Below are 42436 nucleotides of genomic sequence, written 5' to 3' on the forward strand. Positions count from 1 at the left end.
GTGGAATTCTACTCAACCGCCTTCTCGAGTCAAGCCTTATTTTCAAAGGCTTTTCGAGGCTACCGACGAGGTTGTTTGCGTTGCCGCTTGCCCTGTCGATGGAGGCGCATTATAGGGAACAGATTCTTTCTGGCAACCCCTCATCGGCAATAAAATTGCAAAAAACCGCACTTTTTTAGTTATTCATCTCCAACCACAGCTTTTATACAAACTTATCCACAGAAACAGCCTGCAGATTGCTAGAATGGCCGAAAACAAGGAGGCCAAGATGGACTTGCGACTGAGACCCTACAAGGGAAAACGCCCGCAATTGGGCAAACGAGTGTATGTAGATCCCTGCGCGACACTGGTGGGCGATATCGAACTGGCCGACGACGCCAGCATCTGGCCCATGGTGGCGGCACGGGGGGATGTGAATCATATCCGCATCGGCGCCCGCAGCAATATTCAGGACGGCACCGTATTGCACCTGACCCGCAAGAGCGCCAGCAACCCGACCGGCTATCCGCTGCTGATCGGTGAAGATGTCACGGTCGGTCACAAGGCGATGCTGCACGGCTGCACCATAGGCAACCGGGTGCTGGTCGGCATGGGTGCCATTCTGCTTGATGGCGTCGTGGTTGAAGATGATGTGATGATCGGCGCAGGTTCGCTGGTGCCACCGGGCAAGCGACTCGAATCGGGCTTTCTATATATAGGTAATCCCGTCAAACAGGCTCGCCCGCTCAAGCCCACCGAGATCGCCTTTCTCAAAACCTCGGCCGACAATTATGTTCTGCTCAAGGATGAGTATCTGCAAGAGACCTGATAGGGCTGGCAGAAACAGGAAGCCCGGCATGATGCCGGGCTTCGCTTCTTATATAGCTATATAGCAGTGCAAAACGGCTGACCGGAGATCAGTGGGCCTGATCCCAGTTGTCGCCGGTACCTGCCTCCACCACCAGCGGCACATCCAGTTCTGCTGCGGCCGACATCTTCTCCTTGATGGTGGCGGTGTACTCCTCCAGCTTCTCTTCGCGGATCTCGAACACCAGTTCATCGTGTACCTGCATCAGCATGCGGATCGACTCATCCTCGATACCGCGGATCCAGCTGTCCACGTTGATCATGGCGCGCTTGATGATATCGGCGGCCGTGCCCTGCATCGGGGCGTTGATGGCGGCCCGTTCGGCCGCCTTGCGCAGACCGGCGTTGCGGGACTTGATATCCGGCAGATAGAGGCGACGACCAAACAGAGTCTCGACATACCCCTGGGCTTCCGCCTGCTGACGGGTGCGCTCCATATACTCCAGCACACCCGGGTAGCGTTCGAAGTAGAGATCCATGTACTTCTGCGCTTCGGCACGACCGATCCCCAACTGCTTGGCCAGACCGAAGGCACTCATGCCGTAGATAAGGCCGAAGTTGATCGCCTTGGCGCTGCGGCGCATGTCGGTGGTGACCGCATCGAGCGCCACGCCGAACACCTCGGCGGCAGTCGCCTTGTGGATGTCCTTGCCCTCGGCAAAGGCGGTCAGCAGCCCCTTGTCACCGGAAAGGTGCGCCATGATGCGCAGCTCGATCTGGGAGTAGTCCGCCGCCACCAGCTTGTAACCGGCGCTCGGGATGAAGGCCTGCCGAATGCGGCGCCCCTGCTCGTTGCGCACCGGGATGTTCTGCAGGTTGGGATCAGATGATGACAAACGGCCCGTAGCCGCCACTGCCTGATGATAGGAGGTGTGTACCCGCCCGGTCCGGGGCTTGATCATCAGCGGCAGCTTGTCGGTGTAGGTGGACTTGAGCTTGGCCAGACCGCGATGTTCCATCAGCAGTTGCGGCAGCTCATAGGTCTCCGCCAGCTCGGCCAGCACCTCTTCTGCGGTGGACGGTGCCCCCTTCGGCGTCTTTTTGATGATCGGTAGGCCCAGCTTGGTGAAGAGGATCTCCCCCAGCTGCTTGGGCGAGGAGAGGTTGAACTCCTGCCCAGCCAGCTCGTGGGCCTGCTTCTCCAGCTCCGCCAAGCGCAGCTCAATCTCCTGGCTCTGCTGGTGCAGCAGCTTGGGATCGATGGTGGTGCCGAGCAACTCCATCCGCGCCAGCACTGGCAGCAGCGGCAGTTCGATCTCGCTGAATACCTTGGCAAGGCTCGGCACGGCCTCCAGCTGACCCCACAGCGCCTGATGAAGACGCAGGGTGATGTCGGCATCTTCCGCCGCATAAGGGGCAGCCTGCTCCAGCTCGATCTGGTTGAAGGTGAGCTGTTTCACCCCTTTGCCCGCGATATCTTCAAACGAGGTGGTCTCGACTCCGAGATAACGCTTGGCCAGCGAATCCATGTCGTGGCGGCTGGCGGTGGAGTTGAGCACGTAGGACTCGAGCATGGTGTCGTAGGCAATGCCCTGCAGGTCGATGTCGTGGTTGAGCAGCACGTTGCGATCGTACTTGAGATTCTGCCCCACCTTGAGACGGGTCGGATCTTCCAGCAGCGGTTTGAGCTTGCCCAACACCACAGCCTCGCTCAGCTGTAACGGTGCCCCCAGATAGTCATGGCCAAACGGCACATAAGCAGCCTTGCCCGGCTCAACCGCGAAGGAGACGCCGACGATCCGCGCCTCCATATAGTCGAGACTGGTGGTTTCGGTATCGAAGGCAAACAACGGTGCCGCTTTCAGCTGTTCCAGCCAGCCGTCAAACTCGGCTTCGTCCAGAATGCAGCGGTAGTCGGTTTCGATGGCGGCAACCGGAGCGGCGCTCTCATCGCCAGCCTCGTCTTGTCCGGCGCTCTCGCTGCCCTCTTCACCACCGGATTCCAGCTCCTTGATCAGGTTGCGCAGCTCGTATTCGCGATAGACCGCCAGCAGGGACTCCTTGTCGACCGGCTTGAGCAACAGCTCTTCCAGACTCTGTTCCAGCTCGACATCGGTCTTGATGGTCGCCAGTCGATAGGAGAGGCGAACCTGCTCCTCCTGCTCGCGGAACTTGTCGGCGAACGCCTTGGAGCCACGGAAGCCGAGCGCGGCCACCTTGTCGAGGTTGGCGGCAATCTCGGCGATGCTGCCAATCCCCTGCAACAGGGCCAGTGCAGTCTTTTCACCGACGCCGGTCATGCCGGGAATGTTGTCGACCTTGTCCCCCATCAGAGCCAGATAGTCGATGATGAGCTCGGGCGGTACGCCAAACTTCTCGATCACCCCTTCCCTATCGGTCTTCACATCTTTCATGGTGTCGATCAGGGTGACATGGTCGGAGACCAGCTGTGCCATATCCTTGTCACCGGTGCTGATCAGTACCGGCAGCTGCTTCTCGGTCGCCTGGCGGGCCAGGGTGCCGATCACGTCGTCAGCCTCCACCCCCTCCACCATCAGGAAGGGGAAGCCCATCGCCTTGATCATCTGGTGGATAGGCGCGACCTGGCTGCGCAGATCGTCCGGCATGCTGGCACGGGTCGCCTTGTACTCGGGATAGATGTCATCGCGGAAGGTCTTGCCCTTGGCATCAAACACCACGGCCACATGACAGTCAGGATATTGCTTGCGCAGGCTGCGCATCATGTTGGCCATGACACGGACGGCGCCGCTTGGCAAACCGGTCGATGTGCGCAGATCGGCCTGCTGGGAGGCGAAGAAGGCGCGGTAAAGATAAGAGGAGCCGTCGACCAGAATAAGGGGGTTGCTAGGGGCCATGAAATCGTCCTGCCAGAGATAAACAGCCGCTAGGATGCCACAGGCCCCCCCTCACACCAAGGGGCGTAGCAACAACACACAGCGCCTGATAAATGGACTCAACCTGTGGATAACTCTGTGTTCAAAAATGGGGCGCATCAGAGTGCACAGTGACAAAACTGTGCATAAAAATATAAAAAACCATTAAAAACAATATATTGAGATCGCAAAAACCGATCGAGAGACAGTTAAAATGATCTCGATCAATGTGGAAAAAGATTTAAGGGAGTAGGTACAGCAGGATCCAAAACGAAACAATCCTAGCACAGCAAGATGACTTGACCAGCAGATGGCGAGCGATAACCATACAAAAGTACAACAATCCATCTTGGCTCACATTTTCAACAACGAGGAGTTTGCCATGAAAAAAGTGGCCGTGATTTTGAGTGGCTGCGGCGTCTTTGACGGAGCCGAAATCCACGAGGCCGTCATCAGCCTGCTGGCGTTGGCCCGTCAGGGAGCCGCCGTCCAGTGCTTCGCCCCGAACGTGGCGCAGCTCCATGTCATCAACCACCTGACCGGTGAAGTGAGCGAGGGAGAGAGCCGCAACGTGTTGGTCGAAGCGGCCCGCATCTGCCGTGGCCAGATCAAGGATGTGGCCGAGCTGGATGCGGTAGATTATGACGCCCTGCTGGTGCCCGGCGGCTTTGGCGCCGCCAAAAACCTGTGCGACTTCGCAATCAGGGGCGCCGAATGCCAGATCCAGCCCGATGTGCTGAAAGCGTGCCAGAGCTTTGCCAAAGCCAATAAACCGGCCGCCTATATCTGCATCGCGCCCGCCATGATCCCGCTGATATATGGTGCTGGAACGCTGGCGACCATCGGCCATGACGAGGGTACCGCCAACGCCATCGAGGAGATGGGTGGCAGCCATCTCAACTGCCCGGTCAACGAGTTTGTGGTGGATCAGGAGCGCAAGGTGATCTCCACCCCCGCCTACATGCTGGCCAACAACATAGTCGAAGCCGCGGACGGCATCGAGAAGACAGTCAAACAACTGCTGGCGCTGTAATTCCCATCCCGCCAAAACAAAAATAGACGGGCCGCTCATGGAGCGGCCCGTTTTCAATTCTGCCTGAAGGCGATGAATTAGATGGTTTCGCCCATCTGATCCATTTTACCCAGCAGGGCACGCAGACGCTCCTGCCATGCAGCGTGCTCGTTACGCAGCTGATGGTTCTCGTCTTGCAGCTTGCTGTTCTGTTCTTTCAGCTCGTCGAGCTCCATCTTCAGCAGGGAGATGTTGTCGACGGCGGATTGTACTTTGGATTCGAGTTGCTCAAGGACTTCTAGTGACATATGCATACCTGTTTGTTCAATTGCGATGCCCCACAGAGGGCGATTCAAGCGCGTGGAGCCAGCATACCCCGAGCCTATCGGCACAAACAAGCCAGTGCGCTGTAAAATGCGCCTTCCATAGATGTATTGTCTAAATATGCGTCTATTTTTCTCGCATCCTGCGCCCGAGTCGCGACAACACTCTAAACCGTACCTAAAAAGCGCCGCTACCAACGCATCATTGATGCCATCCTGATGGCACGGTCGCTATCCATGCAAGGCGATATAAGCCCCCAGCAACAGACAGGCGACCACATACATCAGCAGGCCGTAAAGCAGGTTCCAGCGCAGGATCAGCCCGGCACTGAGGTTGTAACGGGAGGCCAGCGCCAGATTGGATCCGGAGAGCGGACTGGTGCCGGTGGCAAGCCCCCATCCCAGCAGGAAACACATACCGAGCAGGCTGGGATCCGGCGCCAGCGGCCAGAGCAGTGGCGCCAGCCCGGAGATACTGATGAGCGGATGTACCCCGACGATGGCCACCAGCAGGATCAGCAGCAGAGTGAGGGATGCCTCCAGCCAGCCAAAGTGGTTGAACAGCGGCAGGCCGTGACCGGCACCGAAATCGATGACCGACAGCGCACTGTTGATGCCTGCCGCCAACAAACCGGCCCCCAGAAACAGCACCAGCTGACCGCCGATGGCGGGGAAACGCTCCACCACCTGCCGCTTGAGGGCCGCCTTGCGCCCTGTCCTCGGCATAAAGAGCAGCGCCAGCAGCGGGGCCACCAGTGCGATCACCGCCAGAATGCCGAGCTGGGGCCAGATCTGCTTGATGAGCAGTACCAGCAACGCCAGCGTGACTGGCAAACCCAGGGTCTGCAACCGCAGCGGATAACCGGCAAAGTCGGCCACTCCGATCCTCTCCACCTGCCAGGCAGTCAGCCCCATCGCCAGCAAGACGGCGAGGATCCCGAACGGCAGAATATGGGAGAGCTGCAAGCCCGGCGCATAGGTGAGCGCCACCGCCATGGCGACAAAGAAGGGTGACCAGAAGGCGGCGGCACAGAAAATCCGGCTCAGCACCATCACCTGACGCCGCTCCAGGGTGCCATTACGCTCCAGCCGATCGCCGATGATAAAGAGCACCGAGAGATTGATGACCGCCCCCAGCAGATTGAGGCTGGCCATGGTGCTCCACAGCCCCTTGCGCCCGGTCCAGGAGGTGGTGCCGGTCAGCAAGCCGGAAGTGGCAAGGTTGAGGGTGCTCACCGCGGCAAACATGGTGAGCATATTGATATTGGGCAGCAGCCAGTCACCGGCAATGAGGGTCGCGCCCTGCCACCAGGAGAAGATCAACAGCAGCAGGGCGGCACTATACAGGGCCAGCGCCTGCCGCCTGGCGGCCCCTACCAGCCAGGGCCAGGTGAGCAGTGACGCCCCCCAGGCTGCAATGGCCGCGGGCCAGGGGGAGAGACTCAGATAGAGATGAAGCAGGTTGAGCAGCCACATCCCCAAAATCAGATAACCCGACCAGCGTTTGGCCATCGACGCCTCCGGTCAGGAGATCAGAGACACTGATCCATATCCAGTGAAGGCTTGTCGCACTCCGGACGGCCGACGATCTTGGCGGGTACGCCAGCAACCGTGGTATGAGGTGGCACCGGGTTGATCACCACGCTGCCGGCGCCAATTTTGGCGCCCACACCCACTTCGATATTGCCGAGCACCTTGGCGCCCGCCCCTATCATCACCCCTTCGCGGATCTTGGGATGGCGATCGCCGCTCTCCTTGCCGGTACCACCCAGGGTCACGCTCTGCAGGATCGAGACATCATCTTCAATCACCGCCGTCTCGCCCACCACGATGCCGGTGGCGTGGTCAAACATGATCCCCTTGCCAATGCGGGCGGCCGGGTGTACATCCACCCCGAACACCACCGAGATCTGGTTTTGCAGATAGAGGGCCAGCGAGCGGCGCCCCTGGCGCCACAGCCAGTTGGCAACCCGATAGCCCTGCAGGGCATGGAACCCCTTGAGGTAGAGCAGCGGGGTGGAGAAGAGATCGACCGCCGGATCCCGCTCCTGTACCGCGCAGATGTCGGCCGCGACAGCCGCTAACAGTTCTGGCTCGCTGTGCAGGGCAAGCTCGATCACCTCGCGCAGGGCGATGGCGGGCATGGTGGCACTGTCGAGCTTGTTGGCCAGCTGGAAGCTGAGGGCCGAACGCAGATTCTTGTGATTGAGAATGGTGGAGTGAAAGAAGCTGGCCAGCATCGGCTCCTGAGCCGCCATGCACTGTGCTTCTTGCTGAATTTTGTGCCAGGTTTTGGCAACCAGTTCATCCATGTTGCAGCCTACTGTTGTTCTGGGTGAGGGCTCTGTTGTTCTTTTGTCAGCACCGAGATGGGGTCCATGTGGATGATGACATCCATCCGCTCGAATGCCTGGCGTACCGCCAGTTCGGCTTCATCGGCGATCTGATGGGCCTTGACCAGGGGGATCTGATCATCCAGTTCCAGATGCAACTGTACGAATCGGGTCGGCCCGGATTGACGGGTACGCAGGTCATGAACGCCGTGTACCCCTTCTACGGCACAGCAGAGGGCCATTATTCTCGCTTGTTCTTCCGCTGGCAACTGACGATCGAGCAGGGCCTGCACCGACTCGTAGCCGATATTTCCCGCCCCCCACAGCAGGAGCAACCCGATCAGGATGGCAAACAGGCCGTCAGCCCAGTACCACCCCTGTCCCGCCAGCACCAGCGCCAGCAAGACACCGGCGTTGAGCAGCAGATCGGAGCGGTAGTGCAACATGTCCGCCTTGATGGCCACGCTGTTGGTCTTGCGAATAACGAAACTCTGGAAACTGACCAGCAGCAGGGTCAGCACAATGGAACCGCCACTAACCCAGAGACCCGCCTCTAACCGTTCAATAGGTGCCTGTTTGAGCAGGGAGGAGATGCCGTGCATCACCAGCAGCAATGCGGAACCGGAGATAAAGGCCGACTGGATCAGCCCCGCCAGAGACTCCGCTTTGCCGTGACCGAAGCGGTGTTCATCATCGGCCGGGGCCAGCGCATAGCGAATGGCCAGCAGGTTGATGATGGAGGCACTCACATCCATGAAAGAGTCGGTGAGCGACGCCAGCAGGGTCGACGAATCGGTCATCAACCAGGCGATCAGCTTGCCGGTGATCAGCAAGGTTGCAGTGGTAACCGCCGCCATGCTGGCAAAGGTTACCCAACGGGAATATTGTTGATGGCTCAAAACCGGCTTTCCTCTGACGATGAAAAACTTATTATACCCTGACCCCGGCGTCGATTTGGCGCGAAAATCAGTGGAACAAGAAGCGATGAACAGAATACTCCTGGTCGACGACGATCTTGAATTGACCCAGCTGCTCACCGAAATTCTGACCCTGGAAGGATTTCAGGTCACGGTCGCCGAGGATGGTGAAGAGGGGCTGCAACGGCTGGCGGAGCAGGGCTTCGATCTGGTGCTGCTGGATGTAATGATGCCAAAACTCAACGGCTTTGCCATGCTGACCAAGCTGCGCAAAACCCATGAAACCCCGGTGCTGATGTTGACCGCTCGTGGCGACAGCCAGGATCGGGTCAACGGTCTGGAGGCCGGAGCCGACGACTATCTGGCCAAGCCATTCGACGATCGGGAGCTGCTGGCCCGGGTTCGCGCCATCCTGCGCCGCACCCAGAGTGCCCCGCCCCAGCGTGGCAGCTCCTCCGACGAAGTGCACTTCATGGATATAGTGCTGCAACCCGGCCTGCAGCAAGCCCGCTGCGGCGAACAGCTGCTGGAGCTGACAGCCACCGAGTTCGGACTGCTGGAGTGCCTGTTGCGCAATCCTGGCCAGATCGTCAGCAAGAGCCACCTCTCCGAACAGGTGCTTGGCAAGAAGCTGGAGCCCTTCGATCGGGCCATCGACATGCACCTGAGCAACCTGCGCAAAAAGTTGCCGGAGCGCAGTGATGGCCAGCCCCGCTTCAAAACCGTACGGGGGCGCGGTTACCTGTGGCTAGAGCAAGAATAAAGAGTACCAGCTCCCTCAACGGCATATCGACCCATATCTTCCTCTGGTTCTGGTTCATGCTGCTGGTGATGCTGGCCGCCGTGATCAGCCTGCCCACTCTGGATCCTCGCAACCAGATCCCGCTGCCGACCCATGAGGCGGTGCGAATGCAGAAAAATGTGCAGGCCCTGCTCAACGCTGCCGATCCGGATCAGGATTTCGATCTGGCCAAAACGATGGACAAGATCGCCATGCTCCCGGTGGACAATGTCTACCTGCGCGACGAGAGGGGCCAGATCCAGTCCACCACCCATCCGCGCAAGTTTGTGGTTCGCTTCATGGTGGACGCCGACGACCCGGCCAAACCCATGCTGGGCAACGAGGATCGCAAGGCGATCGCAGGGCCTTTCCTGATGGAGCACCGCGGCCATCGCTACCACGTCTATTTCGGCCTCAATGCCGAGAATCCCTATCTGTTCCTGTTCATTCAGGTGCTGGATCACCCGATCCGCATTCTGGGCATCTCGATGCTGGTCAGCACCCCGCTCTGCCTGCTGCTCGCCTGGCGGTTGACCCGTCCCATCCTGCAATTGCAAAAGTCAGTCTCCCAACTGGCGGCCGGCAATCTGGAGGTGCAGATCCCCAACTTGGGACGGGGCGATGAGATCGGTCAGCTGGCGGATAACGTCAGCCGCATGGTAGAGACGCTCAAGAGCATGATCCAGAAGCAGAAACAGCTGCTTTCCGATATCTCCCACGAGCTGCGCAGCCCCCTCACCCGGATGCAGTTGGCGCAAGCGCTGATCCGCCGCAAACAGGGGGATAGCGCCGAGCTGGCGCGGATCGAATCGGAGATTGGGCGGCTGGACAAGCTGATCGGTGACCTGCTCGATCTGTCGCGGGTGCAACAGCATGTTGAGGCCCCTATCGTGCAGCCGCTGGCCGATCTACTGGAGCCCATCCTCGAAGATGCGATGTTTGAGGCGAACCAGAGCGGTAAGCAGCTCAGGTTGCCACCGCTGCCCGCCGAGTCGATCCAGATGTGGCCCGAGCTGCTGGCCCGGGCGGTGGAAAACCCCCTGCGCAACGCCCTCAAGTATGCCCGCGAGTTCATCAAGGTTGAATGGTATCGGGATGGGCAGGAGTGGGTGATGACTATTCGTGATGACGGGCCCGGCGTCCCCGACGAACAGCAGATATTGCTGTTCCAACCCTTCTTCCGGGTCGATGATGCCCGCAACGCCAAGACCGGTGGCACCGGGCTGGGACTGGCTATCGCATCGGAGGCGATCCAGCGTCACGGCGGCACCATTACGGCCAGCAGCAATCATCCAACCGGACTGACCATCACGATCAAGCTGCCCATCGCCTGATCCTTTTCATCCGGACGGGCGCTGGGTATGCTGGCGCCCCTTCTTGCCTTTACATCTCTTTGCAGGAGCGCGTCATGCTCGATATCGTCCTCTACCAGCCGGAAATTCCGCCCAACACCGGCAATATCATCCGGCTCTGCGCCAATACCGGTTACCGGCTCCATCTGATCGAGCCGCTGGGATTTGAGTGGGATGACAAGCGGGTAAAGCGGGCGGGACTCGACTATCACGAGTTTGCCGAGGTGAAGCGCTGGCCGAGCTATGAGGCCTTTCTGGCCACCGTGGCGCCCAAGCGGGTGTTTGCCTGCACCACCAAGGGCCGCACCGCGCACTCGGCAGCACAATATGCCCTTGGCGACGCCCTGCTGTTTGGCCCGGAGAGTCGCGGCCTGCCCATCGAGATCATCGAGAGCCTGCCATTCGAGCAGCGGCTGCGCATTCCGATGGTACCCCAGAGCCGCAGCATGAACCTATCCAACGCGGTGTCTGTCTTTGTCTACGAGAGCTGGCGCCAGCTCGGCTACGACGGTGCCATGTAAGCGCCACCGATGATCAGTGGCGGGCGTCGAGCAGATGCCCGCTGCGCTCCAGCCGCCAGCAAGTGACCCCCAGCGACAGACCGCGCCCCACCATCAGCGCCGCCATCGCCGCCCATAACGCGGCCACGCCCCACGACTGACAGAGCCACCAGATCGGGAAGAAGCCGCCAAACGCGGCCAGCAACATGCTGTTGCGCATCTCCCGCGCCCGGGTCGCCCCGATGAACACGCCATCCAGCAGGAAGCACCAGACCGCCAGCAACGGCATGGCGATCAGCCAGGGAAGCTGACGATGTGCCTCCGCCACCACGGCCGGAATGTCGGTGATATAGCCGATAAGGTGGGCACCAAAGAGGGCAAACAGCAGGGTAAAACCACTAGCGATGAGGGCAGCCCAGCCCAGATTGAGCACGATGGCCTCCCGCAGTTTCTGCCGATCCCGCTGACCGATGGCTCGTCCTACCATGGCCTCCACCGCATAGGCAAAACCATCGAGTCCGTAGGAGATAAGCATCAGGAAGTTGAGCAGCACCGCATTGGCGGCCACCGCCACATCCCCCAGTCGTGCCCCTTGCAGAGTCATGAAGGCGAAACAGAGCTGCAAACAGAGGGAGCGCAGGAAGATATCGCGGTTGAGACCGAGCAACCGCACCATAGGCGCAAGCTGCCGCCAGCGCTGCCAACCATCCTGCCACACCGTCGGCGCCAGTTGCCCCAGCTGACGGCGTACCAGCCAGATACCGACGGCCAGCGCGCAGTAGTCCGCCATGACCGAGGCTGCCGCCACACCCCGCACCTGCCAGCCGAGTCCCAGCACAAACAGGGCATCGAGCGCCATATTGACCAGATTGGTGAGGATCAGCATCACCATGGGGCTGCGGGCATCCTGCATCCCCAACAGCCAGCCCATGATCACCAGATTGCAGAGCGCCGCCGGGGCGCTCCAGATCCGCACCGCCACATATTGGCCCGCATAAAACTGCACCTCGGGCGAGCCGCCACTCAGGGCGATCAGCCGTGGCAACAGCGGGAAGAGCAACAGCAGCAGCGTCAGGCCGAGAGCAATGGCCAGCCCCAGCGCCCGCAGCAGGGTATCGAGCTGGGCACGACCGTCGGCGGCGCCGTGCGCCTGCGCCGTCAGGCCGGTGGTCGACATCCGCAAGAAGCCGAGCAGCCAGAAGATGAGGTTGATCAGGGTCGCACCGACCGACACGCCCCCCAGAAACCAGGCCTGACCGAGATGACCGATCACCCAGGTGTCCACCAGCCCCAGCAAGGGGGTGGTGATATTGGAAAAAACCATGGGCAGGGCGAGCGCAAAGACAGCGCGGTGGCGAGAGGGGTCTCGCCACCAGGGGGCAACAGCTGGGGTCACGCTCAGTGGCCTGCCAGCTTCAGAATGCGGGCGAAGTCAGAGAGCATGGTGGCCATCTGCACCCGGGGCACCTGACCCGGCGCCACTTGCGGACGGAATACCGCCTGCAGCTTGCCCTTGGGATTGATGAGCACGATGGAGGCGGAGTGATCGATCAGGTAATCCTTCTCCCCCTGATTGGCGATGGAGTAGATGAGCCCCAGATTGCGCACGAACGGGAACAGCTTGTCGTGGGGGGCAGTGGCCGCCTTGAATTCGGGATTGAAGAAGGCGGTATAGGTCTTGAGGCGTGGAATATCGTCACGCTGGGGATCCGCCGAGATAAACACCACCTGACTGTCGGGCGCCATCTTCTTCAGCTGGTCATAGGCGGAACGCATATCTGCCAGCGTGGTGGGGCAGATATCGGGGCAGAAGGTGTAGCCGACGAACAGGAAGGTCCAGTGCCCCTTCAGGTTGGCAGGGGTGAACGGCTGGTTGTCCGCATCGGTAAAGGCGAAATCATTGATGTCCCGCCCCGCCGGATAGTAGTCGGCCTGTTCCGGCTGCTCTGGCTGCGTGGCGTAGAACACCAGGATCAGGCAGGCTGTCAGCAGCAGAAAGAGCAGGGGATAGCGGAGCTTCATCATAACAAGAGACCCTTTCAGTTCGAGGCAGATGGCCAGCAGTGACCGGACAAGAGGGGGGCATTGTACCCCAGCGAGCCGCCAAGGTGGTTCAACCTTGTGCAACGCCCTGTCAGGAGTCGACCATTTGGCATAATTAATCGCCAGTTGCGGCCATAAAAAAACCGGCCCCCTCGGGTGCCGGTTATGGATGGATTTGTTGGTCTCTTCTGCTCAGGGGCGAGCGTTACGCCCCTGCTGCAACATCTTGCCGATGGCCCGCACGCCGATGGGAATCACGGGGGCCAGCCAGCCCTCTTCCCCCTGGCGATCACCGTGACCCCGCTTGAACAGCAGCACCAGACGCACCACCTTCTCTTTCGGGCATCCCAGCCAGAGCGTCCAGTGCGAACCACGATGGTGCAGCCAGACACCGTAAAACCAGGTCATCCGGCTACCTTTGACAAAACGGGTGATTGACGATTCCGCTGGCGCAGCCCCAGCCTCTGAATCCCATGGCGATCTTGATGCCATACCAGTCCTCCTTGACCGACAGGTCATGTTGCTTCGTCGGCCTGAACTGGGAACAGGCCCGTCACGACTATCTGCAACCATTACGAGTGGTCCCCTTTGCCCGATAAGGCTCGGGATCTCCCCACTCCCCCTTCATATCCCGTGAAGGTGTACTGCCCGATTCTCGTTGTTACCGGCCCTCCCGTCCCGGCGCATTGCGATGGTCAGAGGGAGGTGCCAAGCCCTGTCTCGGCGACAGGGCACTGATCTGAGCATATATCTGAAATGGATGATTGGTAGCCGGTCGCGCAGGACAAAAATGCCGCCGCCGATGATCTGTTTGATATGACAGGGAAAGTGCGCCAGAAACAGCACGGCCTCCCGAAGGAGGCCGTGTGGCAAACGCAGTTGGCGGGGATGATTACATCCAGTCGGCGTTGCGGATCACCCCGACCGCCAGCCCTTCGATGGTGAGCTGCTGGCAGGAGAGGTCCACCTCGATGGGGGAGAGCTCTTCATTCTCCGGCAGCAGCCATACCTGACTGCCCTTGCGCTGGAAGCGCTTGACGGTGACATCCTCATCGAGACGGGCGACAACCACCTGACCGTTGCGCACCTCCTGGGTCTTGTGCACCGCCAGCAGATCGCCATCCAGAATACCGATGTTCTTCATGCTCATCCCCTGCACCCGCAGCAGAAAATCTGCGCGCGGATGGAACAGGGCGGGATCAACCTGATAGTGGCTCTCGATATGCTCCTGAGCCAGAATGGGTTCACCGGCGGCAACCTTGCCGATGAGCGGCAGGCCGCTCTCTTCCAGCACCTCTTCCTCTTCGAGCAACAGGCGAATGCCGCGGGACGTGCCCGGCATGATCTCGATGACCCCTTTTTTGGCCAGGGCCTTCAGATGTTCTTCGGCCGCATTGGCCGACTTGAAACCAAGCTTCTGGGCAATCTCGGCACGAGTCGGCGGCATGCCGGTCTCGCTCATGTTCACCTTGATCAGCTCCAGCACTTCGGCCTGGCGGGGGGTAAGGGGTTTCATAGAATTGGCACCTGTCTTTTTATACAGCACACTGGCAGTATATACAGTGCAGTGGCCAAGGCAAGGCGCAGCTGACATTTGTCGCGACCAACCCCTCATTTACTGCTGTTTTGATCCTGCGCAGCCGACTCATCGTACCTCTCGGCGACAAGGGGCTGTCGATTTGCTATGCTCACGCCGCATTTTTTTGGAGAGCAGACGCACATGTCCCTAGGACAGAAGATTTCCAGAGCCATCTTGCAATGGCCGGTCAGCGGCTTGGTCAATCACAAGAGCCTGCCGGAAAATCCCATCACAGAACTCAATCTGGATCCGGCCAGACCCATCGTCTATGCCCTGAAAACCAGTTCGATCACCGACCTGATGACCTTGCAGCAGTGCTGCGAGGATCTCGGTCTGCCCGGCCCCTTCACGCCGCTGGAGCTCAACGGCCAGCTGCTGCCGCGCTATGTCTGTCTGGATCGTCCGCCTCCCCTGTTTGGCAAACGCAGCAAACCGCTCCCCTTCCTGCAGGAGTTTCACCAGCTGCTGGATCTGCACAAGCAGGATCCCGAACTCGATATCCAGGTGGTGCCCGTCACCCTGTTCTGGGGCCGCGCCCCGGGTCGGGAAGGCGAAGAGGCTTCCGGCTGGAACATCATCAGCAGTCTGGCGCCGAACCGGCTGAAGAAGGCGCTCATCGTGATCCTCAAGGGTCGCGAGAATCTGGTGCGCTTCTCGCCGCCGCTCTCCCTGCGCTACATGGCGGACAAGCACGGCACCGACGAAGGGATCGCCCACAAGCTGGCACGAGTGGCCCGAACCCACTTCAGCCGCCAGCAGCTGGCTGCCACCGGCCCGAAACTGCCGAACCGCAACCTGCTGTTCAAGCAGTTGCTCGACTCCGCGGTGATCCAGCAGGCGATTGAAGAGGAGGCCCAGCGCGAGGGGATCAGCCTCGAGAAGGCGCAAAAGCGCGCCCATGGCTACATGGACGAGATCGCCTCCAACTTCTCCTACCGGCTGATCCGCCTGGGCGAGAGCTTCCTCGGCTGGCTGTGGAACAAGCTCTACCGCGGTTTGTCGGTCAATGGCGCCGAGAAGGTACGCCAGTTGGCGCAGGAAGGGCACGAGATCGTCTACGTTCCCTGCCACCGCAGCCACATGGACTACCTGCTGCTCTCCTACGTCATCTACCACCAGGGGATGGTGCCGCCCCATATCGCGGCAGGCATCAACCTCAACTTCTGGCCGGCGGGCCCCATCTTCCGCCACGGCGGCGCCTTCTTCATTCGCCGCACCTTCAAGGGCAACCCGCTCTACAGCACAGTATTCCGGGAATACCTCAACCTGCTGTTTGCCAAGGGTTACTCGGTAGAGTTCTTCACCGAAGGTGGTCGCTCCCGTACCGGCCGTCTGCTACCGCCCAAGACCGGCATGCTGGCGATGACCCTGCAGGCAATGATGCGCGGGCTGGACAGGCCGGTCACTCTGGTGCCGGTCTATCTGGGCTACGAGCACGTGATGGAGGTGAACACCTACCACAACGAGCTCAAAGGGAGCCGCAAGGAGAAAGAGAGCTTCCTGCAGGTGCTCGGCATCCTGCGCAAGCTGCGCAACTACGGCCGTGGTTTCGTCAACTTCGGCGAGCCGCTGACTCTCAACAGCTACCTGAGCGAACACATCCCCGACTGGAAAAAGCACATCGGGGAAGAGGAGCGTCCGGAGTGGATGGCGGGCACCGTCAACAATCTGGCCGAACTGCTGATGACCCGCATCAACGGCGCTGCCGCCGTCAACGGCCTGACCCTGAGCGCGCTGGCGCTGCTGGCCGCCGAGCGCCACGCCCTGACCCGCGACGAATTGCAGGCCCAGCTCAACACCTATCTGGATCTGCTCCAAGCGGTGCCTTACAGCCCGCAGAGCACCATTCCGGATGAGGATGCCAAGACCCTGCTGGATCAGGCGATGGAGCTCAACAAGTTCGAGGTCAGCGAGGACAAGCTGGGGCAGATCATCAGTCTCGACCGCTATCAGGCGATCCTGCTGACCTACTACCGCAACAACATCCTCCACCTGTTCGCCATGCCCTCTCTGGTGGCGGCATTGATCGAACGGTGCGAAGGGATCTCCCGCAGCGAGATCATGGCCCGTTGCATCGACATCTATCCGCTGCTCAAGACCGAGCTGTTCCTGCGTTATGAAGAGGAGGATCTGCCGGCGCTGGTCGACAGCCTGCTCGATGCCCTGCAGACCCAGCAACTGATCGAGACCCGCGATGACGGCTACTGGGTCAATCCGGCCAACCAGATGCGCCTGCTGCTGCTGGCGGAGAGCATTCAGGAGACCCTGCAACGCTACGCCATCGTGCTGACCCGGGTGTTGGCCCAGCCCCATATCGAGGCGGAGCAGCTGGAAGCGGACGGCCTGATGATGGCAGAGCGCCTCGGCACCCTGCACGGCATCAACGCCCCCGAGTTCTTCGACCAGAAGCTGTTCAGCACCCTGATCCACACCTTGCGCAAAGAGGGCTACCTCTCTCCCGAGTGCAAGCCGGATCTTGGCCGCTTCCAGGCGCTGGCCGACAACATAGTGCCGCTGCTGAGCAACAAGATCCGCCGCACCATTCAGGCAGGCAATCAGCTCTGATCTGCAACGCAAACAAAGAAGGCCGCATCATGCGGCCTTCTTTTTTATCGGAGTCTGCGCGGGAACATGTCACGCCAGCAGGTAGTCAAGCACCAGACCGGCAAACACCAGCGCCCCCACATAGTTGTTGTTGAGAAACGCCTGGAAGCAGGCTTCCCGCTGCCGCTCGCGAATAAGCCGCTGCTGATAGACAAACAGCACCGCCGCTCCCAGCAATCCCCAGTAATACCAGCCCCCCAGCGTCATCAGTTGCCCGACCGCCAGCAACAGCAGCAGCGTCGAGAGTTGCAGTGCGCCGATGATCCGCTTGTCGTAACGACCAAACAGGATGGCGCTGGATTTGAGGCCGATCTTGAGGTCATCATCCCGATCCACCATGGCGTACTGGGTGTCGTAAGCCACGGTCCAGAGCAGGTTGGCGAAGAAGAGCAGCCAGGCCACCAGCGGCAGGGCATCTGCCTGCGCCGCATAGGCCATCGGGATCGACCATGAGAAGGCCATCCCGAGCACCAGCTGGGGGTTGGAGATAAAGCGCTTCATGAAGGGGTAACTCACCGCCAGCAGCAGGGCGACAAACGACAGGCCGATGGTGAGCGGATTCATGGTCAGCACCAGCGCAAACGAGATAAGCGCCAGCACGAAGAAGAGCGCCAGCACCTCCCACGGCTTGACTCTACCCGTGGGCAAGGGGCGACCGGCGGTGCGTTTGACGTGGCCATCGAAGTTGCGATCCGCATAATCGTTGATCACGCACCCTGCCGAGCGCATCAGAAAGACCCCGACCACAAACACGGTCAGCACCCAGAGATTGGGCAGGCCACCAGCGGCCAGCCAGAGCGCCCACAGGGTTGGCCACAGCAGCAGCAGAGTACCTATGGGTTTGTCGACGCGGGCCAACTGCATGTAGGCAAGTCCCCGCTCCTTGGTTAACAGATTCACTCCAGCTCCTTGTCACAGACGAGAGAGGGCAGAAACAGCTCGTGCACCAGCAGTGGCCACTGCCCTAGAAACAGACGGGAACGACGCCCCCAGACAGTGGCGGCCGGGCAACGGGGATTGGCGGCAATATCGAAACGGGCCAGTTGCAGATGATCGCGGCGGGCAGGCTCATGGCCAAATACCCGCTCACCCAGCGGCTGCTCGCCAAGCTCGGCAATGCCGCTCCCTTGCAGTGCGTCATCGGCAAACAGGGTCCAGCCCAGCACGGCGGGCCCACGATCCCCGTGCAGGATCACCTCGCGGCAGATACCGGCCGGCGAGGCCGAATCCACCAGCCACTGCTCATCGGCAGTAAGGGCGACCGGGTGATTGCCCAGCCACTCCACCGAAAAGTGGCGATTGTACTGACGCAGACGCCGGGTCATGGAGCCGGGCTCCAGCAGCCAGGGGCGCAAGCTGGCGGGCAATTCGCAACATTCGGGGGCCAGCCACCCGCTTAACGGCGTGAGGGGAACAGTCAACTCGGACTTCACAGCTTCACCATCCAGAGATTTCCGTGTTCAGGTTAAAATCCGGTTTATTATCCGTAAATCAATAGCGAAATGTAAGAACATCCGTGCTTGACGGCCCCGATGGCAACATCAAAAATGGGTTATCTCTTGCTGATGAGCCATCTATATGAAGATCTTCAAAATTCTGCTGGTATTGTTACTGAGCTGTGGCGCCCTGCAGCAGCAAGCTCTGGCTGAAGATGAGCCGCCCGCCGAGGGCGCAGAGGGGGCTGCCAAGCCCGGTTTCTCCTACCACGCGCTCGATCCCGACATCATCACCAACTACCTGAGTGATAGCAAAACCCTCGGTTATATCCGGGTCACGGTAGAGCTGATGGCGGAAAACGAAGCCGATCTCAAGCTGCTGGAGCAGCATGACCCGCTGATCCGCGATGCCATCATCCGTCTGATTGGCAGCAAAAATGCCGATCAAGTGAAGTCCCTGACCAACCGAGAAGAGCTGCGCAAGGAGTGCGAGACAACCGTCAACGAACTGCTGGTGAAAGAGACCGGCAAGAAAGCGGTGCGCGAGCTTATCTTCACCAAGTTCCTCTACCAGTAATCCCTCCCGAAACAATCGCTTATTGGCATATCGGCCAATAAGCGAGCTTTGTCGGTTTATTCGAAATGAAAATCGATTACAATACGGCCGTCAAGTCGTAGAGGTAGTCGTTATGGGCAGCAAAACCCTGTGTGAATGGCGCCGTCACGAGATCCCCACCGATCTCAAGGCGTTGCGCAAGATAGTCCGCAAACCCAAGTTTGTCTGCAGCAAGTGTGCCCGCAGTGCCAATGACAAGGGTTACCTCTGCCAGCCGCTGCGTTTGAAAGAGGAGTAACGCCCCTCCCTGTCAGGGCGTTATTGATCGGTCCACCCCTGACGCCCCTGTTCGAACAGCCGGCGGGCCTGCATGTCGTTCGGGCAAACGCCGCGATACTCCTCGCCTGAGCGGCCAGCCAGATAGAGGTGCTCGGGGCGGCAATACCATGCCAATCCCTTCTGGTGTCCCTGCTTCCACCGTTCGGCATCCACCTTCTTGCCACACTGGCCCTGATGGAACTCGATCCGCTCAGTGGTGAAGCCCAGCTTGCCATCCGCCTCCCCCACCTCACTCCACACCTTCTCGCAGGGATCATCGTTGGAGACACAGCCACCCAGCAGGGCAGCCAACAATATGATGGTGAGTCGCATAGTCATCCTTGAGCGTCATTTGGGCAGTTCATTCTACTCAGCGCCCCGCCCCTGACCAAGGACGAACGCTCAGCCATGTGAGCGCGGCAAAAAAATCAGGCGGGCCCAAAGCCCGCCTGTTCGTTCAATGCCGTGGTTCACTGGTCATCGAAAGTGTCATCATCCTGCCAGCTTTCATCTTCCCACTGATCCAGCTCTTCTTCCCAGGAATCCGGCTCCCAATCATCATCAGAGGAGTCGTAATCCGGCTTGTGTCCACCCATCTTCACTCTCCTTGGATAGTTCACCCGCACTCCAATTTTATCCGGAATTGTCGGGCTCGCCAGTCAGAAAGAGTTCAAAGTTTGACCAGGGTCCGGCCGGCGATCTGGCCTTGCGTAATGGCCTCGGCTGCCTCCACTACCTGCTCCAACCCAATCTCGGTGACCGCCTGAGCGAAGAAGCTGGCAGGAAGATCCCGTGCCAGTCGCTGCCACGCCAGTTGACGACGTTCAAACGGGCACATCACCGAATCGACCCCCTGTAGCCGCACATTGCGCAGGATGAAGGGCATCACACTGGTAGGCAGATCAAAGCCGCCCGCCAACCCGCAGGCCGCCACGGCGCCGCCATAGTTCATCTGGGCCAGCAGCTTGGCCAGCACCTGACTGCCGACGGTATCGATGGCAGCGGCCCACAGCTGGTTCTCCAGCGGTTTGGCAGGCACCAGCAGCTCGCTGCGCGGCACGATGCGGCTGGCACCCAGCGCAGTGAGCATGGCGCCCTGCTCTTCCGGACGACCGGTCAGCGCAGCCACCTGATAGCCAAGGGCTGCCAGCAGGGCAACCGAGGTGGCCCCCACGCCGCCTGCCGCACCGGTGACCAGCACCTCGCCGCTATCTGGAGTAATACCCGCCTCTTCCAGTGCCAGCACGCAGAGCATGGCGGTGAGACCGGCGGTACCGATGCACATGGCCTGGCGCTCATCCAGCCCGGCGGGCAACGGCACCAGCCAGTCCCCCTTGACCCGCGCCTGTTCGGCCATGCCGCCCCAGTGCCCTTCGCCGACGCCCCAACCGGTCAGCACCACCTTGTCGCCGGTCTGATAGCGGCTGTCGGCAGATTCGAGCACGGTACCGGTGAAGTCGATGCCGGGCACCAGCGGCCACTGGCGCACTATCTTGCCTTTGCCGGTGATGGCCAGCCCATCCTTGTAGTTGATGGAGCTGTAAGCGACCGCTACCCGCACCTCACCTTCCGGCAACTGGCTCTCGGCCAGCCGGGTCAGAGTCGGAACAGTCTTGCCGTCTTGGTTTTCCAGTAACAGAGCCTTGAACATGGTTGCCTCTTTGATGACGTGTGAAACGGGGAGCAGCTGCTTTGGCGCTTTTGCAGTTGAAAATCGAGAGCCAGTACGATGCTCGTTATGGGTTCAGTCGTTCTCCAGTGCGGTCAGGCAGTGCGAGAGGGTACGCGCCAGGGCTCCCTGATTGCGCAGCACCACGGCGCGGGCCTGCTCGCCCATCTCGCGGCGGGCGCTCTCGTCGGCAAACAGCTGGCTCACCCGCTCGCCCAGCTCGGCGGCATCGGCCACGATGGCGGCGCCCCCCTGAGCCACCAGCTGGCGGGTGATATCGCTGAAGTTGAAGTAGGCGGGACCGGTCAGGCAGGGCTTGCCGAGCGCTGCCGGCTCCAGCAGGTTGTGACCACCGATCTTCACCAGACTGCCGCCGACGAAGGCCACATCGGCCGCCGCCAGCATCAGCGGCAGTTCGCCCATGGTATCGCCGAGATAGACCTTATCCTCCGCACTCACCGCAGCACCATCAGTGCGCCGCACGCAGCCGTAAGGGGCACACAGCTCGGCCACCCGGTCAAACCGCTCGGGGTGGCGAGGTACCAGAATGAGCAGCGCGTCGGGATGGCGTTTGAGCAGCAGATCGAAGGCGGCCAGCACCTGCTCGTCCTCACCCAGATGGGTGCTGGCGGCGATCCAGACCGGCCGCTCGGCACCCAGCTGCTGGCGCAGGGCGCGCCCCTTGGCCTGCACCTCGTCACCAAACTGGATGTCGAACTTGATGGAGCCGGTCACCGCCAGCCGCGAACGATCGATGCCGAGGCGGGCGAAGCGGTCGGCGTCATCCTGATGCTGACAGAGCAGATGGGTCAGCGGCCGGCTCAGGGCGTCGAAGGCACCGTGGAAGCGGGCATAACGCTGGCAGGAACGCTCGGAGAGGCGGGCGTTGATGATGGTCACCGGCAGGTGGCGCGCCTCGCAGGCGGCCAGCCAGTTCGGCCACAGCTCGGTCTCCATCACCCAGAGCGCGCGCGGCTTGAAGGTGTCGAGAAAGGCGGCAATGGCCCAGGGGTAGTCGAGCGGCGCGTAGCGATGGATCACCAGATCCCCCAGCCTGGCAGCCTGATCGGCACCGGTGCGGGTGGTGGTGGTGAGCAGGATCGGCAGATCGGGCCGCTCCGCCTTGAGGGCGCGAATGAGCGGCGTGATGGCCAGCGTCTCCCCCACGCTCACCGCATGGATCCAGAGCGGCGCCTCCTGTCCGGTGGCGGGCAGCCGCCCGAGATGCTCGGCCCAGCGCTTGCCAAAGCCGGGCTTGCCTTTCTTAGGCTTGTAGAGGGCCAGCAGCGCCAGCGGCAATCCCAGATGGATCAGCAGGTTGTAGAGCAGGCGGTAGGGCATCTTACTGACTCTGCTCCAGCTTCTTGCAGGCATCGACCACCTGCTCCGGCGCCAGCTCGATCAGGCACTTGAGATGGCCGAACTTGCAGGTGCGCTTGAAGCAGGGGCGACACTCGATGTCGGTGTGAACGATCTCGACCCGATCCGCCAGCGGCGGGGTGTAGAGCGGCGAAGTGGAGCCATAGACGCCCACCAGCGGCCGGTTGAGGGCGGCGGCGATGTGCATCAGGCCGGAGTCGTTGGAGATGACCCGGCTGGCCAGCGCCATTAGATCGATCGCCTCGTGCAGGCTGGTCTTGCCCGCCAGCACGTGGCAGTTGGGGCGGGTCAGCAGGTTGACCCGATCCCGGATGGTATTGGCTACCGGCACATCCTTGTTGGAGCCGAAGATCCACACCTGCCACCCCTCGTCCAGATGCTGCTGGGCCACCACGGCGTAGTGCCCCTCCGGCCAGCGCTTGGCCGGGCCAAACTCGGCACCGGGACAGAGCACCAGCACCGGGCGGGCGCGATCCAGCCCCAATCGCTCCAGCGCCTTGCTCTGGTTAACCAGATCGACGTGCAGAGAGGGGTGCGGAATGGTCGGAATATCGGCCCGGCTCTTCATCTGCGCCTTGGGATAGGCGAGCGCCAGATAGCCCTCCACCATCAGCGGAAAAGCAGACTTGTTGCTGCGCAGGTCGTTGAGCAGACCGTAGCGGCTCTCGCCCTTCCAGCCGGTACGGACCGGAATGCGGGCAAACCAGGGGATCAGCGCCGACTTCATGGAGTTGGGCTGGACGATGGCCTGATCGTACTTCTCCGCCGCCAGCTGCTTGCCGAGGCGGCGGCGTGCCACCAGCTTGAAGTCACCGTGGCCAAGGGGCATGGTGATCGCCTTGTCCACCTCCGGCATCCGCTCCAGCAGGGCGCAGCACCAGGCGGGGGCCATCACGTGCAGCTCGCACTCCGGATGGTTGGCCTTGATCGCCTTGTAGAGACTCTGGGACATCACCATATCGCCGACCCAGGAGGGGCCGATCACCAATATTTTCATTACGCGTCTTCTCTCGGGTCTGGCCCGGCTGTTAATCATCACTGGGCGAGATTATGCCCCAAGAATGACTGGATAAATAACAGAAGATCCTTGGCAGACGCTGCCGTCACCCCATTTTTCCAGCGGTGGCCCGCTTCCAACCGGACGAGAGGAGACAGTCAAACAGCTGATGGAAACGGGCAATGGCGGCTCTCTCTTTGGCCCATTTTTCCGTTAGAATGGCCCATCAATACGCATTCGACCCGCCAGCCGGGCAATAACCGTGAGCCCACATTCGTGAAAAAACCGACTCTGGCTGCCGTTCTGATCGTCAAGAATGAAGCCGACAACCTGCGCAAGTGCCTCGCCTCCCTCGACGGACTGGTGGACGAGATCGTCATTCTGGACTCCGGCAGTCAGGACGAGACCCCGGCCATCGCTGCCGAGTTTGGTGCCCGCTTCTTCGTCAACGCCAAGTGGCCGGGCTTTGGCAAACAGCGCCGACTGGCCCAGTCCCACGTGCAATCCGACTGGGTGCTGTGGCTGGACGCCGACGAGCGGCTCACCCCCGAGCTGAAAACCTCCATCGCCGAGGTGATGGCCAATCCGGCCAGCGATACCATCTACTCGATCCCGCGCCTCTCCTGGGTGTTTGGCCGCTTTATCCGCCACAGCGGCTGGTATCCGGATCGGGTGCTGCGCCTCTATCCCAAGGCGCTCACCAGCTACAACGAGGCACTGGTGCACGAAAAGGTGGAAGTGCGCGCCAACATGAAGATCGTCAATATTCATGGTGACCTGCTCCACTTCACCTATCGGGATCTGGAGCACTATCTGGTGAAATCCGCCGGTTATGCCCGCGCCTGGGCCGATCAGCGCACCGCCCGCGGCAAGAAGGGCTCCCTCAGTCAGGGGCTGATCCACGCGGTCGGCTGCTTCATCAAGATGTACCTGCTCAAAGCGGGCTTCCTCGATGGCAAGCAGGGGTTGCTGCTGGCCATCCTCTCCGCCCACTCCACCTTCGTCAAATACGCCGACCTCTGGGTGCGCCAGCAACCGCAGCAGCCGGAATAACCGTCATACGAAACAGGGCCCCGCGGGGCCCTGTTTGCATTGCTGCACACCTTACTTTTGCCAGAACGGCGCCGCCCAGCGGGCCATCACCGGCACCATGGTCTTGGGATCGAGCTGGCTCATATCCTCAGGATGGTCGCTATCCTCAGGCGGGCTGAAGGCGAGGTGGCGCCCTTCACTGTTGAGGGGCTTCCAGCGCAGCGGAGTGGCGGAGCGGCGCATCGGGAAGAAGCCGATGGTCGGCACATCGAGCGCGCCGGCAATATGGAGCGGGCCGGTACTGCCGGCTATAAACAGGGCTGCGTTGGCGAGCACCTGACAGAACATCGGCAAGCCATCACTGGAGCGGTAGATCCAGCCGTTACCGCCATGGGCCAGCAACTCGGCCGCCAGCTGTTCGGCCATCTTCTCCTCGCCCGGGCCTGCGGTCAGCACACACTGCAGCTCGGGGCAGGCCTGATTGAGCTTGATGATGATGCGGGCATACTGCTCGATGGAGAGGTTGTTGGCCGAACCGCCGCTACCGGCATGCACCATCAGCCAGGGGCGGCTGGCATCGAGCTTGAGCTTGAGCGCCAGCTGCTCGCGCACCTGCCGCAGAGTCTCGTCATCGAACTGCAGGAAGGGGGTCTTGGGCTCCACCACGGCCACCTGCTGATCGGCCAGGAAGCGGCGGATCAGCTCCAGATTGTACTCGGATTCCGGCTTCTGGGAGCGGGAGCGGCGCTGCACCAGTCGCTGGTTGTAGAGCACCTGCGCCAGCTTGGTCGCCGGCGCCAGCCGGTAAGGGATATGTGCCTTCCACACCAGCATGGCGTTGCGGGAGTTGGAGAAGAGGCAGATGGACGCGTCGAACGCCGCCGCCTTGATCCGGGCCAGCAGTGCCCGCTGTTGCTCCTTGTCGGCACGCACGCCCGGATCGATGATCACCTCGTCAATCCAGGGGCAAAGCCGGGCCAGCGGGGCCGTGTAGGCCGGAACCAGGGCAGTCACATGACACTCCATGGAACCTTTGAGCATGGCGAAACTCGGCCACGCCAGCATGAAGTCACCAATCTTGTCATTGCGAACGACCAGAATACGTTTCATAAAAAATCCCTTTGCTCCCTGTCACCAATGCAGGGAGGCTTGATGCGCGATGGCGTATTCTTGCCTGATGCACTGCTATTCTCAAGCGACGACCTTATAATGCGACCAAATTTCCAGGTTGCAGGACCGCAAAGATGACTACCAGGGTGATCTATCCCGGGACGTTTGATCCCGTTACCAATGGCCACGCCGATCTCATCGGCCGCGCCGCCAAGCTGTTTGACGAGGTGGTGGTCGGTGTCGCCAACAGCCCGAGCAAGCGACCTCTGTTCGATCTGGCAGAACGTGTCCAGCTTGTCCAGCAAGTGACCAGCACGCTTCCCAACGTCAAGGTGGTGGGCTTCTCCGGTCTGCTGGTCGATTTCGCCAAAGAGCATCAGGCCAACGTGCTGATCCGCGGCCTGCGCGCCGTCTCCGACTTCGAGTACGAGTTTCAGCTGGCCAATATGAACCGCCGCCTGATGCCTGAGCTGGAAAGCGTCTTCCTCACCCCGGCCGAGGAGAACTCCTTTATCTCCTCCACCCTGGTGAAAGAGGTGGCGCTGCACGGTGGCGACATCCGCCAGTTTGTCGACCCCGTGGTGGCCCAAGCCATCGCCGCCAAACAGAAAGGGTGATCCCCTTCCACACTGGCCATTCCCGACGGCAACAACGAACAAGGGCTACCCACGGGTAGCCCTTGTTGTATCTTTCTCGTTATAGAGAGGTCAGCATGCTTGCCGGTTACTGACGGGCAAACCGCTCATTCATCTCCTGCACCAGCAGATCGAGCCACTCGTAGCGGCGCCGGTACATGGCCCGCTTCTTGGAGGCGATCTCCTCCAGCGGCTTGCGCGGCTGGGCTTGCAGGGCGACGAAGTTGGCATCCACATCCCGGGCGCCGAATTCCTGCCACAGCTCGTCATAATCGGCCTGCAAATTGGCTTTCTGCTTGCTGCTGTAGCGCTTGGCCTGAAACACGTGGGCCCGCTTGCGCACCGCCAGCACCTCTGCCGCCCCCATGGCCTGCGCCAGTTGCAGCACCAGCTGCACCAGCAGGGATTTGGGCCGCAGGCCGTGTCCCTCTTTGGTCAGCTCGCGCACCCGATCCTGGGCATTCTCGACCGCAGGCTCCGGCCCCTGCATGGAGCCGATCATCAGAATCAAATGATCGACGCTACCCGCCAGCGAAAAGGCGCAGCTGTAGAGGCGCTGCCCCTCGCCGTTGACGATGGAGAGCGCCAGCTCGGCCTCGCGGCGGAAGGTGCCATCATGGCGCAGCAGAAGGCGGCAGCCACTCTGGGGATAGTGCCCCAACTCGATCCCCTCGCCCAGATAGAGGGGATCAATCAGCTGGGGGTAGCACTCCAGCAGCAACCGATAGTGGTTTTCCAGCATCTCGGCCCGTTGACGGGCGCTGGCACAGGCGAAGCGATAGGGACGCATCGGCTTGTCGAGCAGCTCGGGATAAACAGCTGGAAGCGCCTTGAGCGAGTCGCACTGAAACAGGCTGAAGACCCGGCTCAACGACTTGCGATAGAGCAGGCTGCGCAGCACAAACTTGCCGCGATTGAAGGTTTGGCGCTCGCACCCCTCGGGATAGAGGAAGCGGGCCATGGATTTTGCGCAATAGCGCTCCTGCCGGGATAGATACTCCCAGTCTATTGATTTTAAAGTCATTTCTAGTTCTCAAACCGCCTGAACGGCCGCTGATACTAGTAATGACTGCGCAAATATTCAACAGCCTGGAAATATGCTGTTACAACTTCCCCCGGATCGGGGAAAAAAGTACGCTCAGCGCTGGCAATGACTGCAAAAAACCGTGGTACGCTGCCCCATTCTTGTCTCGGTCAGCAGGGTGTGACAGTGGAAACAGGGCTGACCGCCACGGCCGTAGACCTGCAACTGCTGCACGAAATAGCCTGGCTTGCCATCGGCACTGGTGAAATCCTTGAGGGTGGTGCCGCCCTGCCGGATGGCTTCGGCCAACACCCGCTTGATCTCGGCCACCAGGGTTCCCAGCCGCTCGGCGCTGATATTGCCCGCCGCCCGTTTGGGGTGAATGCCGGCGGCATAGAGCGCCTCGTTGGCGTAGATGTTGCCTACCCCGACCACCACCTGATTGTCCATCAGGAACTGCTTGATGGCAGTGCTGCGCCCCTTGGCACGCCCCTGCAGGTAATCAGCACTGAAGGCATCGGTGAGCGGCTCGGGCCCCAGCTTGGCGAGCAGCGTATGGGCTTCGGCCGGTTCCCTGGTCCAGAGCAGGGCGCCGAAGCGGCGCGGATCGTTTAGCCGCAGCAGCTTGCCATTCTCCAGCTCGATATCCACGTGGTCGTGCTTCTCGGCCGGGGTGCCGATATCCAGTACCCGCAGGCTGCCGGACATCCCCAGATGAAGGATGGCGGTGCCGAAATCGGTCTCCAGCAGCAGGTATTTGGCACGGCGGCGCACCCGATGGATGGTGAGGTCCACCAGCTCCTGAATCTCACCGGGGATCGGCCAGCGCAGGCGGCCATCCCGCACCACCACGCGCGTCACCTTGATACCGATGAGCCAGGGGGAGATCCCCTGACGGCTGACTTCAACTTCTGGCAATTCAGGCATGGGTACCTCGCAAGGAAAAGGAACTCAGGGGGCAGGGCGCAGCAGATCGCGATACTGCTCGGCTGTGAGGGCGAGCCAGAGACCGGACGGCAGCTGGGCACCATACTGACCGCTATTCTGATAGAGGCCGATCTCGACCGGATCGTTCTGGCCGGCAATCCACACCTTGATGGTCACCGGCGCACCGCGTACCGCTTCACCGGGGGGTAACAACCAGCCCTGCCAACGTGCCAGCCGGGCATCCAGCTGCGCGCTGTCGAGCCCCAGATCCGGCCCGCTGCGCCAGCCCTGACCGATCCGCTCAATCTGCCAGCTCGGCCCCTGCCAGGTGAGCACCACAGCCTCATCAGGCAGCAAGGGGCGAGCGCGCTTGGCGCTATTCTCCTGCTGGGCCAACTCCATACGATGCAACAGGGTGATCACGATCAGCACCACCACGATGATCACGTTATTCCAGCCTTTGCGGCTCAATTTGAACATGGCAAGTCTCCCTTTGAACCGGCAGTGTACTGAATTCGACGCATAAAAAAACCCGGCACGAAGCCGGGTTTTTGGGAATGCAGCATCAAGTAATTACTTGATTTTGCCTTCCTTGTAGATCACATGCTGACGAACAACGGGATCAAACTTTTTGATCTCCATTTTTTCGGGCATGGTGCGCTTGTTTTTGGTAGTGGTATAGAAGTGACCAGTACCGGCGCTGGAGTTCAGGCGAATTTTCTCGCGAATACCTTTAGCCATGATCTAATTCCTTATACCTTAACACCGCTGGCGCGCAGTTCAGCCAGAACCACTTCAACGCCACGCTTGTCGATGATACGCATGCCTTTTGCGGATACGCGCAGGCTTACGAAGCGTTTTTCACTCTCAACCCAGAAACGGTGAGTGTGCAGGTTCGGCAGGAAACGACGCTTGGTAGCGTTGTTAGCGTGCGAACGGTTGTTACCAACTGCCGGGCGCTTGCCGGTTACTTGGCATACTCTAGACATGTCAGTCTCTCCAAATCTTACTTCATTGCTCGAGCAAATATCTGCCCCGCTGGCCTTCGATTGCGGGGCAAACAGAAGGCGGCATTTTATACAGCATCCGTGATCAAAGATCAACTAATACGGTGCCAGAGCACAGTTATAGCCAACCGCGCTCGGCAAAAGAAACCGTGATGCCATCACCGATCACCAAGTGATCCAGCACTCTGATATCGATCAGGGCCAAAGCGGCCGTGATCCGATCCGTGATCTGGCGGTCGGCCCTACTGGGCTCGGCGACGCCGGACGGGTGATTATGCGCCAGAATCACCGCGGCTGCATTATGTTTGAGCGCGATCTGCACGATTTCTCTTGGCCAGACGCTCGCCGAGTCGATTGTGCCGTAAAAAAGCTCAACAAATTGAATGACTCTGTGCTGATTGTCGAGCAGCAGCAGGGCAAACACTTCGCGCGGCCGATCCCGCAGCTGGGCTTGCAAATAGTCGCGGGTCAGCTGGGGCGAGGTGAGGGCATCACCCCTTTGCAACTGCTGCGCCAGATGGCGTTTGGCCATCTCCAGCACCGCCTGCAACTGGGCATATTTGGCCGGGCCAAGGCCGTGGGCCTCGCAGAAAGCGCGCTGATCCGCACCCAGCAGATTGCGCAGCGATCCGAACTGATTCAACAGGTTACGGGAGAGATCGACCGCACTCAGGCCATTGACGCCGGTACGCAGGAAGATGGCAAGCAGCTCGGCATCGCTGAGCACCGTCGGCCCCTGTCGCAGCAGCTTCTCTCTGGGACGTTCATCTTCCGGCCACTCCTTGATGCTCATTTGTCTCTCCTCTCTCCCTGTTGAGGAAAAACATAGCAAATATTTGCGTGTTCCCCGCCACAACCCCTTGATGCCAACCCCTGTCGTCATCCCCTGCCTGTGGTATCTTAGCCGACCAGTCAAAGTGAGCCGGATAGAGAAACAGCAGATGAGATTGGCCGATAAACGCATCCTGTTGGGTGTCAGCGGCGGGATCGCCGCCTACAAGAGTGCCGAGCTGGTACGCCGTCTGAAAGATCAGGGTGCCGAGGTGCGGGTGGTGATGACCCGCTCCGCTAAGGAGTTCATCACGCCACTGACCCTGCAGGCGGTCTCCGGCCATCCGGTGGCGGACAGCCTGCTGGATCCGGCTGCCGAAGCGGGCATGGGCCATATCGAGCTGGCCAAGTGGGCCGATCTGGTATTGATCGCCCCCGCCAGCGCCAACCTGATGGCGCGTATGGCGGCCGGCATGGCCGACGAACTGCTCACCACCCTCTGTCTGGCCACCCCGGCACCGGTCGCCCTGGCGCCCGCCATGAACCAGCAGATGTACCTCAACGCAGCCACCCAAGCCAATCTCAAGACCCTGGCCAGCCGCGGCGTCCTGCTGTGGGGGCCGGACTCCGGCAGCCAGGCCTGTGGCGATGTGGGCCCGGGCCGGATGCTGGATCCCCTCGAACTGGTGGAGCGCTGCTGCCAGCAGCTGGCCGCCGAGCCCTTGCTGGCGGGCGTCAAGCTACTGCTGACCGCCGGTCCGACCCGCGAGGCGCTCGATCCGGTGCGCTACATCAGCAACCACAGCTCCGGCAAGATGGGCTTTGCCATCGCCCGCGCCGCTCGTGAAGCGGGCGCCGAGGTGACGCTGGTGAGCGGCCCGGTAACGCTGGCTACACCTGTGGGCGTCACCCGCATTGATGTCGAGAGCGCCGAACAGATGCATCAGGCGGTGATGAGCCGGGTGGGAGAATGCGATCTCTTCATCGGTTGCGCTGCGGTGGCCGACTACCGCCCCGAGCAGGTCGCCAGCCAGAAGATCAAGAAGACCGGTGACAACGATCAGATGGTGGTGAAGCTGGTGAAAAATCCCGACATCATTGCTGCCGTCGGCGCCCTTCCAGACAAACCCTTCACTGTCGGATTTGCCGCCGAAACCGTGGATGTGGAACAATACGCCCTCGATAAATTGCAGCGAAAGCGGTTGGACATGATCGCCGCCAACGATGTATCCCGCGAGGGGCAAGGCTTCAACGCCGATGACAACGCCCTGACCGTGTTCTGGCAAGGGGGCCAGGCGCCTCTGCCGCTGGCCGACAAGCTGACGCTGGCCCGTCATCTGGTTGCCCTGATTGCGTGTCACTATCGGCGCTAAGCGCCCCGAAAGAACAAGACTCACGGCGCCCCGCCTTGCCAAGATGGGCGCCAACACAAGATCCAACTGAAAAAGCGATTCATGACAACACAAATTGAACTGAAGATTCTGGATGCCCGTATCGGTACCGAGTACCCGCTGCCCGCCTACGCCACTCCCGGCTCTGCCGGCATGGATCTGCGTGCCCTGCTGGATGCGCCGCTGACTCTGGCTCCGGGCGATACCACTCTGGTACCGACCGGTCTGGCTATTCACATTCAGGATCCGGGTCTGTGTGCCACCATTCTGCCCCGCTCCGGCCTTGGCCATAAGCACGGCATCGTGCTGGGCAACTTGGTCGGTCTGATCGATTCCGACTATCAGGGTCAGCTGATGGTCTCGGTCTGGAACCGCGGCAAGGATGAGTTCACCATGCAACCCGGCGAGCGTATCGCCCAGCTGGTAATCATGCCGGTGGTTCAGGCCACCTTCCAACTGGTCGATGAGTTCAACCAGAGCGAACGGGGCGAAGGCGGTTTTGGTTCTTCCGGTCGTCAATAACAGACCACACCAACCTGATGGGCGGTGCCTAATAACAGAATCAAGCCATTGTTTTTTTAGGGGAATCCATGGCAAGCAGTAATCAGAAACAGAGTCGGCGCGATCAGATCCTGCAGGCGCTCGCCCATATGCTGGAAACCAGTCCGGGGCAGCGTATCACCACGGCCCGTCTGGCGGCCGAGGTCGGCGTATCTGAAGCTGCCCTCTATCGACACTTTCCCAGCAAGGCGCGGATGTTCGAGGGGCTGATCGACTTTATCGAGGATTCCCTGCTGTCACGGGTCAATCTGATCATGGCGGAAGAGAAAGACACCATGGCGCGCTGCCACCACATCCTGCAGTTGCTGCTGGTGTTCGCCGAGCGCAATCCCGGCATTACCCGCATCCTCAACGGCGATGCCCTGCTGGGGGAGCATGACCGGTTGCGAGACCGCATCAGCATCCTGTTCGACAAGCTGGAGACCCAGATCAAACAGGTGCTGCGCGAGAAGCGACTGCGCGAGGGTCAGGGCTTCCAGCTCGATGAGACCATGCTGGCCAATCTGCTGCTGGCCTACACCGAAGGTCGCATCAGTCAGTTCGTCCGCTCCGAGTTCAAGCTCAAGCCCACCGCCGGCTTTGAGGATCAGTGGCAATTTATTCGCAGTCAACTGCTACAAAGTTGATCGGCAGCGCTTTTCACCTAGCTTGAAGAAGGGAGGCCTTGGCCTCCCTTCTTTTTTGTGGCAGTTTTTTATGGCAGTAAAATAAGCACCAGATGCGACCCGGACTGTCGCGCTGCGATGTTAGATTCATGCGCCATAAACCTTTAGCACCCGAAAGGACATCCTATGGAACCCGAAATCATTACCGAAGCGCAGACCTGGCTGGTCAATAACCAGGGCCTGCTGATCGAGTATGCCGTCAACATCGCGGCCGCCCTGCTCACCCTGCTGGTCGGCTATATCGCAGCCAATCTGCTCAGCGGTGGCGTGGTAAAAGTGATGCAGGCGCGCAAGCTCGACACCACTGTCACCCACTTCGTTGGCAGCATCCTCAAATACGCCATCCTGGTGTTCGTGGTGATCGCCGCGCTGGGCCGGGTCGGCGTCCAGACCGCCTCCTTCGTCGCCATTATCGGTGCCGCCGGTCTGGCCATCGGTCTGGCGCTGCAAGGCTCGCTCTCCAACTTTGCCGCTGGCTTCCTGCTGATCATCTTCCGCCCCATCAAGGCGGGCGAGTTTATCGAAGTGGCAGGCACGTCTGGCGTGGTGCAATCCGTTCAGCTATTCACCACCACCCTCACCTCCGGTGACAACAAGATGGTGGTAGTTCCGAACTCCGCCATCCTCAACGGCACCATCGTCAACTACTCCCGCATGGATACCCGCCGCGTCGACATGACCTTCGGTATCGGCTACGGCTCCGACCTGCGCAAGGCCAAGCAGATCCTTGAGCGTCTGGTGAACGAAGAGCCGCGCATCCTGAAGGATCCGGCCGCTACCATCGCCGTCGCCGCGCTGGCCGACTCCTCGGTCAATATCGTGGTGCGCCCGTGGGTCAAGACCGGCGACTACTGGGGTGTCTGGTTCGACTTCCACGAGAAGGTGAAACTCACCTTTGATGCCGAAGGGATCGAAATTCCCTTCCCGCAGATGGTGATGCACATGCAAAAACCGCAGGCATGATCGCGGTAAAGCAGCAACCCACAATGCCAGCCTTCGGGCTGGCATTGTCATTTCTGGCACGCCATCCGCTGCATAATCAGGCCGGCTGAATGAAAACAATTTCAGAGCTGCGGGCCAGCCCCAATCATGAGCGAGCGCAAGATCCCCCTTGCTTTCGTGACTCATAATCCCGATGTTCTGGTTGTATACTCCCGACGGTTGCCCCATTGCGGTAAAAGACAATCGGTAAAACTCTGTTACACGGGCCGCCCAGCCGGCTCGCTATAATGCTCGGATAATAAGGTTTGGCGGGACCTTGCCTGCAAGGTTCAAACACAACTTGGCATTTCAGGAATCCTATGAAAAACATCAATCCAACCCAAACCCAGGCCTGGCAGGCACTGGAAGCCCACTTTGCAGCAAACAAAGAGACCCGACTCAAGGATCTGTTCGCACAGGACCCGAAGCGCTTTGACAAGTTTTCCCTCACCTTCGGCGGCGACATCCTGGTTGATTACTCGAAGAACCTGATCACCGAAGAAACCCTCAAGTTGCTGGTTGATCTGGCCAAAGAGACCGATCTTCGCAGCGCGATCGATGCCATGTTCAATGGCGACAAGATCAACATGACCGAAGGGCGATCCGTACTGCACGTAGCCCTGCGCAACCGCTCCGACCGCCCCATCGAGTGCGACGGCAAGGATGTGATGCCGGAAGTGAACGCCGTACTGGCCAAGATGAAGGGCTTCTGCGAGAAGATCATCTCCGGCGAGTGGAAAGGCTACACCGGCAAAGCGATCCAGCACGTGGTCAACATCGGTATCGGTGGCTCTGACCTGGGCCCTGTGATGATCACCGAGGCTCTGCGTCCCTACAAAAACCACCTGCAGATGCACTTCGTCTCCAACGTCGATGGCACCCACATCGCCGAAACCCTGAAGAAGATCGATCCGGAAACCACCCTGTTCCTGGTGGCCTCCAAGACCTTCACCACCCAGGAGACCATGACCAACGCCCTGACCGCTCGCGACTGGTTCATCAACATCGCCGGTGACAAGGCCCACGTTGCCAAACACTTCGCTGCCCTCTCCACCAACGGCAAGGCCGTGGCCGAGTTCGGTATCGACACCAACAACATGTTCGAGTTCTGGGACTGGGTTGGCGGCCGCTACTCCTCCTGGTCTGCCATCGGCATGCCCATCGCCCTGTCTGTCGGTTTCGAGAACTTTGAAGCCCTGCTGCAAGGCGCCTTCGAGATGGATATGCACTTCGCCACTGCCTCCTATGAGCAGAACGTGCCGGTGCTGCTGGCGCTGATTGGCCTGTGGTACAACAACTTCTACGGTGCCGAGTCCGAAGCCATCCTGCCGTACGATCAGTACATGCACCGCTTCCCTGCCTACTTCCAGCAGGGCAACATGGAATCCAACGGCAAGTACGTGGATCGCAACGGCAAGCCGGTTGACTACCAGACCGGCCCCATCATCTGGGGTGAGCCGGGCACCAACGGCCAGCACGCTTTCTACCAGCTGATCCATCAGGGCACCAAGCTGATCCCCTGTGACTTCCTGGCGCCGGCCATCAGCCACAACCCGATCGGTGATCACCACCCGAAACTGCTGGCCAACTTCTTCGCCCAGACCGAGGCACTGGCCTTCGGCAAGAGCAAGGAAGAGGTTGAAGCCGAGTTCCTGGCGGCAGGCAAAACCCTGGAGCAGGTCAAGGATCTGGTGCCGTTCAAGGTGTTCGAAGGCAACCGCCCGACCAACTCCATCCTGTTCAAGAGCCTGACCCCGAAAACCCTGGGTGCCCTGATCGCCATGTACGAGCACAAGATTTTCGTACAGGGCGCAATCTGGAACATCTTCTCCTTCGACCAGTGGGGTGTGGAGCTGGGCAAACAGCTGGCCAACAAGATCCTGCCGGAGCTGGGCAACAACGAGGCTGTCACCAGCCACGACTGCTCCACCAACGGTCTGATCAACACCTGGAAAGCGTGGAAAGCCTGATTTATCAGACCTTTCTGAATGCAAAAGCCCCGCTCGATGAGCGGGGCTTTTTTATGATTGTCAGGCTGATTTTTCTGGCTAGCCGGTCGGGTGTCCAGTCCGACCGGCGACGGGGATCGTCATCCCCGCCCCTTCATCATCCAGCCCGATGCAGGCTTAACCGCCAACAGCGATGCGTTTCATGTCCTTCATGTAGCCACGCAGTACCTGACCGATTTTTTCGATCGGATGGTTGCGGGTCGCTTCGTTAGCCGCCAGCAGCGCCAGGTTATCCACGCTCTGCCCTTCCGCCTTGCTGGCACCCAGATCACCCGCCTTCAGGGTCGGCATGAAGTGCTCGCGCAGCAAGGGCACGGCGGCGTTGGCGAACAGGTAGTTGCCGTACTCGGCGGTGTCGGAGATGACCACGTTCATCTCGTACAGACGCTTGCGGGCAACTGTGTTGGCGATCAGCGGCAACTCGTGAAGGGATTCGTAGTAGGCGGACTCCTCGTAGATACCGGAAGCCACCATGGTCTCGAACGCCAGCTCGACACCCGCCTTGACCATGGCCACCATCACCACGCCATTGTCGAAGTACTCCTGCTCGGCAATCTTGCCTGCAAACGCCGGGGCATTTTCGAAGGCGGATTTACCGGTCTCTTCACGCCAGGTGAACAGCTTGACGTCATCTTCGGCCCAATCGGCCATCATGCCGCGGGAGAACTCACCGGCGATGATGTCGTCCATATGCTTCTCGAACAGCGGGCGCATCAGGGTCTTGAGCTGCTCGGAGAGCTCGAAAGCGCGCAGCTTGGCCGGGTTGGAGAGGCGGTCCATCATCAGGCTGATGCCACCCTGTTTCAGGGCTTCGGTGATGGTCTCCCAACCAAACTGGATCAACTTGCCGGCGTAGGCCGGGTCGGTGCCTTCGGCAACAAGTTTGTCGTAGCAGAGCAGGGAACCTGCTTGCAGCATGCCGCAGAGGATGGTCTGCTCGCCCATCAGGTCAGATTTCACTTCCGCTACGAAGGAGGACTCCAGCACGCCGGCACGGTCGCCACCGGTGGCAGAGGCCCACGCCTTGGCGATGGCCATGCCTTCGCCCTTGGGATCGTTCTCCGGGTGAACGGCGATCAGGGTCGGTACACCGAAGCCGCGCTTGTACTCTTCACGTACCTCGGTGCCCGGGCACTTGGGCGCCACCATCACGACGGTGATATCGGAGCGGATCTGCTGACCCTCTTCCACCACATTGAAACCGTGGGAGTAGCCCAATGCAGCGCCCTGCTTCATCAGCGGCATCACGGTTTTGACGACGTCGGAGTGCTGTTTGTCCGGGGTCAGGTTGAGCACCAGATCGGCGGTCGGGATCAGCTCTTCATAGGTGCCGACCGCGAAGCCGTTGTCGGTGGCTTTCTGCCATGAGGCGCGCTTCTCGGTGATGGCGGCCTTGCGCAGGGCGTAGGAGATATCCAGCCCGGAGTCGCGCATGTTCAGACCCTGGTTCAGACCCTGGGCACCACAGCCCACAATCACCACCTTCTTGCCCTTCAGCACGTTGCAGCCGTCCGCGAACTCTTCGCGCTGCATGAAACGACACTTGCCCAGTTGGGCCAACTGCTGACGCAGGTTCAAGGTGTTGAAATAGTTAGCCATGGTGATTGCTCCGTTCGATTGATTCCATGCCGGGTAGCGGCGTTGTCTGAACCACTATAGCGCGGGACACTTATTGCCTGAACTGATATATTCGAAACAGTACGTTGCAATAACTGAAACGACCACCCTTCATAATTGCCTGCTGAATGTACCGCGAGATGGCAGAAACAAGCCGCCAACCGCTGGATATCGGGCACATATGCCGCGCCAGGAGCTGAAAGATGGACCTTCGCAATCTCGAGCTGTTTCTCCACCTCGCCGACTCCCTCCACTTCGGCAAGAGTGCCGATGCCATGGCGGTCAGCCCCTCCACCCTGAGTCGCGCCATCCAGCGACTGGAGCAGGAGACCGGCTGTATCCTGTTCGAGCGAGATAACCGCTCGGTGCGGCTCACCCCCGCCGGTGAGAAGCTGCGGGAGTTTGGCGGCGGCCTGTTGCAGGAGTGGCGTCAGCTCAAGCAGGAGCTCAAACGCAGCGATGAACCACTGCAGGGACGGCTGCGCGTGTTCTGCTCGGTCACTGCCAGCTACTTTCTGCTGCCCGAGGTGCTGGAGCGCTTTCGCCGCCGCTACCCCCAGCTGGAGATCAAGCTGGAGACCGGCGACCCGGCGCTGGCGGTGGACAAGATCCTGGCCGACGAGGCCGATCTCGCTATCGCCGCCCGCCCCGATGCCCTGCCGGCCAAACTCGAATTTGCCAGCCTGCAGCTGGTGCCGCTGGTCTTCATCGCGCCGCGCAATGCCCCGCAGCTGAACCAGTGGTTCCGTCAAGGGGAGCCGGATTGGGAGCAGCTGCCAGTCATCCTCTCCGAGCAGGGACTGGCCCGTAAACGCAGCGATCAGTGGTTTCGCAACAAGGGGATAGCCCCCAACATCTATGCCGAAGTGGCGGGGAACGAGGGGATTGTCGCCATGGTGGCGCTCGGCTGTGGCGTGGGGCTGGTACCGGCGGCGGTGATCGACCACAGCCCGCTCGGCGACAAGGTACGGATCATCGACCTCAAGCCCGCCTTCAAGCCATTTGATGTGGGGATCGGGGTACTCAAGAAGCGGCTGGAGGAGCCATTGATCCGCGCCTTCTGGGATACCGCGCAGAATCAGGGTTCACTGCGCTGACACCGGTTTATAGATGAGTGCCGGATCAGCCATCATGACGCGACTGGGCAACGGCAGGTCGGGATTGTGCAGCTCGAGGCGCACCCGCTCATCCAGTTTTAGCCGCCGAATGGTGCTGCCAAATCCCTCTTCAAAAACCCGATCAAAAGCGCCCGATTGCCGTGCCCGCTGCAGGCCGAGCTCGATACGCTGCGCCAGCTCCGGATAGTTGGGCGAGACAAAGAAGAGCAGCGCTAGCGGATAGCGAAATACCAGACGAGGCTCGATGGCCAGATCCGGGTGCTGCCTGAGTTCATCCTCGATCTCGATGACCGAGCGCAGGAAGCAGTCAAAACGCTTCTTGCGCAGCATGTTGAAAAGCGCCTCATAAAGATTGCCCACCGTCACCTTTAGGCCGTTGGCCTTGAGCAACTGGGTATCGGGCCAGGATCTGTGCTGACCGATGGAGAGTCCGGCGCGATGCCAGTCCACCAACGAGCCGATCGCAGCAAAACGCCCCTCGTCACCCTGCCGAACAAGACACACCCGCCACCCCAGCAGCCCCTTGGCCAGCGGAATGTGGACCGCCAACAGCTCTCGTTCCCGTTCACCATCCGGGGCAAAGACGCCAATCTGAACCAGCTCGCCACTACGCAACTCCTTCACAGCCCGCCCCTGCTCCATCTGGGGGCTGGGGACCAGCTGGTAGGGGCCATACTCCGGTACGGTGAGATCGAGAGAGAGCCGCAGCAACTGGACGACGGCGGGGTTGGGGTGATCCAGCAACAGATTCCAGGCGCGGATAGGCTGCTCGGCTGCCGATACGCCAACCGCCCACAATGCCATACACCACCACCAGACTCTGATCATCCCGTGCACCATCCGCTCCTCATGCACCTCATTCTCCTCGCCATACTATAACGCCAGCCAGCGGCTCAACGGTGCCCTCTCTGAAAGATGTGTGAGCGCTCTCGTGTCAAAAGTGACAATAGGCAAACCATGCAGCTCATCGCAGACTGAGCACTCATCAACAAACACCAAGGCGCAGGGAGGAGAGCCATGAAACAGCATCTGGTAGAGATCAAGGGTTCAACCCTGTTTGACGAGTATCTGCAAAGTATGGGGGTGCCCAGCACGGCGCTGGATAGGGAGCAGGATATCTATCTGCAGGAACGCTACCTGGGAGCCATTCGTCGGGTACAGGGCGAACTGCGCTTTTATCTGCGTGCCAATGCCCTGAACAAACGGTGATCGGGAGCCGGTCACAGAACCCGCAGCAAAGGCGTATTAGACTGGTATCTTCCCCCTTTTGTCGGGAGTGCCCATGAAAGCAAGCGGTCTGGATCGGCTGTTCAAACCCCAATCAATCGCCGTGATCGGCGCCTCGACCGACCCGCTCAAGGCGGGTCATGTGATCGTGCGTCACCTGCTGGCGGGCCAATTCAAAGGGCCCATCCTCCCGGTCACTCCGCGCAACAAGGCCATCGCCGGCGTGCTGGCCTATCCCGATATTGCCAGCCTGCCGCTGATCCCAGATCTCGCCATCATCTGCACCAGACGGGAACGAGTCTTGCCACTATTGGAAGCGCTCGGCCATAAGGGCTCTGGTGCAGCCATCATACTGGCCGCCGACTTTTCCCCCGAGGAGCGGCTGGAGCTGAAACGGGTCTGCCAACAATACGGCATTCGCCTGCTCGGCCCCAACAGCATGGGAATGCTGCTACCCGGCCAAGGGATCAACGCCAGCTTTTCACCCATTGCCGCCAAGCTGGGGCAGGTCGCCTTTCTCTCGCAATCCGCCGCCGTCAGCACCACCATTCTGGATTGGGCCAAGCAGCATGAACTGGGCTTTTCCGCCTTTATCTCACTTGGCGATCACTGCGATATCGACTTCGGCCAGCTGCTGGATCAGCTCTCCCGCGACAGCGTCACCCGTGCCATCTTGATCTATATGGACAAGCTGCACGACGCCCGCCACTTTCTCTCGGCGGCGCGGGCGGCCTCGCGCAACAAGCCGATCCTGGTGCTAAAAAGCGGACGCCATGATCCGGCCCACGGCCTCGACAATGTCTATGACGCCGCCATCCGCCGCGCCGGTATGCTGCGGGTACGAGATACCCACGAGCTGTTTGCCGCGGTCGAAACCCTGAGCCACTCCATGACCCTCAAGGGGGAGCGGCTCGCCATCATCTCCAACGGCCGCGGGCTGGCCAATATGGCGGTGGATGTGCTGCTGGAGCGGGGCGGCAAGCTAGCCCGCCCGCCGCTCGACATCGGTAGCGATGCCACCATTACAACCTATCAGGAGGCGCTGGACAGCATGTTGCAGGAGGATGGCATCGACGCCATCCTGATTATCCACGCACCCTCGCTCACAGCACCGAATGCACCGCTGGCCAGCCATCTTATCGCCCATCTGAAACAGCATCCCAGAGCGCGCCGTTTCAATATCCTCACCAACTGGGCGGGCGAATACTCGGCGCAGGAGGGTCGCAAACTCTTTACCGAGGCAGGTTTCCCGACCTATCGCACGCCGGAAAGTGCCATGGCCGCCTTCATGCACATGGTGGAATACCGCCGCAACCAGAAGCAATTGATGGAGACACCGGCATCACTGCATGGCAACCAGCTCAATGTCGAGCTCTGCCAACATCTGGTCCGTCAGGCGCAGGAGCGCAAGCAGCTGAGGCTGGATACCCATCTGGTGCATCCAATTTTGCAGGCTGCCGGCCTCTCGACCCTGCCAACCTGGATCGTCACCGATGCCATCGAGGCGACCCTGACCGCCAAGCAGATCGGCTATCCGGTGGCAGTGAAACTGCGCTCACCCGACATCCAACACAAGTCTGCCGTACACGGGGTGGTGCTCAATCTGCGCACCTCGGCAGAAGTGGCGCAAGCCGCAGATGCCATTCTGGATCGGGTCAGACAACACGATCCGGGCGCCCGCATCGAAGGCTTGCTGGTGCAACGCATGGCCCGCCGCAGCGGCGGCCTGGAGCTGCGGGTGCGGATCCAGCAAGACGCCATCTTTGGCCCCGTCATCCTGCTGGGTGAGTCGGGCGCCGAACCGCAGGAGATGGTAGCAGCCTTGCCACCGCTCAATCAGGCACTGGCACGTTATCAGATCATCGGTGCCCTCAAGAGCCGCAAGATCCGCGAACAGGCGACGCCGGAACGACTGGATATTGATGCCTTGGGCCAAGTGCTTTGCCAGCTCTCCGAGCTATTGCTCGCCTTTCCGGAGATTCAGGAGCTGGACCTGCACCCGCTGCAAGCATGCGGCGCCGAGATGGTGGTACTGGATGCCAGCCTCACGCTGGCTGACCCCGCCATCACAACCAGCAACCGACTGGCGATCCGCCCCTATCCTACCGAACTGGAGGAAGGTGCCTGGCTTAAAGATCAACGCCATATCCTACTGCGCCCGATCCGGCCGGAAGATGAACCGGCTCACAAGCAGTTCGTGCTGCAAGTCTCTGATGAAGACAGGTACAAACGCTTCTTCGCCGATGTCGGTGAACTGGGTCACGAAGAGTTGGCCCGCATGACCCAGATCGATTACGACCGGGAGATGGCCTTCGTAGCGGTGGGGCAAGATGGCGAGCTGCAGGATCAGATCCTCGGCGTAGTGCGCGCTATCTCGACCCCGGACCAGAGCGATGCCGAGTTTGCCATTCTGGTGCGATCGGACTTGAAAGGGGTGGGGCTCGGCAAATTGATGATGGAGAAGATCATCCGTTACGCCAAAGAACAGGGGATTGGCAAGTTATCCGGCATGACCATGCCCAGCAATCGCGGCATGGTCAACCTCGCCAAACGGCTTGGCTTCAAGATCGACGTGCAGATGGAGGAGGGGGTGGTCAATATGGAACTGCTCTGTAGCCAGCAAGCGACAGAAGCCTGATTTGACCACCTGCAGGATCATTCAAATAACTGTAAATGAAGCTGATAGAACGCTGATATAGCCAGAAAATGGTGGGAATAGTCTGCTATCTGGCCATTCTTCCGACAGGTAAAAGCGAGCCATTGGCTGGTTTAACAAGCTAAAACACCAAAGCCCGGTCGTCAGGCTGGGCTTGTGTTGGCTCTGGTGTGCAAATCTGTGGCTCTTATGAGCAAACCGCCCATAGCAAAAAGGCCTTCCCAA

General features: G+C 60.4%; 44 protein-coding genes. 18 read left to right on the forward strand and 26 right to left on the reverse strand.

Annotated elements, in window-relative coordinates; translation table 11 throughout:
• The first annotated feature begins 268 nt into the window (after positions 1 to 268).
• Positions 269 to 808, forward strand: a complete 540-nt coding sequence (locus tag G5149_RS20150; RefSeq protein WP_216979858.1) for a gamma carbonic anhydrase family protein — start codon at positions 269 to 271, stop codon at positions 806 to 808.
• An 88-nt stretch (positions 809 to 896) separates the two neighbouring features.
• Here G5149_RS20150 and polA read toward each other — a convergent pair whose 3' ends face one another.
• Positions 897 to 3662: a DNA polymerase I gene (gene polA / locus G5149_RS20155; RefSeq protein ID WP_421213503.1), complete on the reverse strand. Its 2766-nt coding sequence runs from the start codon at positions 3660 to 3662 to the stop codon at positions 897 to 899.
• Positions 3663 to 4062: 400 nt separating this feature from the next.
• Here polA and elbB point away from each other — a divergent pair, with 400 nt between their 5' ends.
• Positions 4063 to 4713, forward strand: coding sequence for an isoprenoid biosynthesis glyoxalase ElbB (elbB, locus tag G5149_RS20160; protein ID WP_216976548.1), 651 nt, complete (start codon positions 4063 to 4065; stop codon positions 4711 to 4713).
• 77 nt (positions 4714 to 4790) lie between these two features.
• Here the strand turns inward: elbB and G5149_RS20165 are convergent, their stop codons facing one another.
• The 4 genes from G5149_RS20165 to G5149_RS20180 all read right to left on the reverse strand — a co-directional run bounded on the left by G5149_RS20165 (position 4791) and on the right by G5149_RS20180 (position 8247).
• Positions 4791 to 5000 (reverse strand): cell division protein ZapB, encoded by a 210-nt coding sequence (locus tag G5149_RS20165; protein WP_005342050.1) that lies wholly within the window; start codon positions 4998 to 5000, stop codon positions 4791 to 4793.
• A 246-nt stretch (positions 5001 to 5246) separates the two neighbouring features.
• A complete protein-coding gene (locus G5149_RS20170; RefSeq protein WP_202006045.1) occupies positions 5247 to 6527 on the reverse strand; it encodes a hypothetical protein in 1281 nt (426 codons plus the stop codon).
• A gap of 20 nt (positions 6528 to 6547) precedes the next feature.
• Positions 6548 to 7327, reverse strand: a complete 780-nt coding sequence (gene cysE, locus G5149_RS20175) for a serine O-acetyltransferase (protein ID WP_202006043.1) — start codon at positions 7325 to 7327, stop codon at positions 6548 to 6550.
• Positions 7328 to 7335: 8 nt separating this feature from the next.
• The gene (locus G5149_RS20180; RefSeq protein ID WP_421213506.1) at positions 7336 to 8247 is read right to left on the reverse strand and encodes a cation diffusion facilitator family transporter; all 912 of its coding nucleotides are present in this window, start codon (positions 8245 to 8247) and stop codon (positions 7336 to 7338) included.
• 85 nt (positions 8248 to 8332) lie between these two features.
• Between G5149_RS20180 and G5149_RS20185 the strand changes: the two genes are divergently transcribed.
• The 3 genes from G5149_RS20185 (at position 8333) to trmL (ending at position 10919) form a co-directional block, all read left to right on the forward strand.
• The gene (locus G5149_RS20185; protein ID WP_216979855.1) at positions 8333 to 9028 is read left to right on the forward strand and encodes a response regulator; all 696 of its coding nucleotides are present in this window, start codon (positions 8333 to 8335) and stop codon (positions 9026 to 9028) included.
• Positions 9010 to 10380, forward strand: coding sequence for an ATP-binding protein (locus G5149_RS20190; protein ID WP_409012620.1), 1371 nt, complete (start codon positions 9010 to 9012; stop codon positions 10378 to 10380). Before G5149_RS20185 ends, G5149_RS20190 begins: the two co-directional genes overlap by 19 nt.
• A gap of 74 nt (positions 10381 to 10454) precedes the next feature.
• Positions 10455 to 10919, forward strand: coding sequence for a tRNA (uridine(34)/cytosine(34)/5-carboxymethylaminomethyluridine(34)-2'-O)-methyltransferase TrmL (gene trmL, locus G5149_RS20195; RefSeq protein ID WP_064339004.1), 465 nt, complete (start codon positions 10455 to 10457; stop codon positions 10917 to 10919).
• Between the two features lie 13 nt (positions 10920 to 10932).
• Here the strand turns inward: trmL and dinF are convergent, their stop codons facing one another.
• From dinF to lexA, 4 genes are all read right to left on the reverse strand, one after another.
• Complete coding sequence (gene dinF / locus G5149_RS20200; protein ID WP_421213509.1) at positions 10933 to 12294, reverse strand: MATE family efflux transporter DinF; 1362 nt, start codon at positions 12292 to 12294, stop codon at positions 10933 to 10935.
• A gap of 2 nt (positions 12295 to 12296) precedes the next feature.
• Entirely contained in the window at positions 12297 to 12923 is a 627-nt protein-coding gene (locus G5149_RS20205) for an SCO family protein (RefSeq protein ID WP_163127957.1), read from the reverse strand.
• Positions 12924 to 13133: 210 nt separating this feature from the next.
• A complete protein-coding gene (locus G5149_RS20210) occupies positions 13134 to 13349 on the reverse strand; it encodes a hypothetical protein (protein ID WP_240337223.1) in 216 nt (71 codons plus the stop codon).
• A gap of 484 nt (positions 13350 to 13833) precedes the next feature.
• Positions 13834 to 14457, reverse strand: coding sequence for a transcriptional repressor LexA (lexA, locus tag G5149_RS20215; RefSeq protein ID WP_005339540.1), 624 nt, complete (start codon positions 14455 to 14457; stop codon positions 13834 to 13836).
• 204 nt (positions 14458 to 14661) lie between these two features.
• Here lexA and plsB point away from each other — a divergent pair, with 204 nt between their 5' ends.
• Entirely contained in the window at positions 14662 to 17085 is a 2424-nt protein-coding gene (plsB, locus tag G5149_RS20220) for a glycerol-3-phosphate 1-O-acyltransferase PlsB (RefSeq protein WP_421213512.1), read from the forward strand.
• Between the two features lie 69 nt (positions 17086 to 17154).
• Here plsB and ubiA read toward each other — a convergent pair whose 3' ends face one another.
• Complete coding sequence (gene ubiA / locus G5149_RS20225; RefSeq protein WP_139736009.1) at positions 17155 to 18024, reverse strand: 4-hydroxybenzoate octaprenyltransferase; 870 nt, start codon at positions 18022 to 18024, stop codon at positions 17155 to 17157.
• Positions 18021 to 18557, reverse strand: a complete 537-nt coding sequence (locus G5149_RS20230; protein WP_216979853.1) for a chorismate--pyruvate lyase family protein — start codon at positions 18555 to 18557, stop codon at positions 18021 to 18023. Before G5149_RS20230 ends, ubiA begins: the two co-directional genes overlap by 4 nt.
• A gap of 145 nt (positions 18558 to 18702) precedes the next feature.
• Between G5149_RS20230 and G5149_RS20235 the strand changes: the two genes are divergently transcribed.
• Both G5149_RS20235 and G5149_RS20240 read left to right on the forward strand, forming a co-directional pair.
• Entirely contained in the window at positions 18703 to 19137 is a 435-nt protein-coding gene (locus G5149_RS20235) for a flagellar basal body-associated protein FliL (protein WP_005339527.1), read from the forward strand.
• A gap of 112 nt (positions 19138 to 19249) precedes the next feature.
• Complete coding sequence (locus G5149_RS20240) at positions 19250 to 19414, forward strand: hypothetical protein (protein WP_005339525.1); 165 nt, start codon at positions 19250 to 19252, stop codon at positions 19412 to 19414.
• A gap of 20 nt (positions 19415 to 19434) precedes the next feature.
• Here the strand turns inward: G5149_RS20240 and G5149_RS20245 are convergent, their stop codons facing one another.
• The 5 genes from G5149_RS20245 to waaF all read right to left on the reverse strand — a co-directional run bounded on the left by G5149_RS20245 (position 19435) and on the right by waaF (position 23480).
• Positions 19435 to 19767: a DUF2799 domain-containing protein gene (locus G5149_RS20245; protein WP_216979852.1), complete on the reverse strand. Its 333-nt coding sequence runs from the start codon at positions 19765 to 19767 to the stop codon at positions 19435 to 19437.
• Positions 19768 to 19904: 137 nt separating this feature from the next.
• Positions 19905 to 20030 carry a hypothetical protein gene (locus G5149_RS20250; protein WP_005339521.1) on the reverse strand — a complete coding sequence of 42 codons (126 nt, stop codon included), beginning with the start codon at positions 20028 to 20030 and terminating at the stop codon, positions 19905 to 19907.
• A 74-nt stretch (positions 20031 to 20104) separates the two neighbouring features.
• The gene (locus G5149_RS20255; RefSeq protein ID WP_421213516.1) at positions 20105 to 21085 is read right to left on the reverse strand and encodes an MDR family oxidoreductase; all 981 of its coding nucleotides are present in this window, start codon (positions 21083 to 21085) and stop codon (positions 20105 to 20107) included.
• Between the two features lie 93 nt (positions 21086 to 21178).
• On the reverse strand, positions 21179 to 22444 hold the full coding sequence (gene waaA / locus G5149_RS20260) for a lipid IV(A) 3-deoxy-D-manno-octulosonic acid transferase (RefSeq protein ID WP_216979850.1): 1266 nt from the start codon (positions 22442 to 22444) through the stop codon (positions 21179 to 21181).
• 1 nt (position 22445) lies between these two features.
• Entirely contained in the window at positions 22446 to 23480 is a 1035-nt protein-coding gene (gene waaF, locus G5149_RS20265; protein ID WP_100647129.1) for a lipopolysaccharide heptosyltransferase II, read from the reverse strand.
• Between the two features lie 276 nt (positions 23481 to 23756).
• Here waaF and G5149_RS20270 point away from each other — a divergent pair, with 276 nt between their 5' ends.
• Positions 23757 to 24533, forward strand: a complete 777-nt coding sequence (locus G5149_RS20270; protein ID WP_337073801.1) for a glycosyltransferase family 2 protein — start codon at positions 23757 to 23759, stop codon at positions 24531 to 24533.
• 51 nt (positions 24534 to 24584) lie between these two features.
• Here the strand turns inward: G5149_RS20270 and G5149_RS20275 are convergent, their stop codons facing one another.
• Positions 24585 to 25622 carry a glycosyltransferase family 9 protein gene (locus G5149_RS20275; RefSeq protein WP_005342077.1) on the reverse strand — a complete coding sequence of 346 codons (1038 nt, stop codon included), beginning with the start codon at positions 25620 to 25622 and terminating at the stop codon, positions 24585 to 24587.
• A 134-nt stretch (positions 25623 to 25756) separates the two neighbouring features.
• Between G5149_RS20275 and coaD the strand changes: the two genes are divergently transcribed.
• Entirely contained in the window at positions 25757 to 26239 is a 483-nt protein-coding gene (coaD, locus tag G5149_RS20280) for a pantetheine-phosphate adenylyltransferase (protein ID WP_040069411.1), read from the forward strand.
• 106 nt (positions 26240 to 26345) lie between these two features.
• Here the strand turns inward: coaD and G5149_RS20285 are convergent, their stop codons facing one another.
• The 6 genes from G5149_RS20285 to radC form a co-directional block, all read right to left on the reverse strand.
• Positions 26346 to 27281: a VirK/YbjX family protein gene (locus G5149_RS20285; protein WP_421213520.1), complete on the reverse strand. Its 936-nt coding sequence runs from the start codon at positions 27279 to 27281 to the stop codon at positions 26346 to 26348.
• A gap of 114 nt (positions 27282 to 27395) precedes the next feature.
• A complete protein-coding gene (mutM, locus tag G5149_RS20290; RefSeq protein ID WP_421213522.1) occupies positions 27396 to 28208 on the reverse strand; it encodes a bifunctional DNA-formamidopyrimidine glycosylase/DNA-(apurinic or apyrimidinic site) lyase in 813 nt (270 codons plus the stop codon).
• Positions 28209 to 28232: 24 nt separating this feature from the next.
• Positions 28233 to 28688, reverse strand: a complete 456-nt coding sequence (locus tag G5149_RS20295; RefSeq protein WP_421207234.1) for a hypothetical protein — start codon at positions 28686 to 28688, stop codon at positions 28233 to 28235.
• A gap of 93 nt (positions 28689 to 28781) precedes the next feature.
• Complete coding sequence (rpmG, locus tag G5149_RS20300; RefSeq protein ID WP_005307500.1) at positions 28782 to 28949, reverse strand: 50S ribosomal protein L33; 168 nt, start codon at positions 28947 to 28949, stop codon at positions 28782 to 28784.
• Positions 28950 to 28960: 11 nt separating this feature from the next.
• Positions 28961 to 29197, reverse strand: coding sequence for a 50S ribosomal protein L28 (rpmB, locus tag G5149_RS20305; RefSeq protein WP_005307492.1), 237 nt, complete (start codon positions 29195 to 29197; stop codon positions 28961 to 28963).
• 136 nt (positions 29198 to 29333) lie between these two features.
• The gene (gene radC, locus G5149_RS20310) at positions 29334 to 30008 is read right to left on the reverse strand and encodes a RadC family protein (RefSeq protein ID WP_033113596.1); all 675 of its coding nucleotides are present in this window, start codon (positions 30006 to 30008) and stop codon (positions 29334 to 29336) included.
• Positions 30009 to 30156: 148 nt separating this feature from the next.
• On the opposite strand from radC, the gene coaBC reads away from it, so the two are divergent.
• The 5 genes from coaBC to pgi all read left to right on the forward strand — a co-directional run bounded on the left by coaBC (position 30157) and on the right by pgi (position 35554).
• Positions 30157 to 31359: a bifunctional phosphopantothenoylcysteine decarboxylase/phosphopantothenate--cysteine ligase CoaBC gene (gene coaBC / locus G5149_RS20315; protein WP_216979844.1), complete on the forward strand. Its 1203-nt coding sequence runs from the start codon at positions 30157 to 30159 to the stop codon at positions 31357 to 31359.
• An 81-nt stretch (positions 31360 to 31440) separates the two neighbouring features.
• The gene (gene dut / locus G5149_RS20320; RefSeq protein ID WP_216979843.1) at positions 31441 to 31899 is read left to right on the forward strand and encodes a dUTP diphosphatase; all 459 of its coding nucleotides are present in this window, start codon (positions 31441 to 31443) and stop codon (positions 31897 to 31899) included.
• A gap of 68 nt (positions 31900 to 31967) precedes the next feature.
• Entirely contained in the window at positions 31968 to 32564 is a 597-nt protein-coding gene (gene slmA / locus G5149_RS20325) for a nucleoid occlusion factor SlmA (protein ID WP_005339495.1), read from the forward strand.
• 165 nt (positions 32565 to 32729) lie between these two features.
• On the forward strand, positions 32730 to 33566 hold the full coding sequence (locus tag G5149_RS20330) for a mechanosensitive ion channel domain-containing protein (protein WP_041210774.1): 837 nt from the start codon (positions 32730 to 32732) through the stop codon (positions 33564 to 33566).
• Positions 33567 to 33904: 338 nt separating this feature from the next.
• Positions 33905 to 35554, forward strand: coding sequence for a glucose-6-phosphate isomerase (gene pgi, locus G5149_RS20335; RefSeq protein ID WP_005339491.1), 1650 nt, complete (start codon positions 33905 to 33907; stop codon positions 35552 to 35554).
• 156 nt (positions 35555 to 35710) lie between these two features.
• Here the strand turns inward: pgi and ilvC are convergent, their stop codons facing one another.
• On the reverse strand, positions 35711 to 37192 hold the full coding sequence (gene ilvC / locus G5149_RS20340; protein WP_005355979.1) for a ketol-acid reductoisomerase: 1482 nt from the start codon (positions 37190 to 37192) through the stop codon (positions 35711 to 35713).
• Between the two features lie 221 nt (positions 37193 to 37413).
• Here ilvC and ilvY point away from each other — a divergent pair, with 221 nt between their 5' ends.
• Positions 37414 to 38307, forward strand: a complete 894-nt coding sequence (gene ilvY, locus G5149_RS20345; protein WP_005342097.1) for an HTH-type transcriptional activator IlvY — start codon at positions 37414 to 37416, stop codon at positions 38305 to 38307.
• On the opposite strand, the gene G5149_RS20350 is transcribed toward ilvY, so the two are convergent.
• On the reverse strand, positions 38296 to 39156 hold the full coding sequence (locus G5149_RS20350; RefSeq protein WP_041234369.1) for a hypothetical protein: 861 nt from the start codon (positions 39154 to 39156) through the stop codon (positions 38296 to 38298). The genes ilvY and G5149_RS20350 overlap by 12 nt on opposite strands.
• A 189-nt stretch (positions 39157 to 39345) precedes the next feature.
• Here G5149_RS20350 and G5149_RS20355 point away from each other — a divergent pair, with 189 nt between their 5' ends.
• The gene (locus tag G5149_RS20355) at positions 39346 to 39537 is read left to right on the forward strand and encodes a hypothetical protein (RefSeq protein ID WP_005342100.1); all 192 of its coding nucleotides are present in this window, start codon (positions 39346 to 39348) and stop codon (positions 39535 to 39537) included.
• A gap of 73 nt (positions 39538 to 39610) precedes the next feature.
• Positions 39611 to 42193, forward strand: a complete 2583-nt coding sequence (locus G5149_RS20360) for a GNAT family N-acetyltransferase (protein WP_421213526.1) — start codon at positions 39611 to 39613, stop codon at positions 42191 to 42193.
• A 21-nt stretch (positions 42194 to 42214) separates the two neighbouring features.
• Here G5149_RS20360 and G5149_RS20365 read toward each other — a convergent pair.
• Positions 42215 to 42436 (reverse strand): hypothetical protein (locus tag G5149_RS20365; RefSeq protein WP_421213528.1); only part of this gene is annotated, 222 nt, incomplete at its 5' end.

This window comes from Aeromonas sp. 600479 (assembly GCF_049175515.1).
GTDB lineage: Bacteria > Pseudomonadota > Gammaproteobacteria > Enterobacterales > Aeromonadaceae > Aeromonas > Aeromonas veronii_A.

What these genes read in the sequence shown, in the direction of transcription:
- G5149_RS20205 (WP_163127957.1), bottom strand. Translation starts at nt 12,923, where the DNA reads ATGATGAAGCTCCGCTATCCCCTGCTCTTTCTGCTGCTGACAGCCTGC.
- G5149_RS20185 (WP_216979855.1), top strand. Translation starts at nt 8,333, where the DNA reads ATGAACAGAATACTCCTGGTCGACGACGATCTTGAATTGACCCAGCTG.
- ilvC (WP_005355979.1), bottom strand. Translation starts at nt 37,192, where the DNA reads ATGGCTAACTATTTCAACACCTTGAACCTGCGTCAGCAGTTGGCCCAA.
- cysE (WP_202006043.1), bottom strand. Translation starts at nt 7,327, where the DNA reads ATGGATGAACTGGTTGCCAAAACCTGGCACAAAATTCAGCAAGAAGCA.
- elbB (WP_216976548.1), top strand. Translation starts at nt 4,063, where the DNA reads ATGAAAAAAGTGGCCGTGATTTTGAGTGGCTGCGGCGTCTTTGACGGA.
- waaA (WP_216979850.1), bottom strand. Translation starts at nt 22,444, where the DNA reads ATGCCCTACCGCCTGCTCTACAACCTGCTGATCCATCTGGGATTGCCG.
- coaBC (WP_216979844.1), top strand. Translation starts at nt 30,157, where the DNA reads ATGAGATTGGCCGATAAACGCATCCTGTTGGGTGTCAGCGGCGGGATC.
- G5149_RS20250 (WP_005339521.1), bottom strand. Translation starts at nt 20,030, where the DNA reads ATGGGTGGACACAAGCCGGATTACGACTCCTCTGATGATGATTGGGAG.
- G5149_RS20330 (WP_041210774.1), top strand. Translation starts at nt 32,730, where the DNA reads ATGGAACCCGAAATCATTACCGAAGCGCAGACCTGGCTGGTCAATAAC.
- lexA (WP_005339540.1), bottom strand. Translation starts at nt 14,457, where the DNA reads ATGAAACCCCTTACCCCCCGCCAGGCCGAAGTGCTGGAGCTGATCAAG.
- G5149_RS20245 (WP_216979852.1), bottom strand. Translation starts at nt 19,767, where the DNA reads ATGCGACTCACCATCATATTGTTGGCTGCCCTGCTGGGTGGCTGTGTC.
- G5149_RS20295 (WP_421207234.1), bottom strand. Translation starts at nt 28,688, where the DNA reads ATGTTCAAATTGAGCCGCAAAGGCTGGAATAACGTGATCATCGTGGTG.
- G5149_RS20275 (WP_005342077.1), bottom strand. Translation starts at nt 25,622, where the DNA reads ATGAAACGTATTCTGGTCGTTCGCAATGACAAGATTGGTGACTTCATG.
- slmA (WP_005339495.1), top strand. Translation starts at nt 31,968, where the DNA reads ATGGCAAGCAGTAATCAGAAACAGAGTCGGCGCGATCAGATCCTGCAG.
- rpmG (WP_005307500.1), bottom strand. Translation starts at nt 28,949, where the DNA reads ATGGCTAAAGGTATTCGCGAGAAAATTCGCCTGAACTCCAGCGCCGGT.
- plsB (WP_421213512.1), top strand. Translation starts at nt 14,662, where the DNA reads ATGTCCCTAGGACAGAAGATTTCCAGAGCCATCTTGCAATGGCCGGTC.
- waaF (WP_100647129.1), bottom strand. Translation starts at nt 23,480, where the DNA reads ATGAAAATATTGGTGATCGGCCCCTCCTGGGTCGGCGATATGGTGATG.
- coaD (WP_040069411.1), top strand. Translation starts at nt 25,757, where the DNA reads ATGACTACCAGGGTGATCTATCCCGGGACGTTTGATCCCGTTACCAAT.
- pgi (WP_005339491.1), top strand. Translation starts at nt 33,905, where the DNA reads ATGAAAAACATCAATCCAACCCAAACCCAGGCCTGGCAGGCACTGGAA.
- mutM (WP_421213522.1), bottom strand. Translation starts at nt 28,208, where the DNA reads ATGCCTGAATTGCCAGAAGTTGAAGTCAGCCGTCAGGGGATCTCCCCC.
- G5149_RS20350 (WP_041234369.1), bottom strand. Translation starts at nt 39,156, where the DNA reads ATGATCAGAGTCTGGTGGTGGTGTATGGCATTGTGGGCGGTTGGCGTA.
- G5149_RS20240 (WP_005339525.1), top strand. Translation starts at nt 19,250, where the DNA reads ATGGGCAGCAAAACCCTGTGTGAATGGCGCCGTCACGAGATCCCCACC.
- polA (WP_421213503.1), bottom strand. Translation starts at nt 3,662, where the DNA reads ATGGCCCCTAGCAACCCCCTTATTCTGGTCGACGGCTCCTCTTATCTT.
- G5149_RS20355 (WP_005342100.1), top strand. Translation starts at nt 39,346, where the DNA reads ATGAAACAGCATCTGGTAGAGATCAAGGGTTCAACCCTGTTTGACGAG.
- G5149_RS20210 (WP_240337223.1), bottom strand. Translation starts at nt 13,349, where the DNA reads ATGACCTGGTTTTACGGTGTCTGGCTGCACCATCGTGGTTCGCACTGG.
- dut (WP_216979843.1), top strand. Translation starts at nt 31,441, where the DNA reads ATGACAACACAAATTGAACTGAAGATTCTGGATGCCCGTATCGGTACC.
- G5149_RS20255 (WP_421213516.1), bottom strand. Translation starts at nt 21,085, where the DNA reads ATGTTCAAGGCTCTGTTACTGGAAAACCAAGACGGCAAGACTGTTCCG.
- trmL (WP_064339004.1), top strand. Translation starts at nt 10,455, where the DNA reads ATGCTCGATATCGTCCTCTACCAGCCGGAAATTCCGCCCAACACCGGC.
- radC (WP_033113596.1), bottom strand. Translation starts at nt 30,008, where the DNA reads ATGAGCATCAAGGAGTGGCCGGAAGATGAACGTCCCAGAGAGAAGCTG.
- G5149_RS20150 (WP_216979858.1), top strand. Translation starts at nt 269, where the DNA reads ATGGACTTGCGACTGAGACCCTACAAGGGAAAACGCCCGCAATTGGGC.
- G5149_RS20235 (WP_005339527.1), top strand. Translation starts at nt 18,703, where the DNA reads ATGAAGATCTTCAAAATTCTGCTGGTATTGTTACTGAGCTGTGGCGCC.
- ilvY (WP_005342097.1), top strand. Translation starts at nt 37,414, where the DNA reads ATGGACCTTCGCAATCTCGAGCTGTTTCTCCACCTCGCCGACTCCCTC.
- G5149_RS20285 (WP_421213520.1), bottom strand. Translation starts at nt 27,281, where the DNA reads ATGACTTTAAAATCAATAGACTGGGAGTATCTATCCCGGCAGGAGCGC.
- G5149_RS20360 (WP_421213526.1), top strand. Translation starts at nt 39,611, where the DNA reads ATGAAAGCAAGCGGTCTGGATCGGCTGTTCAAACCCCAATCAATCGCC.
- G5149_RS20170 (WP_202006045.1), bottom strand. Translation starts at nt 6,527, where the DNA reads ATGGCCAAACGCTGGTCGGGTTATCTGATTTTGGGGATGTGGCTGCTC.
- rpmB (WP_005307492.1), bottom strand. Translation starts at nt 29,197, where the DNA reads ATGTCTAGAGTATGCCAAGTAACCGGCAAGCGCCCGGCAGTTGGTAAC.
- G5149_RS20165 (WP_005342050.1), bottom strand. Translation starts at nt 5,000, where the DNA reads ATGTCACTAGAAGTCCTTGAGCAACTCGAATCCAAAGTACAATCCGCC.